Annotated in this window: 56 protein-coding genes (2 of these 56 only partly in view); 20 read left to right on the forward strand and 36 right to left on the reverse strand. The window is 52.0% G+C overall.

The window, feature by feature from the left end; all coding sequences use genetic code 11:
- From MMB48_RS02395 to merR, 3 genes are all read right to left on the reverse strand, one after another.
- Window positions 1–990, reverse strand: partial view of an ISL3 family transposase gene (locus tag MMB48_RS02395; RefSeq protein WP_032743809.1) — the 5' portion only. Its footprint begins 333 nt before the window's first position; only the first 990 of its 1,323 coding nucleotides appear in the window; the start codon lies at window positions 988–990; its stop codon lies beyond the left edge, outside the window.
- A gap of 159 nt (window positions 991–1,149) precedes the next feature.
- The gene (gene merA / locus MMB48_RS02400; RefSeq protein ID WP_080714717.1) at window positions 1,150–2,790 is read right to left on the reverse strand and encodes a mercury(II) reductase; all 1,641 of its coding nucleotides are present in this window, start codon (window positions 2,788–2,790) and stop codon (window positions 1,150–1,152) included.
- Between the two features lie 33 nt (window positions 2,791–2,823).
- Window positions 2,824–3,213, reverse strand: coding sequence for an Hg(II)-responsive transcriptional regulator (gene merR, locus MMB48_RS02405; protein ID WP_080714099.1), 390 nt, complete (start codon window positions 3,211–3,213; stop codon window positions 2,824–2,826).
- Between the two features lie 224 nt (window positions 3,214–3,437).
- Between merR and MMB48_RS02410 the strand changes: the two genes are divergently transcribed.
- From MMB48_RS02410 to MMB48_RS02425, 4 genes are all read left to right on the forward strand, one after another.
- Window positions 3,438–4,109: a sensor histidine kinase gene (locus tag MMB48_RS02410; RefSeq protein WP_217906304.1), complete on the forward strand. Its 672-nt coding sequence runs from the start codon at window positions 3,438–3,440 to the stop codon at window positions 4,107–4,109.
- 72 nt (window positions 4,110–4,181) lie between these two features.
- The gene (locus MMB48_RS02415; RefSeq protein WP_032743554.1) at window positions 4,182–4,865 is read left to right on the forward strand and encodes an ABC transporter ATP-binding protein; all 684 of its coding nucleotides are present in this window, start codon (window positions 4,182–4,184) and stop codon (window positions 4,863–4,865) included.
- Window positions 4,862–6,670 (forward strand): ABC transporter permease, encoded by a 1,809-nt coding sequence (locus MMB48_RS02420; RefSeq protein ID WP_032743553.1) that lies wholly within the window; start codon window positions 4,862–4,864, stop codon window positions 6,668–6,670. Before MMB48_RS02415 ends, MMB48_RS02420 begins: the two co-directional genes overlap by 4 nt.
- A gap of 451 nt (window positions 6,671–7,121) precedes the next feature.
- Window positions 7,122–7,583, forward strand: a complete 462-nt coding sequence (locus tag MMB48_RS02425) for a hypothetical protein (RefSeq protein WP_230581161.1) — start codon at window positions 7,122–7,124, stop codon at window positions 7,581–7,583.
- A gap of 1,187 nt (window positions 7,584–8,770) precedes the next feature.
- Here the strand turns inward: MMB48_RS02425 and MMB48_RS02430 are convergent.
- Both MMB48_RS02430 and MMB48_RS02435 read right to left on the reverse strand, forming a co-directional pair.
- Entirely contained in the window at window positions 8,771–9,460 is a 690-nt protein-coding gene (locus tag MMB48_RS02430; protein ID WP_032743551.1) for a DUF1648 domain-containing protein, read from the reverse strand.
- Complete coding sequence (locus tag MMB48_RS02435; protein WP_159426793.1) at window positions 9,461–9,745, reverse strand: metalloregulator ArsR/SmtB family transcription factor; 285 nt, start codon at window positions 9,743–9,745, stop codon at window positions 9,461–9,463.
- Between the two features lie 391 nt (window positions 9,746–10,136).
- On the opposite strand from MMB48_RS02435, the gene MMB48_RS02440 reads away from it, so the two are divergent.
- Entirely contained in the window at window positions 10,137–10,577 is a 441-nt protein-coding gene (locus MMB48_RS02440) for a hypothetical protein (RefSeq protein ID WP_151497906.1), read from the forward strand.
- A gap of 298 nt (window positions 10,578–10,875) precedes the next feature.
- Here the strand turns inward: MMB48_RS02440 and MMB48_RS02445 are convergent, their stop codons facing one another.
- Window positions 10,876–11,802, reverse strand: a complete 927-nt coding sequence (locus MMB48_RS02445; protein WP_080714665.1) for an ATP-binding protein — start codon at window positions 11,800–11,802, stop codon at window positions 10,876–10,878.
- Window positions 11,778–12,164, reverse strand: a complete 387-nt coding sequence (locus tag MMB48_RS02450) for a helix-turn-helix domain-containing protein (protein WP_234883713.1) — start codon at window positions 12,162–12,164, stop codon at window positions 11,778–11,780. Before MMB48_RS02450 ends, MMB48_RS02445 begins: the two co-directional genes overlap by 25 nt.
- Window positions 12,165–13,084: 920 nt before the next feature.
- On the opposite strand from MMB48_RS02450, the gene MMB48_RS02455 reads away from it, so the two are divergent.
- Complete coding sequence (locus MMB48_RS02455) at window positions 13,085–13,330, forward strand: hypothetical protein (protein WP_032743545.1); 246 nt, start codon at window positions 13,085–13,087, stop codon at window positions 13,328–13,330.
- Window positions 13,331–13,960: 630 nt separating this feature from the next.
- Window positions 13,961–15,247, forward strand: coding sequence for a tyrosine-type recombinase/integrase (locus MMB48_RS02460; protein WP_032743543.1), 1,287 nt, complete (start codon window positions 13,961–13,963; stop codon window positions 15,245–15,247).
- A gap of 289 nt (window positions 15,248–15,536) precedes the next feature.
- Here the strand turns inward: MMB48_RS02460 and MMB48_RS02465 are convergent, their stop codons facing one another.
- The 27 genes from MMB48_RS02465 to MMB48_RS02595 all read right to left on the reverse strand — a co-directional run bounded on the left by MMB48_RS02465 (window position 15,537) and on the right by MMB48_RS02595 (window position 43,358).
- Entirely contained in the window at window positions 15,537–16,139 is a 603-nt protein-coding gene (locus MMB48_RS02465) for a hypothetical protein (protein WP_230581160.1), read from the reverse strand.
- A gap of 378 nt (window positions 16,140–16,517) precedes the next feature.
- Window positions 16,518–18,329, reverse strand: coding sequence for a prolyl oligopeptidase family serine peptidase (locus MMB48_RS02470; RefSeq protein ID WP_080714663.1), 1,812 nt, complete (start codon window positions 18,327–18,329; stop codon window positions 16,518–16,520).
- A 73-nt stretch (window positions 18,330–18,402) separates the two neighbouring features.
- Window positions 18,403–18,525: a hypothetical protein gene (locus MMB48_RS02475; RefSeq protein ID WP_256756184.1), complete on the reverse strand. Its 123-nt coding sequence runs from the start codon at window positions 18,523–18,525 to the stop codon at window positions 18,403–18,405.
- The gene (gene lanKC, locus MMB48_RS02480) at window positions 18,522–21,179 is read right to left on the reverse strand and encodes a class III lanthionine synthetase LanKC (protein WP_080684900.1); all 2,658 of its coding nucleotides are present in this window, start codon (window positions 21,177–21,179) and stop codon (window positions 18,522–18,524) included. The genes MMB48_RS02475 and lanKC overlap by 4 nt, the downstream gene beginning before the upstream one ends.
- A gap of 62 nt (window positions 21,180–21,241) precedes the next feature.
- Complete coding sequence (locus tag MMB48_RS02485; protein WP_012576883.1) at window positions 21,242–21,985, reverse strand: response regulator transcription factor; 744 nt, start codon at window positions 21,983–21,985, stop codon at window positions 21,242–21,244.
- Window positions 21,960–23,321, reverse strand: a complete 1,362-nt coding sequence (locus MMB48_RS02490; protein WP_014484603.1) for a sensor histidine kinase — start codon at window positions 23,319–23,321, stop codon at window positions 21,960–21,962. Before MMB48_RS02490 ends, MMB48_RS02485 begins: the two co-directional genes overlap by 26 nt.
- 25 nt (window positions 23,322–23,346) lie before the next feature.
- Complete coding sequence (locus MMB48_RS02495; protein ID WP_032743540.1) at window positions 23,347–24,783, reverse strand: FtsX-like permease family protein; 1,437 nt, start codon at window positions 24,781–24,783, stop codon at window positions 23,347–23,349.
- A complete protein-coding gene (locus tag MMB48_RS02500; RefSeq protein WP_014484604.1) occupies window positions 24,783–25,499 on the reverse strand; it encodes an ABC transporter ATP-binding protein in 717 nt (238 codons plus the stop codon). The genes MMB48_RS02495 and MMB48_RS02500 overlap by 1 nt, the downstream gene beginning before the upstream one ends.
- 206 nt (window positions 25,500–25,705) lie before the next feature.
- On the reverse strand, window positions 25,706–26,518 hold the full coding sequence (locus MMB48_RS02505) for an ABC transporter ATP-binding protein (protein WP_230581159.1): 813 nt from the start codon (window positions 26,516–26,518) through the stop codon (window positions 25,706–25,708).
- 1 nt (window position 26,519) lies between these two features.
- Window positions 26,520–26,918, reverse strand: coding sequence for a superoxide dismutase (locus MMB48_RS02510; protein ID WP_032743538.1), 399 nt, complete (start codon window positions 26,916–26,918; stop codon window positions 26,520–26,522).
- Between the two features lie 53 nt (window positions 26,919–26,971).
- On the reverse strand, window positions 26,972–27,847 hold the full coding sequence (locus MMB48_RS02515) for an ABC transporter ATP-binding protein (protein WP_032743536.1): 876 nt from the start codon (window positions 27,845–27,847) through the stop codon (window positions 26,972–26,974).
- Window positions 27,848–27,898: 51 nt separating this feature from the next.
- Window positions 27,899–28,681: a hypothetical protein gene (locus MMB48_RS02520; protein WP_032743534.1), complete on the reverse strand. Its 783-nt coding sequence runs from the start codon at window positions 28,679–28,681 to the stop codon at window positions 27,899–27,901.
- The gene (locus MMB48_RS02525; RefSeq protein WP_003829423.1) at window positions 28,678–29,304 is read right to left on the reverse strand and encodes a hypothetical protein; all 627 of its coding nucleotides are present in this window, start codon (window positions 29,302–29,304) and stop codon (window positions 28,678–28,680) included. Before MMB48_RS02525 ends, MMB48_RS02520 begins: the two co-directional genes overlap by 4 nt.
- Before the next feature lie 132 nt (window positions 29,305–29,436).
- On the reverse strand, window positions 29,437–30,264 hold the full coding sequence (locus tag MMB48_RS02530) for a hypothetical protein (protein ID WP_032743533.1): 828 nt from the start codon (window positions 30,262–30,264) through the stop codon (window positions 29,437–29,439).
- Window positions 30,265–30,270: 6 nt separating this feature from the next.
- Window positions 30,271–30,849, reverse strand: a complete 579-nt coding sequence (locus MMB48_RS02535; RefSeq protein WP_032743531.1) for an RNA polymerase sigma factor — start codon at window positions 30,847–30,849, stop codon at window positions 30,271–30,273.
- 117 nt (window positions 30,850–30,966) lie between these two features.
- Complete coding sequence (locus MMB48_RS02540) at window positions 30,967–31,980, reverse strand: VanZ family protein (protein ID WP_032743530.1); 1,014 nt, start codon at window positions 31,978–31,980, stop codon at window positions 30,967–30,969.
- Window positions 31,981–32,030: 50 nt separating this feature from the next.
- Complete coding sequence (locus tag MMB48_RS02545; protein ID WP_176338716.1) at window positions 32,031–33,386, reverse strand: IS3 family transposase; 1,356 nt, start codon at window positions 33,384–33,386, stop codon at window positions 32,031–32,033.
- Between the two features lie 130 nt (window positions 33,387–33,516).
- Window positions 33,517–34,200 (reverse strand): response regulator transcription factor, encoded by a 684-nt coding sequence (locus tag MMB48_RS02550; protein WP_032743802.1) that lies wholly within the window; start codon window positions 34,198–34,200, stop codon window positions 33,517–33,519.
- Window positions 34,197–35,459: a sensor histidine kinase gene (locus MMB48_RS02555; protein WP_012576876.1), complete on the reverse strand. Its 1,263-nt coding sequence runs from the start codon at window positions 35,457–35,459 to the stop codon at window positions 34,197–34,199. The genes MMB48_RS02550 and MMB48_RS02555 overlap by 4 nt, the downstream gene beginning before the upstream one ends.
- Window positions 35,460–35,467: 8 nt before the next feature.
- Complete coding sequence (locus MMB48_RS02560; RefSeq protein ID WP_230581198.1) at window positions 35,468–35,734, reverse strand: hypothetical protein; 267 nt, start codon at window positions 35,732–35,734, stop codon at window positions 35,468–35,470.
- A gap of 117 nt (window positions 35,735–35,851) precedes the next feature.
- Window positions 35,852–36,250: a DUF6591 domain-containing protein gene (locus MMB48_RS02565; protein ID WP_012576878.1), complete on the reverse strand. Its 399-nt coding sequence runs from the start codon at window positions 36,248–36,250 to the stop codon at window positions 35,852–35,854.
- 30 nt (window positions 36,251–36,280) lie between these two features.
- Window positions 36,281–37,705 carry an FtsX-like permease family protein gene (locus MMB48_RS02570; RefSeq protein WP_032743800.1) on the reverse strand — a complete coding sequence of 475 codons (1,425 nt, stop codon included), beginning with the start codon at window positions 37,703–37,705 and terminating at the stop codon, window positions 36,281–36,283.
- Window positions 37,698–38,438 carry an ABC transporter ATP-binding protein gene (locus MMB48_RS02575; RefSeq protein ID WP_179960191.1) on the reverse strand — a complete coding sequence of 247 codons (741 nt, stop codon included), beginning with the start codon at window positions 38,436–38,438 and terminating at the stop codon, window positions 37,698–37,700. Before MMB48_RS02575 ends, MMB48_RS02570 begins: the two co-directional genes overlap by 8 nt.
- A gap of 159 nt (window positions 38,439–38,597) precedes the next feature.
- The gene (locus tag MMB48_RS02580) at window positions 38,598–40,193 is read right to left on the reverse strand and encodes a prolyl oligopeptidase family serine peptidase (protein ID WP_168928612.1); all 1,596 of its coding nucleotides are present in this window, start codon (window positions 40,191–40,193) and stop codon (window positions 38,598–38,600) included.
- 272 nt (window positions 40,194–40,465) lie between these two features.
- Window positions 40,466–41,149: an ATP-binding cassette domain-containing protein gene (locus tag MMB48_RS02585; RefSeq protein WP_014484607.1), complete on the reverse strand. Its 684-nt coding sequence runs from the start codon at window positions 41,147–41,149 to the stop codon at window positions 40,466–40,468.
- Between the two features lie 132 nt (window positions 41,150–41,281).
- Entirely contained in the window at window positions 41,282–41,989 is a 708-nt protein-coding gene (locus tag MMB48_RS02590; RefSeq protein ID WP_032743799.1) for a response regulator transcription factor, read from the reverse strand.
- A gap of 16 nt (window positions 41,990–42,005) precedes the next feature.
- Complete coding sequence (locus tag MMB48_RS02595; protein ID WP_235685102.1) at window positions 42,006–43,358, reverse strand: sensor histidine kinase; 1,353 nt, start codon at window positions 43,356–43,358, stop codon at window positions 42,006–42,008.
- Between the two features lie 241 nt (window positions 43,359–43,599).
- Here MMB48_RS02595 and MMB48_RS02600 point away from each other — a divergent pair, with 241 nt between their 5' ends.
- From MMB48_RS02600 to MMB48_RS02655, 12 genes are all read left to right on the forward strand, one after another.
- A complete protein-coding gene (locus MMB48_RS02600; protein WP_032743798.1) occupies window positions 43,600–43,875 on the forward strand; it encodes a type IV secretory system conjugative DNA transfer family protein in 276 nt (91 codons plus the stop codon).
- A gap of 338 nt (window positions 43,876–44,213) precedes the next feature.
- Window positions 44,214–44,510, forward strand: coding sequence for a hypothetical protein (locus tag MMB48_RS02605; protein ID WP_136527158.1), 297 nt, complete (start codon window positions 44,214–44,216; stop codon window positions 44,508–44,510).
- A 41-nt stretch (window positions 44,511–44,551) separates the two neighbouring features.
- Complete coding sequence (locus MMB48_RS02610) at window positions 44,552–45,070, forward strand: stage II sporulation protein M (protein WP_162859280.1); 519 nt, start codon at window positions 44,552–44,554, stop codon at window positions 45,068–45,070.
- 8 nt (window positions 45,071–45,078) lie between these two features.
- The gene (locus MMB48_RS02615; RefSeq protein WP_012576897.1) at window positions 45,079–45,624 is read left to right on the forward strand and encodes a hypothetical protein; all 546 of its coding nucleotides are present in this window, start codon (window positions 45,079–45,081) and stop codon (window positions 45,622–45,624) included.
- Complete coding sequence (locus MMB48_RS02620; protein ID WP_032743796.1) at window positions 45,608–46,549, forward strand: ABC transporter ATP-binding protein; 942 nt, start codon at window positions 45,608–45,610, stop codon at window positions 46,547–46,549. Before MMB48_RS02615 ends, MMB48_RS02620 begins: the two co-directional genes overlap by 17 nt.
- On the forward strand, window positions 46,546–47,334 hold the full coding sequence (locus MMB48_RS02625) for a hypothetical protein (protein ID WP_012576899.1): 789 nt from the start codon (window positions 46,546–46,548) through the stop codon (window positions 47,332–47,334). The genes MMB48_RS02620 and MMB48_RS02625 overlap by 4 nt, the downstream gene beginning before the upstream one ends.
- Before the next feature lie 781 nt (window positions 47,335–48,115).
- The gene (locus MMB48_RS02630; protein ID WP_032743795.1) at window positions 48,116–48,727 is read left to right on the forward strand and encodes a site-specific integrase; all 612 of its coding nucleotides are present in this window, start codon (window positions 48,116–48,118) and stop codon (window positions 48,725–48,727) included.
- Between the two features lie 16 nt (window positions 48,728–48,743).
- On the forward strand, window positions 48,744–49,031 hold the full coding sequence (locus MMB48_RS02635) for a flavodoxin domain-containing protein (RefSeq protein WP_136527159.1): 288 nt from the start codon (window positions 48,744–48,746) through the stop codon (window positions 49,029–49,031).
- Entirely contained in the window at window positions 49,009–50,238 is a 1,230-nt protein-coding gene (locus MMB48_RS02640) for an MFS transporter (RefSeq protein WP_230581196.1), read from the forward strand. The genes MMB48_RS02635 and MMB48_RS02640 overlap by 23 nt, the downstream gene beginning before the upstream one ends.
- A gap of 5 nt (window positions 50,239–50,243) precedes the next feature.
- Window positions 50,244–51,446, forward strand: a complete 1,203-nt coding sequence (locus tag MMB48_RS02645; RefSeq protein ID WP_012576908.1) for an ATP-grasp domain-containing protein — start codon at window positions 50,244–50,246, stop codon at window positions 51,444–51,446.
- A 14-nt stretch (window positions 51,447–51,460) separates the two neighbouring features.
- Complete coding sequence (locus MMB48_RS02650; RefSeq protein WP_230581195.1) at window positions 51,461–52,690, forward strand: ATP-grasp domain-containing protein; 1,230 nt, start codon at window positions 51,461–51,463, stop codon at window positions 52,688–52,690.
- A gap of 481 nt (window positions 52,691–53,171) precedes the next feature.
- Window positions 53,172–54,437: a tyrosine-type recombinase/integrase gene (locus tag MMB48_RS02655; protein ID WP_080714712.1), complete on the forward strand. Its 1,266-nt coding sequence runs from the start codon at window positions 53,172–53,174 to the stop codon at window positions 54,435–54,437.
- Between the two features lie 412 nt (window positions 54,438–54,849).
- Here MMB48_RS02655 and MMB48_RS02660 read toward each other — a convergent pair whose 3' ends face one another.
- Both MMB48_RS02660 and MMB48_RS02665 read right to left on the reverse strand, forming a co-directional pair.
- Window positions 54,850–55,548 (reverse strand): histidine kinase, encoded by a 699-nt coding sequence (locus tag MMB48_RS02660; RefSeq protein WP_234884549.1) that lies wholly within the window; start codon window positions 55,546–55,548, stop codon window positions 54,850–54,852.
- Between the two features lie 458 nt (window positions 55,549–56,006).
- Window positions 56,007–56,669 (reverse strand): response regulator transcription factor, encoded by a 663-nt coding sequence (locus MMB48_RS02665; protein ID WP_032743791.1) that lies wholly within the window; start codon window positions 56,667–56,669, stop codon window positions 56,007–56,009.
- 574 nt (window positions 56,670–57,243) lie between these two features.
- Between MMB48_RS02665 and MMB48_RS02670 the strand changes: the two genes are divergently transcribed.
- Window positions 57,244–57,671, forward strand: the 5' portion of a protein-coding gene (locus MMB48_RS02670; RefSeq protein ID WP_176338717.1) for a hypothetical protein. The gene runs 217 nt beyond the window's last position; the window shows 428 of its 645 coding nt (coding positions 1–428); the start codon lies at window positions 57,244–57,246; its stop codon lies beyond the right edge, outside the window.

Below are 57,671 nucleotides of genomic sequence, written 5' to 3' on the forward strand. Positions count from 1 at the left end.
TTTATATGCGTCTTTAGAGTTGCTGGACATACAACGGTGTCTCCATTGACTATAACGAAGATGACCTTCATCTGGATCAGGAGTATCCCATATCCAGTAAAACTCTTCTTTGAGTTCATAGGCTTCTTTTAAAGCAGGAAGATTACCTAACCAAGTATCTAAGAGGAATGATTCACGTTCATTTAGATCGTGTTTACGCTTTAGAAGGATAAACCTTTCACGCATAAGGGTACGTCTTTCTTTTTGGCTCATATGGGCTTTCAAAGACTTTCTGACGTTATCTAAGGCTTGATTAGCCATTCTAACTACATGAAACTTATCTACGACAACTTTAGCTTGTGGAAGGATAGTGTTCACTGCGTCTTTGTAGGGCTTCCACATATCCATTGTGACGTACTCAATGTAAGTCCTGTCACTGATTTCTGAAAGACGTTGGATGACTGTTTCCTTGTTACGGTTAGGCTTGATGTCATAAATAGTCCTGCGTTCAATATTAGTCAATACAAGCCGAGGTCTACGGATAATATGTATCTCGTCTATCCCAAGCCACTTAGGAGTTTCAAACTGGTATTCACGTTCTTTGAGTGCCACATAGTCCTTAAAAACGTTCCTAATGGTTTTCTCGTCAACACCAACGCTTTCTGCGACTTCTACAAAGGTCTTAGACATGGATTGCTCTTGAATGGACTTTAAAAGCCTTTTGGTCATACTACGCTTTTCATCTACAGATATTAGGCGTTCCCAGAAGGTAGATCCGCATTCACGACACTTGTATCGTCTACGGTTCAATTGTAAGCCCACTCGCTTTAAACGAATGGGCAAATCCATAATTAGTTGATTTCTTGAACTGTGTTTGTACAACTTGTCAAAACCACATTTAGGACAACGTTCAGGTGGTCCGACTGCTTCAACTTTAAACATCATATCGGTTTCATTTTCTTGTGGCGGTTCTATTGTTTTAATGTCTGGTAGGGATAATAAGTCTGACATATTATTCATCCTTTATTACTCTGCGGTGTTAAGGTATCAATTATAGATTTGATGTCGAAATCATCAGTGTTAAATTATTTTTGTGACCACAAATGCACTTAGAAAATCCCTTAAAGCATTAGCTGGTTCACTTGAATAGGGAGTTGTAAAAAAGTTCCCTTAGCCTGCACAACAAGATAATTTCGAAATATCTTTATCGAACGTAAGTGCAACTAATTTTAGCCCTTCAGCCATTGTTAAATATGGTGCTAGGGTTTCTGTTAAATCTTCTATCGTTAAGCCAAATTTAACAGCTAATGATGCTGCATAGATGACATCTCCTGCATTTTCAGATACAATATGAACCCCTAATACTTTTAGTGTTTCTGCATCTGCTACTAGTTTAAATACACCGGTTGTTTCACGGTTTACAATTGCTCTTGGAACAGCATCTAAAGGTAATACAGATGTCTTCACATCATACCCTTTCTCTTTTGCTTGTTCTTCTGTTAAACCAACCGTTGCAACCGTCGGATTCGTAAACGTAACAGCAGGAACTACCGATAAATCTATTTTTTTGTTTAATCCACCAATAGCATTATCAGTAATAATTCCACCTTCATAGGCTGCTACATATACAAATTGTGGTCCTAAAGTCACATCTCCTGCTGCATAAATCTTTTCATTACTTGTTTGACCAAAATCATTGATCAGGATTTCATTATCTTTTCCAGTTTCAACACCTGCTGCACTTAAATTTAAAGAATCCGTATTTGGTTTTCTTCCAGTGGCAACAAGTAACTGATCTGATTCAATGACTTCTCTACTGCCATTTACTGTTACGTAAACCCTTTTTATCTCTCCACTTTGTTCAACACGCTCAAAAGTCGCCCCTTTGACAAGGTTTATACCCTGTTCAATTAACGCTTTTTCAACTGACTCTGAAATCTCAGGATCATACTCCTTTAAAAGTCGCTCACTTCTTTGCATAAGCGTTATTTCTGAACCTAAATGATGAAATAGTTGTCCAAGCTCCATTCCAATGTATCCTGAACCAATTACAGTTAATCGTTTTGGTATTTTCTTTAACTCAAGAAGTGTTGTACTAGTTAAATAGTCCATTTTTTCAAGTCCTGAAATTTGGGGCAACGAAGGCGATGCACCTGTTGCAATTAAAAAGCGTTTTGCAGATAACTTTGTCCCATTGACCTCAACCGTACTAGCATCAACGAATTTTGCTTCACCTTTAATTAAATCAAAATTATATTCATCAATTAAATCCATATATTTTTGATTCCGAAGTTCGCTCACCAATTTATCCTTTTGCGTGATTAAACTAGCTAAATCCACTTCTCCAGCGGATGTTTGTAAACCTATAAACGGATTGTCTTTTGATAAATGATTGATTTCCCCTGCCCTAAGAAGAGTTTTTGACGGAACACAGCCAATATTCACACAGGTTCCCCCAACCGTTCCACGCTCAATCATTCCAACTTTTGCACCGTATTCTATAGCTTTAATTGCCGAAGAAAAGGCAGCAGCACCAGAACCAATAATAAGAAGGTCATAATTGTCTTCATTAATTAACGCCACGTTTTCTAGTGATGATACTTCTTCAATTTCTCCGGCTTGGTAATTTGCTTCATCAATCGCCTTTATTGCACTTTCAACCTCAATATCATCGGGCAGTTCAAATACTGCTTCACCACGACGATAACTAGACTCAATATTTTTAGCACCTATCTTTTCAAGTGCTGATTCTACGTGTTTTTCACAACCCGTACAAGTCATTCCTGAAATGTTTACCTTAAATTTATTCATAAAAAAGCTCCTTTCGTTAATTAATCTCTCATGTTATAATGTTTCTATTATTGGACACGAATGTAATTTCTTTTCATCTGGACATCGTTGTTTTAAGTCGTCTAACATAGTTTCAATTCGTTTTAAATCCTCTATTTGTTTTTGCACTTCCTTTTGTTTTTTAGAAACAAATTCGAACATATCTTGACAACGAACTTCATCTTTATCTACAACACCAAGTAATTTATAAATCTCGCTTAAAGAGAAACCAAGTTCCTGTATTCGTTTAATAACCCCAACACGCTTAACGTCATCATATGAATATATCCGATAACCAGCTTCCGTTCGGTGAGGTTCTTGTAATAAATTTTTTCGCTCGTAATATCTGATCGTTTCTTTATTAACTCCACATTTATCTGCAAACTCACTAATGCGATAAATCATCTTATTTCACCCCCTGAATATTATAAACCATGTACCATAGTACACGGTCAAGTAAATTGGACTATTTTATTTTTTTCCCAAAGTATCACTCGTATGTGATTGATACTTTTATATAATACTATTGATTTTCCTAACATCCCACCAGAAAATCCGATTTAAACACCAGTTGTTTTTAAACTATTAAGAAAGTAATTCCACTATATATTCCGAAGACCCAGATTTTCTTGAAAGACACCATATCGAACATATCCCACCAATTAAAGATGCCTCTTGCGGCTCTGAATATATACAATGGACTTCTGCAAGAAGAAACTGCTAGTTCTCCGGCGATTAAGGAATTTACTGATCTTTCTGAACAAGAACTTGACCGAATAGAAGTCCTTGTCCAAAATCTTCTCACGATTACGAAGTTGGATGCCGGGACGATTGTTCTGAGAAAAAGCGAACACTATGTTGATGATATGATGGCGCAAATCCAAAGGCGATTTGCATTTCAGGCGCAGCAGCGGGAAATAAATTTGAATTTTGCTGGACAAGATACTGTCATGCTGATCTGTGACGCGCATTGGTTTATGGAGGCAATCGGCAACATCATAAAAAATGCTCTGGATCATACGAAAGCAGGAAGTACCATTCAAGTTTCGTGGCGTGAGTTTACATCAATGGTGCAGGTTGTAGTAAAAGATGATGGAAGTGGTATCCACCCGGAAGATCTTCCCCATATCTTCAAGCGGTTTTACCGCAGCCGTTTTTCAAAAGACACACAGGGTGTTGGCTTGGGGCTTCCGCTTGCAGAAGCGATTATTGAAGCCCACAGCGGAACAATAGAAGTAGACAGCGAATTGGGCGTAGGAACGACGTTCACGATCAATTTTCTGATTCCTACAAAATTGTAGGGTGAGTGTCATCTTGCAGTAGGATTCGTATGGTACTTTTTCTATGCCAAAATAGAAAGAGGTATTAGAACAATGAACTTATTAGAGGTGCAAAACCTATCAAAAACCTACGGAAACGGCGAGGCCACTGTCCATGCTTTAAAAGGTGCAACCTTTTCTGTTCCGAAAGGTGAATTTGTTGCCATAGTTGGTGAATCTGGTTCCGGCAAGAGCACGTTGCTGAACATGATCGGTGCATTGGATACTCCGACTTCCGGCAAGGTGTTTATTGACGGCAAAGACATTTTCTCTATGAAAGACCGCAACTTGACGGTATTTCGTCGTAGAAATATTGGCTTCATTTTTCAGAGCTTCAACCTGATCCCGGAGCTGACGGTAGAACAGAATATCATTTTCCCGGTGCTGCTGGATTACCAAGAACCCAATAAGAAGTATCTGGAAGAATTGCTGGCGGTACTGAACCTGACCGCACGGAGGAACCATCTTCCCAGCCAACTTTCTGGCGGCCAGCAGCAGCGTGTCGCTATTGGACGCGCCTTGATTACACGTCCCTCTCTGATCTTGGCAGACGAGCCGACCGGCAATCTGGATACGCAGAACACAAGCGAAGTCATTGCGCTGCTGAAAGAAGCATCCAGAAAATATGAGCAGACCATTGTTATGATTACACATAGCAGAAGCATCGCCCAGACCGCAGACCGTGTTTTAAGGGTATCCGATGGTGTACTGACGGATTTCGGGGGGTGTCGTGAATGAAAAGCTATCTTAGTCTCATTCCCATCTCCGCTAAAGTTCACCGCCGTCAAAATCGTATGACGCTGCTTTGCATTGTGTTTGCTGTGTTTATGGTAACAGCAGTATTCAGTATGGCAGAAATGGGTTTCCGGATGGAACAGGCCCGATTGGTTGGTAAGCATGGAAGTTTCTCTATTGGCGACTTGCTCGGCAGTTCCATGGGGCAAACCCTTCTTTCTGTCGCGGTTGTTCTGTTCCTGCTGATTTTGATTGCCGGCGTTCTGATGATTTCCAGTAGTATGAACAGCAGCGTTGCACAGAGAATCCAATTTTTCGGAATGATGCGCTGCATTGGTATGAGTAAGCAGCAGATCATCCGCTTTGTCCGCTTGGAGGCATTGAACTGGTGCAAGACAGCTATCCCTATCGGTCTTGTTTCAGGGGTTGTTGCTACATGGGGACTCTGCGCGGTACTGCGTTTTGTAGTCAAAGAAGAATTTTCTGATATTCCCCTCTTTGGCATTAGTATCTTTGGTATTGCTGGCGGTATCTTTGTGGGACTGATTACTGTACTGATTGCCGCAAATGCTCCGGCAAAACATGCTGCGAAGGTATCTCCCATCACGGCGGTGTCTGGAAATGCAGGTCACGAAAAGACAATGCGTCATTCGCCGTATGCAGGCTTCGGAAAGATTGAATTCCTTCTTGGTGTCAGGCATGCAATCTCCGGGAAGAAAAATTTATTCCTGATGACAGGTTCTTTTGCACTTAGCATCATCCTGTTTCTGAGCTTCTCTGTTATGGTCAATTTTGTGGATTGCCTGATTCCTCAGTCGGCTGCCACATCAGATATAGATATTGCAAGTGCTGGCGGTAATACGATCCCTCGCGAACTGCTTACATCCATCCGCGGAATGGATGGAGTGAAGGAAGTTTACGGGCGGCGTAATGTGTCTGATGTTTCTGCCAAACTAAACGACGACGCCAACTTCTCTGGCACGGTCGATCTGATTTCTTATGACGATTTTGATTTACAATGTCTGAAAGAAGACAGTGCTTTGAAAAGGGGAAGTGATCTGTCCAAAGTTTCTGGGGACAGCAATTTTGTTTTGGCAACATCCGATCAGGACAGCACATGGAAAATCGGTGACACTGTTCAGATTGAGGATAAAACTCTTACCATAGCCGGACTGTTAAAGAACGACCCATTCAGTGAGAATGGATTGACAAATGGGAAGCTCACATTGATTACCTCTGATGAGACATTTGTCCGTTTGACAGGAGAGGAAGGTTATTCTCTTGTGCAGATACAGACAACGGGAGATGTTACGGACGAGAATGTTCAGGCAATCCAGAATTCCGTAGATCAAACATATAGCTTCCGAGATAAACGCGACGAACGCACTATGGGAACTTATATGGCTTTTGTTTTCTGTGTTTATGCATTTCTGGCAATAATTGCACTGGTAACAGTAATGAACATTGTCAATAGCATTTCCATGAGTGTGTCTGCCAGAATGAAGCAGTACGGGGCTATGCGGGCAGTGGGAATGGATGAACGGCAGATGGCAAAAATGATTGCTTGTGAAGCATTCACTTATGCTGTTCTGGGGTGTGTTGTTGGTTGTGCTATTGGCTTGCCGCTTAGCAAATCGCTGTATGATTTCCTTATTGCGGAGCATTTTCCATCTGCTGTATGGCAGTTCCCAACTACCTCTTTGGGCGTTATTCTTCTGTTTGTCTCGATTGCGGCAATCGCAGCTGTATATACTCCGGCAAAGCGAATTCGCAGTATGTCGATTACTGCAACCATCAATGAATTATAGTTTCATATTTTGATCTGCCGGACGATGGCAAAAGAAAAAGCCGTCGTACAGCAGCACTCTGAAACGCTTGTCCACCCTGCGGCGGCTTTTTAGAGCCGCCGCTTCTTTTTGTCTGAAGGTTCACGAAGACCCTACCCCTTGCAAATTGGCATGGCAGCAATGGGAGGATGCCGCCATGCCAGTTTGATTTTTTTTTGTAGTCCGCATAGCCTGCACCAGTTAAAAAAGCATAGCTCCGCCTCCGGGTTATTCCGGCTATGTATGCGGAATTTGTTGGAACCTTAACTATTATGTCATTTCATGCGTCCGAGTGGCCTTGTGCCGCCCGGGCGCTTCTGCGTTCTTATGGGGTAGCTTCGGGTCATGTTGGCCCGAAGTCATTCCCCCGGTGCCGCTCCCCGCCGCCTTCGTTTCGGTCGCTCGTCAACCACCAACCGAAACGGAGGTCAATATGGCTATTATCAATCTGCGGGACTATTATCCGTTTTATACGTCGGATTGCTTTATGGAAGTATCGGATGAAGTTGCTGAAATGTTCAAAGAATTTGACCGCAAGGAGGCTGACTACCGGCTGTGTACATACCGCCATAAAGCCTACTATTCACTTGATCGGGATGATGGGCTGGAGCATGAGGCTGTGCATAAACCAGCTCGTATTTCGTTAACTCTGATAAAATATGAGTGTATGGTATACATTGAGCCGTTCTACGGTGGTTACTATGTCTGGCGGTTGACAGCGAAGTCGAAGCAAGCGGTGTGCTACGTATTCATAGAACAAAAGGTGGGATGTGCTTCGCAGTTAGATGGCGAGACAATACCGTCGGCATATCGTCGGCTGGTGCCGAGTAATCGTGGAGATGTATATGTATATAGTTGGCATCTCAACTGTACAATGTGGGATGTCGTCAACTAACTATTGTAGGGGGCGAGTGGTTGTCCTCGTAGACATTGGGTGGCAGGCTGAAGAAGGTACATGTTGATATCGACGGGTGACGTGTTCTTTGGGAAGCGAGTGCTCGTATGCGATCGTAGATGGTCTTGTTTCATGTGCTCTTGGGGTGGACGAGTGGAGTACGCGGCGTGTTCGTCGATGTACGCGGCCATCAGGGCCGTGTCGGGTCGGGCCTCGCCGCGAAGGAAGCCGACGCCGTCGTCAGTATCTCGTTCGCCCGACGAATACGACGTCCTTGACTCCGACGGCAGCCTCACGGCCTTCGCCCTGAACTCGGTCGTGTATCTCGTGCCCCTTGCCATGGTTCCATCATCCCCCATCAAGTTAGAGGAAATACGGAACAAAATCAGTTCATATCACCGTAAAAGAAGCTCCAAAAAGTTCGCGATTCATTGAGTGATCTTTTCGTAATTGGTTACAACCAATGTTGCGTGTAGGTCAGAAGCCCGATGAATGCTCCGAGTCCGAGACCTAGCAAAAGCCATGCATTGCTATTCCATATAGAGCGATTCTCGTTTCTGGGTTGGCGCGGTACTAAGTTGTCATTTTTCTTCAACACTGATTCCTCCTTGCTGTCAGTATGTTGTTTCTTTGAAGGTTGACGGGTAGCAGGCTGCGGACGTTTTCTTGGAGGCTGGACGAAAGGATTATCGTATGTCCGGTCCCGAGGAACGAGAGCGTGCGGTGGACTTGTACTACATTTCAGACGTTTGATTGCATTATATAGCACGGTCGCCGGCTGATGCAAGTTCTTGTTTCCCTGACGTTGAATGCCTGCGTTTCATGCCCAACGAAGTATATCCTAGAATTGCGAACAACACATTTGGATCTTCTCCCTGTCTCTAAGAGTGGCAGAGGACACTTGACACCCGTTGCTGTAATACAGCTGACGGCAACTTCATCGAGAGACCTACGACTATGATTCGTGCCAAAACATCTATGCACAAACCACCGTCAATACGTCTGAGAGGTGCAGCCAAAGCGCCGCTCAGAAGCATGGGATATCGACACCCCCAAGGCATGCAGAAGTCCCATGCTTCTGATTCTCAAGTAAGAGCGTCAGCAGGAACGACAAATCGGTTATCCTAACCTCGCCGACATTCGTCGGTTCAGAATCATGTTCATGTGCAGATACGGTGAGGCGAAACTCAGTCATCGTGCATGGTTCGTAATGCAACAAGCCACAATATCATTATCAGGATGAATGACAATACATAGCAGAGAAAAGCTATGATTCCGCAGTATTGGAGAGGAACAATGAATGACAGAACAATGCAGATAATACCGAAAAAGAGTGCAGAAAACCCTGCTGATTGTGAAACGAACGATTCCGCTTTTGCTTGAGACCGCAGTTTGGGGAAGTGCAGGCCAAACCAGCTAGGTATTGATAGAAGGGGCGCGATATTGCCAAAGATGATTAATATGACTCCGGCTCCGGAGGAAATAATTCGATTCATGCTGACTGGATTTGCATGAACTGTTCCGAAAAAAATTATTAATAACACATCGACAATGATTTCCATAAGGATAAAAGACAAATATGCGGAGAATACTCCTTTGCTCCACCCTTTTTTACTGACATGTACAGTTTTTTTATTGTTACTAAGGAAGCTAAGTCGAAGTGCTGTCACAATAGATATAAATAGAACAGCTATTATGACAGCGACAATTATCAGCTCCCACTTAGACCCCCACCGGTCTATCTTCCCGTCAAAACCAATATGAACAGGAACAACTGCGGGTATCGACGACCAAGATATGGCGAGAGTCACTAGGGGTACGAGTGCTAGCAAGTATGATATTATGGATACAATTGATGTTAATACGTTTTTTTTCATCTATTCTTTCTTTTCACTAAAATCGTGAGACTGAGTCCCGTCATTTTTTGACAAATTCACGAAATAAACAATTAGTTCGTCAATTGCAGTGAGGTTAAGCCGATAAATCAATCGATTCCCCTGACGCATTCGGCAAATCAAACCAGAATCATATAAATAACTCAGATGGTATGATACTGCGGAAGGCTTCATTTGCAGCATCGAAGAAATCTCACCGGCTGACATACTTCGTTCCCTGAGCAACTCAAGGATTTCGCGTCGGGTCGGGTCGCTTAGAGCAGACAATATTTCGCTGATGATGGGAGGTTCTCCTCTCCGAATAACGGTCTTTCATATTTAAGGTATAATCCAAGGTGCTTGGTAATTAGTGTCTGAGGATCGCGTCTGGGTTGTTCCGACTTGGCAGATGAAGTCTTCGACTCCCTTTGACAGAAGATACGAATGTGGATCCTCAGAGAAGGCCCTACGCTCATTTTCTGAGGATTCCGCAGCAAGGAGGGCATTGCGGAGCTTGGTCATGTTCACGTCCCGGCTTGCATAGGCTTCTTCGTCGACGCTCATCATTCCATTTCTTCCCTCAATGGATCTTTAGGATCCATCGAATCGTCTGGTTATATTTCAATTAAATTTGAAATACGATTGTATCGTACCACAGGTGTGATGTCTTGGGGCATAGTTGACGGGTCTCCTGAGGCATGCTTTACATCTGTCGTGGGGCATCGTTGACATCGTTCGCCGGCTTGCGGTATCGATGTTCGCGGGTGGCGTCGAGCGTCTGGCCGGCGAGGATCTCGCCGGTCTCCGGGTCGGCGGCGATGGCCTTGTCGCGCGGGTGCTCGCCGCGTTGCGCTCAGGACGTGGTCTGATTGTCGCCGGCCGTGCCGGACCGCCGCCGTGCATCCATGACGCCGCAACGGCCGCCAACCCCATCGTTGTCAACCATGCCCCGAAACACCTGTCAGCCATGCCCAGGACATGCGTCAACCATCCACTCGAACTAGACACTCATTCAAGAAAAGAACATCATTCAATTCGGTATCCGGGGGGCAAGTACGTGCTGATAGTGTTCGATATCTCTACTCGGCTGAGCGCGCAACTGTATCTATGCAGGAATTGATTGACAATGATTTCGATATTCATTCCTATATAATCGTGGACAATATCCCAGGATGATTTGAGTTCTTCAAAACGTCGCAGCAAGCTCGCCATGCCTATGCTCACGGCAAGAGTGTTCAGCATCTTGGAGTAAGAGTCCATCGCTCCCATCGGTTCCCCTTTTCATGTTTTCTTTTGGCCTCGTTTCGAGTTAAGACAGGTGCTGCATACCATCAAAGTCGTTCGATGCTTGTATGCATGCCTCCGCTGTGACTTTGCGCGGTGCGGAGTAATGCGGAGTAATGCGGAGTAATGCGGAGCTACTTGGATGTGTAGTGCTGTTGCGGATCCCTCCGGCTGGTGCCATGCCACGTAAGCAGGCCTCGTTCGGCCAAGGCGGCGAGTGTCTTGGATGCGGTCCTCAGCCCAATGCCGGCCTCCTGAGCCAAAATCCGCGTGCTTACCTTGCCGTCACGCGCAGCGATGTCCAGCGCCGTGCGCTCCACCGGGGTAAGCTCCTGACCATTCACCACAAGGCCGTGATCATCCGTTTTGTTCCTGGCCATATTCGGAACCTCGTCGGCTGCGGCCACGTAGGGCACGCGCCGGGCGATGTCGTTGCGCAACACGAGCTTGACGACCATGCCGTTGGGCTCGCTGAACTCCGGCGCCGGCAGACCCAGTTCGTCCATTTCCTCGTACATGCGGTGCACGCCCTCGTTGAGCTCGCGCACCATTTCGAACGAGGTGAGCACATGGCAGATCTTCGGATTGCGTGCGAACCGGGTGGTGCGCATGTTCTCCAAAGTCACCCTATTGGGCAGCGTACCCGGACTGGTAATCTCCAATCGGTTGTCGAAGATCATCACACGCGTATAGTCACCCTGCAACGAGTAATCGCGGTGCGCCACCGCATTGACCAATCCCTCGAACCACGCGAAACGCGGATATTCGGGCACCGTTTTGAACCTCACGTTGTCATCAAGCACCTGGAAGTCGCGCAGCAGCGCTTCGATCAGCGCTCCGGCTTTCTCGACCACGCTGACCAATGGGCCGGAGAACTCCACGTCTTTGGTGATGTTCAGATTGCGCCCGGTGCGCAGCTCGGTGCCATCCACGCGCAGCACACGTACCCACGCCGAAGGCAGGAACCGCATCGGATCGGCGGCGAACAGAATCACACCGGCGTCCGTCAACCGGCCATCGCGCAGGAAATCACGGGCTACAAGTAAACGTTCGTCGTCCATGTGCTCCGCGCCGATGACCCGCTTATACCGCGCCAGAAACTCACGGTCCACATCGTCGATGCCCGCGCAGCCGCGAGCCAGCTCGTCCTCGAACCACAGCTGGCCCTTGTCGTACTCCAAGGCGCGCACAGTGTGATCGGCAGTTGCTCGAAGGATTCGATCGGCTTGGCATTCTCGCGTCTGAATCCCGTGATCGTGCCATCGTCCTCGATGCCGATGACCAGCTGGCCGCCCGAGGCGTTGGCGAACGCAATGACATGCCGAACCGCATCCTCCGGCTTGATCCGGGCGCTCTTACGGTCGAAATACTGCCCTTCCGGCATATGAGAGAATTGGGTGACCTCATCCAGTTGAACCATCATGCTGTCTCCTCTTGCTCTGTTGATTTCTGAGACCAGCCTACAGGCAAGCAAACCTGATGAAGCACGCTAAAGAAGTTACCAATTCTGATAGTAAGTGACGGCTGTGCGAATTAAGCGTATGCCAGCAGTTGCTCCTTAAATAAAGAAACGTTGGAATACCAATGATTTGTCCGATGACGTTCCTTAAACGAACCTGCAACCTAAATGGCCTTTCGCTGTTTGGTGTGGGTGAAGCGGGTTAGGCGGTGACGACGGTCGGGTAGTTTTGGTGGCCTGGATACCACGATGCTGGCCTATAGGAACTTTTGTGGTGCTTATGATCGAGGTCTGGCCTTGTACGAGTGGGCGTGTCGGCATGTCTTTTCCCCGCGTGGAAAATGATGCGCTCCCGGTGGGGGCTGGATGGTGTGAGAACGCCATCCAACAAAGCGAAGAAACGCCCGGTATGCGGGCGTGCGATGAAGAAGAACGGACGGACTGGCAAGGGCACGCAACGGTGGAGATGCCGGGCCCATCTCAGGCGCTCCGGCGGCGACGGCGCGACGAGCGCGCGGGATGAAGCAACACCGCCAGCAGGTGCGCGCGGGCGATCCGCACGCGCAGCGACGGGATTGGTTTCACGGCTCCCGCCGCACGCGGGACGGAAGCGATGGTAGGATTGGTCATTGCGATAACTCTCTTTCAATGGAGGGCGAATCCCGGGACTCTTGTCACTTGAATCGCCCGGAATCCCGCCCAAGGTTGTCGATCAGCCCCGCACCAAGCGCCAACACGGTGCGGAGCGCTTTCGTTTTCCATGTTTTTCCCGGCCCGGTTCGACCAGACCGAACCGGGGAGGCGGTCGTATTGCGCAACCAAGCGCGCCGCCCATAGCATGGTGCGCACAAGCCACCAAGGGCACGCGAGCGAAAGGAACGGACATGACCGGCAACACCACGGCAAGGACACAGGCCGTCGAACTGGGAGAGCACCTGCGTGAGGTCGCCGCATGGAACGTGCGCCTGCACCTGGCCAAGGAAGAACTCGAACAGCAGGCCCTGTGCGAGGCGGCCGGCGTGACCAAGGCCACCATTACCGAGGAGAAGGAGACCGTGACGGCGAGCAAGAGGGAGGCCGTCGATTTGACCAGTCGATTATTACGCATTGCGATTCTTCTTCTTGGATAGGGAAATTTTTATGGAATATATGATTTCCATGAGTATGAGAATTCCCAACAGGATGGAAACCAAAGGGATATATGAGATATAGAAATCTCTCATATCCATATCTGCTTTTGCTGAATAAGCGACATCGCAATATGTCAGCATTACAAAAACGGCAGAGACGATCGAGATAAGTATCGGCAGGACGAAGAAGCGTGCAGGAATCCACTGAAATCGGTGCCGATCAAGATAATGCAGATAATAGATATTGCATCCAATCATCGAACAATAAAGAAGAAGCGTCCACATCGGAGCCAACTCAATGGTGTTTGATATAGCCATTTCTCTCCTTTGAGTCCGTCTTCCTACACGATTAAGGCATATCGGGGTCAGGCAAATAATTTTCTCAATATGCAGTCAGTCTGTGAATAGCTTCAGGGTCAGCCCCAGAAGATGATTCTCAGACTTAAGGCCACGATATAAAGTATCGAATCCTATGCAGTCGAACTCAAGATACCCTGGACGGTTTGTCATCTCAAGATGACAAAAACAAGCAACGGCTCTTTCAGCATATTCACTTACACTGTTCCTTGGTTTCAATCTCCCCACAAGGCGCACGCGGGGTGCGCCTTTTCGTGATCGAGGGAGATCAATATGCCGAAAATCAGGCATTCCCATGGAAACCATCCGCAGAAGCCTCCGCGAAGCAAGTGGGGAACCGTGCTGGCCCGTTATGACAGAACCGGCATGCTAATCGCATGGCAGGTTCGATATCCGAATCCATTAGAACCCGGCAAACGCGTCCAACGCCAGTTCAAGCCGGATCAGGAGCTCGAAGCCCGTAGATGGCTGGAAGCCGAAAAGTATCTTGTCAGCCTCCATCGTAACGGCATCGCCGAATGGGTTCATCCAACGGAACGAAGCCGACGAAAAGCCGTCGAGGAAAAGAGCCGGACACAACGCAATATGTTGTTCCGTGACTATGTGATGCGATGGGCCGAGGAATACCGGCTGCCCGACGGCAATGGTATCGCCGGTGGCACGCGTCGCAATCTTTACCTGGACATTGGCCATTTTTTGCCAAGTCTTGGGGACCTGCCGCTTAACGAGATCACTCCGTCCATTATCAAGGCTTGGTATGATGCGCCTCACCCGGAAGGACGGTGGGCGTTCCGACGCTCATGCATGCGGCTGAAGGCGGTACTGGAATCAGCCACCCGAGGCGGATTGGACGGTTCGGAGCCATTGCTGTCCTTCAATCCCTTCATATTCCATATTCCGCCAGCGCCACAGCCCGCCCGCATCAATGTACCGCCGGTGACTCCTTCCGAATTAATCCTGCTGGCTGACGCCATGCCCGATTACACCAGACTGTCCGTGTTCCTCTCGACGTTAGTGGGTGGTCTGCGATGCGGTGAACTATGCGGTCTTCAGGTGCAAGACATCGATCTGAATAGGCAGATACTTCACGTCCGACGCTCCGTGAATCGCGGTGACGCTGACAGAGGGGATCTCCAATTCGGTAAGACGAAAACGGAATCCAGTATCAGGAACGTACACATCCCGGATACGCTGATTCCTCTTATTCGACAGCACCTTTCTGATTACTGCGATCTGACCCGACCGGATTCGTCTGTGTTCGTGCCCAAGCGTGCAAGAATCATGTCCCAGACAACGCTGGACGGCCAGTTCGCCAAGGCCCGATTGAAAGCAGGGCGCCCTGATCTGACGTTCCAGGCATTACGAGCCAGTCATGCAACATTACTCATGATTCAGGGTGGAACGTTGCGGGAAGTCATGAATCAATTGGGACACGTCAGCGAGAAGGTGGCTATCCGGTACTATCAGCTCACCGTCGCCTCGCATCAGAGCCAAGTGGTTGACAAGCTCGCTGAATCATTTATAAGCGATATGGCTAGTACTCGAAGTCGTGAATCCTAGACCGCATTGATGCACTGTCGCGATGCGTGATACATCTTCGTATAGGAAATGCCGTGAGGGATCTGAATTGGTCCTTCACGGCATATCGGTATCTGACAGATCGAAGTCTCACAATCGCAGCATCAGATGGATTGGAAGCGCAGGTAGTCCGTTAACTCCCGCACCGTATCTTGCAGCCGACGGAGTCCGGAGCCTTGGCTGACCGTGCTCCATTGCGCCGCATACGCCTCCATCCAGATTTCCAGCGCTTCGGCAAGACGCGCCGTATCGTCATGCTGAGATGCGGCACTCAACTGCAAGGAGTCGACGACTCCGGCATCGGAGCAAGTCGGAGACCGACCTGATTCAGAAGTCGCTGTCCCTCGATGGCTATGCGGAGTGCCGCGGCGTTCGCTGTGGCCTGTAGTCCTGTGGCGGCGACGATCGTGGCGATTTGTCGGGCGCAGACCCGAAGAAGATGGCCCGAGGTCTCGTCGAGCGTGATGTGGTGCTTTAGATAGCGGAGCAGCATCAGTCGGGATTCTGCAAGTGACGGTATCTGGCTTTCGTCCTGGAGGGTGCGGATCGCATCGTCCGGCCGTTCGTTTTCTGGTAGCAGTCCCGGAATGGTTTGCAGGATCTCGGTGCTGACTCCGCCTTGTCCGTCATCGAGCTCCAACCAGGTGATCAGCTGGTTCCATTGGAAGCAGGCCGAATGACTTGCGTGAGTGGGGATATCAAGCAGCTCTCCGCTGGCGTCGTGGTATTCGAGTCGGGAGATGCGGTGGAGCATCTCGGTTTCATCCGGGATGTGTTCGGGGTTCCATGTCTCCTGCGTGCCGATGATTATGCCGGGAATGGCCATGTGCAGGTCGTTGACGTGGTCAAGGTCGCCCCAGTCGGTGACCAGCATGCCTTGCGCATGGTATGCGCGCCGTAGCGGGTCATGTGGGTGATGTTGTTCCTGACGTCATCGATGCGCGGCAGGAGTGCGTTTCCAGCATCATACGGTCGGATAGATGATCTGCTTGGCCCGGCAACGGGCAGATTTTCCCGTCGTCAACCCGCGGGCCGAAATGCCAGTCGAGCAGAGTAACGGTTTCGGGAAGCCTGTCGAGAATATCCGGTTTTTTTTTGGGGGGGGGCGTCCCGCATCATCGGCTGTTTACCCGAGCTTTCGAGGTGGCGGCACAGGCAGGTGACGTAGCCGGCGTACATGGTGACGCCGATGCGGTCGATGAATCCGAACGGCTCGTTGGCGGTTATTTATTACAGGTATATGATATATATACTAAATACGTTTAATCCACCTAATTTCATCGTTTTCGTGATTTGAAGCCTTGAAAACGGAATGGGATGCCCCTATTCTTAGCAATAAATCGACGCTTGCTCCAGTTTTTCTCAATTTGTCAATATATTCTCGAATTTGATAGTTGTTAACATTAACATCAAACTCATTTAAGGCAACAAGGGCGGGGGGATAATGTTTACCCTTAATATTTTCTAAGGGAGATAAATGTCGTAAAATCTGCACATCACGTTTGTTATCCGGATTCCCAAATTCCAACATATCCATTCTCCAACGTGGGTTTTTTACATCTTTGATAGCCGTCAGTGGCGAGATGAACGGAGCAGATATATAAATACCAGCAAAGCTCAATGGATTCTCATTTAGAGCGGAGGCGACAACAAATCCGCCCGCGCTTGCTCCCATCCCAATAACTTTGCATTTTGTTCTATGTACTAATCGGTTAATTCCATTTGCAACGTCTAAATAATCATGAATCGAATTAATTGTATTGATTCCCATACCAGCTTGATGCCATTTCTCTCCCTTCTCCCCTCCGCCTCTGACATGAGCATAAGCAAAGTATATTCCATTATCAATTAAGGATTGAATCAGAGGGCTATAGTTGTAATTAAACTTGATTCCATATGATCCATAAACAGCTAGAACTATCTTGTTTTGTGGATTTCTAATTGGTGAAATGATTGTTACAGGTATCTCTGTCTCTCCATCTCTACTTAGGATGTTATATTGTTGAGTTACATGATTTAAGTTGCCTGATGATGAGTAGTCTATAGATGATTCTTCTTTTGAGAAATTGAGATAATGTATTGAGGGTCTGCAAGCCGGACATTCTATGCTGTAAGGAACGGATTGTTTGTTGACTTCAATCGGTCGGACAAACTTTAATAAACTCATATGCTTTTTCATTTGTATGGTGATATTTTTCCATTCCTGATTATGGTTAAAAACTAATGCTTTAATATCCAGAAATCGTATTTGTATTTTTTGATCAAATTTAACCTGAAGTACAATTTTGTTTTCAAGCAAAAAAAGATCCTCGATTTCATCGACCTTAATTTGCTTTCGTAGCCAAGTATCAGTCTTTTTAATACTATCTTCCCCGTTTATAATTATCAAAAACCAATTATTGAATTTGTCAACAAAGTATCCAAAGAAAAACTCACGAGATTCAATTGTTTTATGCATGATTTTATGGACTGATCCTATTCCATTGCATGCATCAATAACTTTTTCAGCTGCGTTGTTTGATGCGAGTCTTATGATTGTAACCTGAGAACCATGATATACAAGTAAATATTTTCTGTCGTCCGTCGCGTGAACAGTAGGCCAAGCCGTGCTGTCAAATGAGGCAACACAACGGTTTTCTTTAATCGAAGTAAGTGACTGTTTGCGTATTTCCGAAATCGCCCCAGATGATTCATCTGTTTTTGCATAGTATATGCATGAATTATCAGATGAAATTATACTTCCCTTTCCTATGTAATTGAGTTTAATGAAATCAATACCTGTCCGCATATTTATGACCCTCAGATTTGAGTAGGGATATTTTCGATCTTGCACTATTATTGCCGCATATTTTGATTTGTTATCTATTTCAATTGACTGCAGAGACTTATAATCATTCTTATTGATTTTAAAGCATTTAGTCCATTTAAACGCTATGTTGGAATCACGGGAAGGAAAAATATCGCTTTCGGACGCTTTCTTTCCTGAACGACAACACCAGACATCATTTCCGTCATTTAACCAAAAGTATAAATATCCCTTGATTCGTCCTATTGCTTTAAACATTTCAAGCGCTCCTATTGGTGTAAATGAGGGGGTGACCCTAACGAGTCACCCCCTCATTTTTAACCTTTATGAATCAGCAGAAGAAACCGCTGGTGCTGCTCGGGCGACCGAAGCAGAACGAGTAGCTGTAGCCACTGTCATGCACCGCGTCGTCATTCACTTCCTCGATCGACTGCATGTCGATGATTTTATTCATTGTTGTTCCTTTCTACTATTTTGTTCCGCGGACCTTCCGCAGAACAAATCTTTTGCATTTGGGAGCGGGAATAAATCCCAAAGATTATGGGTAAGGACATTTAATGCTGTTAGTATCCCTGCTGATCCGGTTGAATAATCGCTTGAGAGGCGCAAGTATGAATCTCCCGGGAATTGTAGCGTATTTTCCCAAGACAAACTATAGTCGTTTAATTCATCTAAAAGTCTATTATTTGTTTGTGTTGTTTGCGGTGACCATGTTGAGGCAAAATGGTTTGCAACTAATATCCCAGCAATCCCATTGTTTAGTCCGGAAAAAGCATATTGAGATGATGAACATGCCGCAATGAGTGAGTCCCATTCTTTATGGAAAAGAGAATCATCATGTAGTGCAATTCGTGCAATGGAAATTGCCACTATTAGGCCGGCAGAACCATCTGCAAGGTAAGGAAGAGACCTATTGTGCTTATCCTTAATTCCTCGCATTCCATTTGGCTCAATAACGGTATTGTCTAAATCTCTGCATATGCAATTAAGCGCACGCCGAATATAAGCTGGGTTATGTTCGATGTCAATACGACTTAGAGCTAACCAAAACAGTGCGATACCACTCCATCCATGCAGGAGGCCACCTTGTTTTATGCTTGCGATTTGATTGGATTCCATCCATTGCGCTATACGATGTCCAAGTGCAATAGCCTCATGGAAATACCTCTTATCGTCTGTAGCCATTCCGTATGATATCAGGGCTAATCCTTGACCGGCTAGTCCGCCATTAAGGTCAAGATTTCGTGTCTCTTTCCAATGTTCATATGTGCTAAATAATAGTTCGTGAGCAGTTTCTAATTCTCCCAACTCAAAAGCGACTAATCCTATGCCGGATAGCCCTGTATATAATCCAAAGTCCGATTGATTGCTTTGCGCGAAACCGTGGATCATGTCTTTCATCCATTGGACGTCATCCGAATTGATAATTGAGTTGGCCCTATGCAGGCTCATTAGGATTCCCGCCGCGCCGGAGCTTACGTTACTTGCACCCCAAATGGAGCCCCGTGTTACATCACCAGGATATAGTTTTCCTGGCAATTTATGACGGGTATGAAAAATGCCATTAATAATTTCAGTTTTAACTAATGACAAGGAATCAGGGTGTGATAACAGATTAAAGGAAAAACGTGGTGTAAACTGTGTAAGATGTGCATCTGGAGTTAATGGAACATCTGAAACTCCAGATGCACATGGGCAACGTGATTCAACATCCTTTAACAGATTTATATATTCCATGCCAAATTTTTTCGAAATATTATTCTTAACTCTGATCCAATGATCTGGGCTAAGCATGCAAATCGAGGTATTTGCATAGCATAGACATGCGAGTACCCTTGAAACAGCAAACCAATCTGCTTCTTGAGCGGAGCAACCCAATGGGGGATGGAATCCCATAGCATTATGTGCTGATATTTCCTTGGAGTCCAAGGTGCGTCCATCCTCAAAATCTATAAAGTGTATAGACATTGTTTTAGGATTAATCATTATGTTTCCTAAATGAATATCCCCGTGAACATAGCCTGTGCGATGAATAATTTTTACAGCATTGATAATCGATGTTGCGATTGTATTGATATCACTTCTATATTGCATCAACTGATTAGTATGATCATTTTCACATTGATAGGGATAGTTTTCCGACAACCAATGGTTCAGTGTGATTTCATTAAGCCATTCCATTTCAATGTAGCCATGTTCCCAAGCGTTAAACCTTCGATATGGTTTTGGTGCAATGCCGGTATTTTTAAGAAGATTGAGCATCTTCCATTCTATGGATAGTCTCTCAATGGCATCGCGTTGGCGTGCGTCTAGACCGGCATATGGTCTCGCTTCCTTTAAAAGGGCAATCTCATTCTTTTTATTGGTTGCACGATATACCCCACCGGAATTCGAGAAATGTACAGCTTTAATCTCATAGTTATCTAAATCGGTGGGAATATTTTTCATATATTCATTCAGAGATATTTCTACACACTTTGGCTTGTCGATTCCCTCTGCTGGATGTATAAAATGTGGAAGCCTCTTATCGGCGACCAGTATTCCAGATTGGTCTGGGATCATAGAAATATAATCGTTATTTTCATCCTCGCGACGCAGGTCAATGAATCCTCCGTATCGAAAGAAGATTGGACTTTGCTTGTATCTAATGTCACTAAGAATATAAGGGCCTTTTTCATCTTTGATGAGGGGATATAAATCACCGACTATTTTTTCAAGTTCATCATTTGTTGATGGATATATGGTGATGAATTTCCCACTACCTGAACGATTTGCTGCCTTCCCGTTGCAGTTGAGAAAATCTCTATGTGAACTTTGAAATTTGAATGTTGTATTATATTTACAGCAAATTTGTATTACTTCTGCAAGAATCTTTTCTGCGTTCTCTTTTGTTGCGCTTAAATGAATCTTCCATCCGTTGACTCGCATTTTTCCATTCGGAGAGCTTACATACGTCCACGGTTCTCTTCTTGTTACATACCAAGTATCGGGAATAAGAGATTCCGCAATCCAATGGTCACGCTTCATGGATGGAAGCATAGAAGCGTGATCTACAAAAAATGGAGATTGTTTCGTAATTGATTCGAGGTAATCTTCTTCACCAATCATATTTTTCCTTTTTTCTTGTATGCTTTAATAATTTTTCATTGTTGTATCCTTACTTATTGATTTCAATGTGTTTGGAGCGGATTGTCAGCTGAAGATGACACATATCTTCGTGTTCTTACCATTGACATTGCTTGCTGTGATGCGTGGGACTTGAGCCAGCTGACGGCGATTTGCGTGCGGTCATGCAGTTGCAAGGTGAAGAGGATTCGACTGATGGTTCGTCGTATCGTCGCGGGCTCCAGTACCAGTTTGCGGGCGATTTCCTCGTTGGTCATGCCTTCCGCGATCAGTGTGCATATCTCGCGTTGGCGCGGCGGCAGGGCTGCGAACGAATCCCGCAGCTTCTGTTGTTCGCGGCCTGCTGTGGGTCTGGGCATGCCGTGTTCGAGAATCTGCCGGGTGATGCGTGGCGTGACCACGGCGTCTCCGTTCGCCACCGCATGAATCGCATCCTTGACGGCTGCAGCACTGGCGTCTTTGAGCAGGAATCCGCTGGCTCCCGCATCCAGTCCACCGTATGCGTAGTCGTCCTCGTCGTACGTGGTGAGGATCAGCACGTGAATGGCGGGCCATCGGCGGGTGATTTCACGGGTGGCGGTGATGCCGTCCATCACGGGCATGCGCACGTCCATGAGCACCACGTCCGGCAGCGGGCCTCCTGCCGATTCCAGTCGCTCGATTTCAGCGATAGCCTGTCGGCCATCGCCCGCCTGAGCGACGATCGCGATGTCACTCGCCTTGCCAAGCATGAGTTTGTAGCCGAGCCTCGCGTATTGCAGGTCATCGACCAGCATGATGTTCGTCATCCCACGTCACGCCTTTCTCTTGTCGGACGGACGTCAGCATCGCGGTCACCCGCCAGACACCGGTTTCCGCCCTGTCCGGCCCGTAGCAGAGGAACCCTTCGGTTCGGGCGATGGCGTCCGCGATTCGCGCCAGACCGGTGCCGATGGCACCATCGGAAGGCTTGGGGAGGTTCGTTGATCCGTCGTTGGTGATGGTCGCGATCAGGCTCCCATCCGCCGCGTGATCCCATGTGACGTTCAGATGCGCGAGGCCGGGCGCATGGCGCACCGCGTTGGTGACGGCCTCACGGGTCACCCGGAAGCACAGATCCGCCTGGTCGGGGTCCTCGCTGCGTCGGCCGGTCTCGGTGAATGTGGCGATCACGCCGGAAGCCCGTACGTGTGCGAGCACCGGTCGGATGTCATCCCACATGTATCGCTGCGCCGACTCTTCGATCGCGGTGTCATTCATCTCGTGCGACTGCGTACCGCCTGTGGTCGGCGGAATACCGGGCAGGTTCGCATCGGTGGCGGTCAAGGCCCGCAGGGCGTGCCGGGTGTCCTGCAGGCCGCTTTTGGCGATGTCGCGGATCGCGTCGATGGCCTGTGCGACCTCTGGATCCACATCTTGTCCTTCCACCTGTTCGGCCAGTCCTTGGGCCAATGCGATGATGCTGGTCAGATCGTGGCCGACGCTGTCGTGCATCTCGCCGACGATGCTGCCGCGCCGAACGGCCGCATCCCGCTGTTGGGCGAGCAAGTCCGCGCGCAGACGCTCGTCGCGTTCGCGTTGGAGCGCCAGGGAGGATAGGCGCCGGTTGCGGACCGCATAACCCAGCACGCCGATGACCACTATCGGAAGCATGGCGGGCAGTATGTCAAGCCAGATCGACCATCCGGCCTGCCGCCAGCCGTCTCCGGCGAACGCCTGACTGCCCAGCACCATGCAGGAGGCAAGTCCGAAGCACAGGATCCGCAAATCACTGGAGACGGTCATGATCAACGCCCAATAGGCAATCATCGGCATGATCGGAGCCCATTCACCCACGCCGGCGAGATCCAGCAGCAACGCCAGAGCAAGCTCTCCGCCCATCACCCATTCGGGTCTCACGTACCGCCATGCCAGCGCGACGCCGCCGGCAAAAACGGCGGCCAGCATCAGCATAAACACGCTTGGCGTGTGCGTGGCCCAATACGAGTGATACGACGGGACGGCATCGCGCCTGGTGACCCATAGCATGCGCAGCATGAACAGCGTGGCCACGACCGGCAATCCATAGACCGGCAGGCCGCCCGGTTTCCTCAATCCCAGCGGAGCATCGCCCGTATCCCATATCCTCGACTCACAATCAGACATACTCGCATGCATATCCGCTTGGTGCTTATTCTCCTGCCGCACGAGCGATGACGACCGTCGGCGATGTGCGAATGCCACGTTGCGCGGTGAGCCACGAACCAAGCATCGCCATGGCGGCAAGCAAGAGCACGACCACGAGCCACAGGAGCCACGGCATGCCGAATACCAGCACGTCAAACGACAACCAGATGCCGATGGAGAACGAGACGGATACGAGCAGACTGGGAACGAACGCGATCAGGGACGAGGTGACGACAATCATAAGCCCATCCAAGGCGGCGATGGCGTTGAGCTGGCCTTGGGTTCCACCGCTGACGGCTACTAGCGCGAGGTCAAGCTCCCGTCCACGCTGGGCGATCAGATAGCCCGAGCACACCGCCGCCAGCACCAGGACCAGCGATGTGCCGATCAATGCCAGGATACGGGCGAAACCGGGCACCTCCACCGTCGGCGTCCCCGCGGGAAGCAGCCGCGTCCACGCGGTGATGGTCGAGGTGAGCGACTCATATGACATGAGCAGCGTCAATCCGGCGGCCATGGGAATGATGGTGGACGAGGACGCGCACACCCTGGCCCGAGCCTGCTGGCATGCGATGCGCCACGCCGGCCAGGGAAGACGCACCACCGCCGTCCACATGCGCACCGTCGCCGACAGCACGGCCGGACCGGCAAGGCAGACGGACACGGTGAACAGCAGCATCGCGATCATGTTGCCGTACGCCAGCGGCGACATGGACGAAAACGTGACCTGCACCGACATCCGCGCCATCGATGTCTTCCGCACGTTCAGCAGACCGACCGCCAGCGAGACCAACGCCCCGGCGAACATGATCCAGGCAAGAACAAGACGGGGAACACCGACCGTTTTCGGAGGGTTCGCCGCCTCGCGCAACGCCTCGACCGGCGATATGCCGCCGACCACGCGCACCGTCAACAGCGAGCCGACCAAGGCCATCGCGAATCCGAAGACGATACCGCAACTCCACGCCCGCAGCATGCCCGTCACATCCTGCGGCAGAAACGGCAACCCGTTCGCCTCCAACTGCCGGGTCGCGAACGGATAGAGCCCCCGTGCCAGCGCCGGCGAGACGATAAGCGAGACGAGCGTGGCGGCGACATCCAACAGCAGCACCTGCGCGCAGACGCGCGACGTCAACTGTCCGGGCGTGGCACCCTGCAATGCGATCAAGGCGAGGGCGCGGCGGCGCTGACGGATGGCCGAGGAGACCACCAAAAGCACCATGAGCATGCCCACGACGATCATCGGCACCAGAGGAGGGCCGCTCAGCTCCATCGAGAACATCACCGCCCTGCCATGCAACCCCGGAACCGCCATGGCCATCCTCGCGTTCGACAACATGACCATCACCATGCCCGACACGCACTGCACCACTGCCAGCAGCAGCAATACCGCGCCCCACACGACAGGCGCATCCCTGAAATCACGCAACAGGCCACGCATCAAATCGCCTCCCGCCCATCAAGACCGGACGAATCGGAACCGACCTCGGCCAACACACCGTCACGCATCCGCGCGACGCGATCGCAGCGGACCGCGACCTCGGGACTGTGCGTGACCATGACCACCGCATGACCAGGACGATCCGCGAACGCGCGCAGCTCATCGACCACACGCCCGCCGGACTCGGTGTCCAACGCGCCGGTCGGCTCGTCGGCGAACACGATCTCGGGATCGGCGACGAGCACACGGGCCAACGCCACACGCTGCTGCTCCCCGCCCGACAGCAACGTCACGTTTTGCCTGCGCAACCCGAGAATCCCCAGACGGTCAAGCAGCCCGGCCGCGCGATCCCACGGATATTTCGCACCGCGCAGCGTGAACGGAAGCCTGAGGTTGTCCTCCACGCTCATCGAAGGCACCAGATTATACGACTGGAACACAAACCCCAGATGATCACGCCGGAACCGCGCCGACTGGGCACGGCTCATACGGGTCACCTCCTGTCCCAGCACCCGTACAGAGCCATCGGAGACGGACTCCAACCCCGCCAGACAATACATGAGCGTGGACTTGCCTGAACCAGACGGTCCCACGATCCCCGTCATCTGACCCCAACCGGCTGTGAAATCCACATGCCTCAGCACCGGCACCGTCTCACCCCTACGCAGCTCGAAACTCTTCGACAGCCCCGCGGCCGCGACCGGAGCCGACGCCATTGCATCGCTCCCCGTTCCCCTCAAATGTCGAACCATTATCCACCTTCCTCACCTGCGTATTGGACTTCGATACCCCCACTATCCATCGAAGAGACAATGAGCAGCAAGAAGACGTGCGAAAATGTCATCTAGAGATGACACCCTCAATAGGGGAAAATAATGCCAAAGATGATGGCACCTATAGAGAATGTCTCTTTTTATTGTTTTTAAGGACGGCGCAAGCTGCTGTTTTTGGCAAGCATGTAGTACAAGGGAACGGTTTTGAGAAGGTGGTCGTGTTTCCCTTCTCCAATGACATGGCCATTACTCAGGACATATATCATTTCGGCATTGCGCACGGTAGTGAGTTGGTGGGTGACGATAATGAAAGTGCGGTCTTCGGCTTGTTCCAGTAGTTGGGTAACAAGCTGTTCGTTATCAGCGTCCAGGTTTGCGGTGGCTTCGTCGAGTAGGATGATTTTTGCCGTGGAAAGAAGAGCACGAGCTATGGCGAGTCTTTGGCGTTCTCCGCCTGATAGCATGATTCCGTTTTCTCCTACCTGCATATCAAGACCTTTGTCAGATCGGTCTAGTAGATGGGAGAGGTTCACGGACTCTAGTACTTGTCGGCATTCATCGTCGCTGCGATAGGTTGATCCGAGAAGTAGATTCTCGCGTAGGCTACCGGACAGTGCTGGTGAATCCTGTTCTACGTATGCAATATGGCTGCGTAAATCGTCTCGATCACAAGTTGTTATGTCGTTACCGAGTACATTGATGTTTCCGCTGGAGGGAACATAGAAACGTTCGATAAGTTGTAGGATGGTGCTTTTCCCTGCGCCCGAGGGCCCGACTAGTGCTGTAACGCTTCCCTGGGATATGGAGAGGTTCAGGTCGCGCAAAATTGGTTTGGAGCCATATGAGAAGTAGACGTGTTGGAATTCCACTGCCGGAGGACATGGGCTGCTGTGTACCAGCGGCATATGTTCATTGATTGTTGTGACGACGGTGTCAGGGTCCTTTTCTTCGGGAATATCCAAATTATTTCACGTCGCATACGGTGAAGGCGAAGCTGGTGAGGGTGCCGGTGGATTTGCCGTTGGCGAGGAGCTGATTGATGTCGGGCAGGTCCTTGTTGTCGCTGGTCTGGTTGAGGGCGTATCGGGTGCCGTCGGGCGCGGTGAAGCGCATGACGGGATCGCCTTTGCCGTTGTGCGTGCAGCTGACGGTGCCGTGGTCGACGGTGAGGGGCCATGTGTGGCCGAGCTGGTCGGCGCTGATGTCCTGGGGGTTGCTGGTCGCGGTGATTGTCTTGCTGCCGTCGGTAGGGTAGTTTTCGGGGTGTTCGATGCCGTCCATGCAGGCGGTCAGCCCCAGGGTCATGATGGCGGCGAGGCTTGTGGCGGTGATGGTTCGGATGGCGTGTGTCGTGTTGGTCATGCTGGTTTCCTTTGTCGTGTTCGGTGGTGGTCGGGGTGCTTGTTCGTCTGCCGTCAATGCTGGTCGGGGTGTTCCTCGATGAGGGCCATGTAGCCGTCCTCCAATGTGGGGTCCATGGGGTGCGCGTCGGCGGGCGGGTTGTCGGTGATGACGCGGTAGCGTACGCCGCGTGCGGTGGTGACGGCGTTGGCGACGATCATGCCGTCCGGTGGCGGGGTGTTGGATGGCTGGGTGAGCCAGACATGGCCCGCGGCGTGTCCGGTGAGGTGTTCGGTCGGCCCGTCATAGCGGATGCGGCCTTGGCGCAGGACGAACACGTATGGGCAGGTCTGGGCGATGTCGTCGAGGATGTGGGTGGACAGGATCACGGTGCGGTCGCCGCCGAGGCTGGCGAGCAGCGTGCGGAAGCGCATGCGTTCCTCGGGGTCGAGTCCGGCGGTGGGTTCGTCCACGATGATGAGCCGGGGGTCGCCCATGAGGGCCTGGGCGATGCCGACGCGGCGGCGCATGCCTCCGGAGAAGCCGCCGATGCGCCGGTCGGCCACGTCCGTGAGCCCGACCCGGTCGATGAGCTCGTGCGCCTGGCGCATGCGTTCCCGGGTGTCGTCGATGCCTTTGAGGACGCCCACGTAGTCGAGGAATTCGAGCGGGGTGAGCTGCGGGTAGGGTTCGATGTCCTGCGGCAGGTAGCCGAGCGTGCGTTTGAGCGCGCGGCGGGTCCTCGCGTCCTTCAGATCGTGGCCGTCCATGAGCACCTGGCCCGATGTGGGGCGGATGATGCCGGCGAGGATGCGCATGAGCGTGGTTTTGCCTGCGCCGTTCGGCCCGATCAGGCCGACCATGCCGTGCGGCAGGTCGCAGGTCACGTCGTCCAGTGCGCGGGGCTTCCTCGGGAAGTCCTTGGTCAGGTGGTTGATGGAGATGAACATGACGTCTTCTTTCCGTGTGGTGTTTTTTCGGTGGGGTTCCGCCGGTGCCGTTCAGCGCGTTGTGCGCGGGCGTGCCGAGCACCATCCGCCCAACGCCATGAGCAGGACGGCGATGACGAGCTGCGCGATCAGGGATATGGCCGCGTTGGCGGGCGTGCCGGTGACCGCGAGGATGCCTCCCGTGGCCGGGTAGACGGGGCCGAGCCCGAACCATCCGGCGCCGACGGCGTCGCCGATCACGTTGAGGATGGTGCCGTTGATGGTCGGCGCGGGCAGCATCGGCGAGGAGAACACGAGCGCGAACCATGCGAGCACGCCGGCGATGCGCGCGACGATCATGGGCAGGATCGCGCCGAGCAGCGAGGACAGGCTCATCGCGGTCAGCACGGCCGGCCCGGTGATCGCGAGTCCGGCGGCCAATGCCTGCGGTATGGCCCGCCACGAGCCGTGCAGGGTCTGGATGACGCCGGCGCAGGCCAGCAGCAGGAGCGACGGGGTGATGAGGATCAGGAACGCGCCGAGCGTGCGTGCCGCTGTCAGCAGGGGCACGGGTGTGGGTGTGGAGTCCTCCAGTTGGCCGATGCCGAGTCGGTCGTGGCGTGTGTGGAAGTCGGTGAACGCGGCCATGTAGGCGATCGGCATGAACATGGCCATCGTCTTGGCCATGAATGCCAGATCGCCCGCGCCGTGGTCGTGCGGGCCGGCAGGGGAGATCATGCCCAGCAGAAGCGCGAACAGGGCCAATGGGACGGCCGCGGCCCATAGGGAGCGTTGCCGCCACACGATGATCATGTGGACGCGGATCAATCGCGGGAAGCCGATGTGCATGTTCATATGCTCCTCCTCGCAAGCGTCACGTTGCGTTCCTCGTCGCCCAGCAGATGCCACGCGATCCCGACGGCGATCACGGCGACGGTGAGCGGGATGCCGCGTTGCGCGACCGGGTCGAGCACGTACGGATCCCACAGGAGGGCGAGGAACATCCATACCGCGACCACCGCCATGACCGTGGCCCGCGTGGACGCGGACCACGCGGCGGCCGCGAACCCGGCCGCCCCCACGACCAGCACCGCGCCGGTCGGCGCGATCAGGCTTATCCACCCCGTGTCCTGCGGCCACAGGCCCAGTACGTGCAACGGCGCGAACATGAGCACGGCGCCGGCAAGACCGGACACGGCCGCGAGTGCGAACCGCGTGGCCTGCACGCGCCTCCAACCCACGGGCGTGGACTCGCTCGCCTCGACCAGCGGGTCGCCGGTCAACGCGACCGCCACGCACACGCCCGCGCCGATCACCATCAGCTGGGCGAGCCAGTTCACCACCGTCAGCGTCTGCGTGCGCGACCACACGCCGGATACCATGATGCCGGCGGCCGCCACCGCGATCCCGCAGGCCACGGGCATTGTCAGCAATCCCATGCCGATGCGTCTGGCCTGCGCGCGAATCATTCCCGCCATGCCGTCCCTCCTTGAAGTGCGAAGCTCGACGGCCGTTCCTTATCGTCCGTCACCTGATAGGTAGCGGACGGCAGCCGCATGGTTCACGCGACACGCCGAACGGCCGCCGGAGGCCCGTCGGCTTCAATCCGGTCAGACGGCCGCGGCCGCCATGCGCGCCTCGGACAATCGTCCGGAGAACGCCACCGCCGCCGCGCACGCCATCAGACCCGTGACGGCCAGCAGCGGCTGCCCGAATGGCCGGGTCATATCGATCCAGCCCGCGGCCGGCAGGCCCGTCAGCCCGAGCAGGTCCGTACGGATCACGGCGACCAGCAGCAGGCCGACGCCGAAACCGACGCCCGTGGAGAAACGGATCGCGAGCATCGCGCCCACGCCGGCGACCAGCAGCAGGGGCGACAGCCATCCGACCAGCAGCACGCCGAACGTCCCATACCCCTGCGCGCCCATCACGGCGGTCACCATCAGGCCGAACACGACGTCGCAGGCGAGTATGAACACCAGCCGGACCAGCGTGACCGCCCCCGTACCCAACGGGGTGGCCGACGAGATCATGTCCGCGCGGGAATCCCCGAACGCCATCGTCACGCTCAACAACACGCCGGCCAGCACCATCGAGCAGAACGCGCGGGACACGACCGTCGCACCCCAGCCGACCGCGAAGAACCGCGCCCCCAATCCGGCGAACGCCATCAACGCCAGCGTGGCCGGCACCACCTGCCACGGCACCACCCGCGACTGCCGGCCCAGCAGCAGCATGAACAACCGCAGGCTGCGCGCCCACGACCATGCCGGTCCGTCCAACGGGGAACGCGACGCGCGGATGCGCGCCATCACCGCCGCAGCGGGAGGCGCGTCTTCCGAACGGGATCGTTCCACGGCGTCCAATGCCGCAAGCAGACGCCCGTCGGGCGTCCCGCCCGTCAAGCGGTCGGTCGTTTCGTCGATATGATCGGTCATCGGGATTCACCGTTCCTTTCCATCCGCATCGTTTTGGCGGTCGAGTTGCGCGCGCAGCAGACGGCGCGCACGCGAGATACGGGATTTGACCGTGCCCTCCGGCACGTCCGACAAATCGGCGATCTGCCGGTACGACAGGCCGTGCAGCCACGCCAACGTGGCCGTCTCCACCAGTTCGACGGGCAGCCGGCGCAGCAACGCCGTCAGATCATCCACGCCCGCTTCGGACAGCACGGCCGTCTCCGGACTCGGGCCATCGTCACGCGGTTCGGGCGCATCGTCCAACGCGGTCACATTCGGGCGTACGCGCCGCACGCGCATGTAGATCTGCCGTTTCGCGATGCCCAGCAACCAGGACAGCACCTTCGCGTCACCGCGGAACGCCCTCGCCGACCGCCAGCAACCCAACCACACGTCGGCGCACACCTCCTCGGCCGTGCCGGCATCCGGCACGCGCACGCGCACGAACGCCCGCACCGCCGCAGCGTACCGCCCATACAGGGTCTCGAAGGCACGCTCGTCCCCGGAGGCGACCCGCGCGAGCAGATCCCCGTCACGCGTCGCCGCCCCACCGGGCGAGGTCATGTCATCCTGCGTATGCGGCTCCTTCCACAGCACATCGTAGACGGATGTTCATCGGTATATGTAGCGGGGAACGCGCCGGCGGTTCATGGCACGTGCATCGACATGCCCGGAGGGGCGTCAGATCAGGTCGTAGGGCATGCGCCTGAACGCCATCCAGAACGTCAGGAGCGCAAGGGCGATCACGGGCTGCCAAGGTATGCCGGCAAGCGCCAAACAGGCGAACACCACGAACCGTGCCATATAGAACAGGATCCGACGTACGCCCGAGCGCGGAACCGTCTCACAGGTCATATGCGTGTAGCCGCCTCCCAACGTGCGCCCATCCCGCAGCCAGGGCACCAACACCTCGAAGACGAACAGCATGAGCAGGAACATCAGCCCCGAGAACCCTAACCCGCCCAACACGCGGTCGGCAGCCGCACCGGGCCGGACGCCTGAGACCAATGCGTGGATGACATTCGCCGCGACGGCCAACGGCAGTGCCGCCGACATCACGAGGCCCATGTCCACGAGGAACGCGACCAGACGCCGGACCAGGCCGGGATGGGTCACCGTCGCCGCATCCGACTCACGCATGGGCAGGAGCCGGTCGAATGCCAGCGCGCACCCGTACCCGGCCAGCGCGCCCGACGTGTTCCACACCAGATCATCCACGTCGAACAGGCGATACGCGCACGGGAACACGCCCAACGTTCCCGTCAACTGCATCGTCTCCACCAGCAGCGAGACCAGGAACCCGGCGACGGTGGCCGTGGGAAGCCCGCGATGGAACACACGCCTGACGATGAACCCGAGCGGCAGAAAGAACACGACGTTCATCACGATCTGCAACACAGCATCCAACCCGTCGGTACGTATGTCGGCGACGAACCGGAACAGGTCCAACTGCGGCTTCAGATGGTGGACGGCGCAGAACGCGACGGGATCGGCCGGCAACGGGTACAAAGTGAAGCACAACAAGCCGATTGCATACAGCACCGTGCCATACGCGGACAGGATCGCCGGCAATCCAAGCCGGTTATCGCGGTGATACAGCATCGCCAGCACCGGAACGGTCAACGCCACGGACACCACCGGCCACAACGCCAACGCAAACAGGAACGGAACCGTAAACGCCGATAAATAAAGCATATCATTCCTGCCTTGATGGTAGGGGGCTGCGGACATTTTCTTGGAGATGGTCACGCAGCCATTCCCTGGCTTTGACGGTATTGTACAGGACTCATCCAACCAAGCGACCGTTTGATGCGCTCGTGGTTGTACCAGCGGATGTAATCGTCGATCAGGATGAGCACCTCGTCGCGTGTGCGTTTCTCCCAATGCTCGGGATAGACGGATTCCGTCTTCATTCGACCGAAGAACCCCTCCGCGGCGGCGTTGTCCGGGGAACAGCCCTTCGCGCTCATTGACCGCGTCAGGCCGTACCGTTCCATGAGGTCCAGCCATCCGGGCCACCGGTAATGGCAGCCGCGATCGGAATGCACCAGGGGCTTCACCCCCTCCGGCAGCGTTTCCGCGGCCTTGACGAGCATCCTGTTGGCGAGCTCCGCGTTGGGACTGAAACCGGCCGTGTACGCGACGATCTTGCCATCGTGACAGTCGATCATCGGCGAGAGGTACACCTTCCCGTCCCTGGCCTTGATCTCGCTGATGTCCGTCAGCCACTTCTCATTCGGCCGTTCGGCCGTAAATTCGCGGTTGACGAGGTTGTCGGGAGCCGGCGTCGTCTCGCCCTCGTAGGAACTATACCTGCGCCGTTTGGGCGCGTGCGCCACGAGCCCGTCCTCGGCCATGATCCGGCGGATCACCTTCTCCGAGACGCCGGTCCTGAGCATGGCCTTGATGCGGCGGTACCCGTACCTGCCCTTGGAAGCGGCGAACGCCTCGGCCACCCTGACGCGCACACCGGCGTATTTGTCAATGGCGAGCCGGGCGTGGTGGTAGTGGTAGCTGCTGGGCGCGATGGCGAGCAAGCATGTCATCGAGCTGAGCGAATACGCCGGCCTCAACCGGTCGATCAGCAGCGTCTTCTCCCTGTTCGACAGGCGCCGCAGGTCGGCGCCTGGGTCTTTTTTTACGACCTCAACCACCTCCCGCATCAACGCGTTCTCCAGTTCCAGTTCCTCGACCCTGCGGCGCAACGCCTCCACGTCATCGTTGCCGTCCCCGGCATTCCGGCTTCGTCGCGGCGCGGGCTTGTTGGTCTGGCTGGCGTTCCTGTTCCTGGGCTGCAGCGCGGCCATGCCGCCCTCACGATACGCCTTGACCCAGTTGTGGACAGCTCCGACGCTCACGCCGAGCCGTTCGGCGGCCTGCTTCTGCTGCATGCCGCCCAGCACCAGCTCGATCGCCTTGGTCCTCGTTTCCAGCGGGATGATCGGTTTCGCCATATGGCCAGCATACCGGGGATCCTTTGCCAGCCAGCGTTCCAGGCACTGCCTGGTCGGATAGCCCAGATGCCTCACCACCTGGGCCGTTGTCATCGGCGTGGTGAAGTACAGCTCCACCACGCGCTGTCGTTCCTCGGGACTGAACATATGATAATCCTTTCGTTCAGTCTCCAAGAAAATGTCCGCAGCCCCTTATCAATTAGATGAATACTTCGCGTTAAGCATATTTCATAAATGTGTGGAATATTGACATGGGCCTATGTTTGAATTGATGTCACTATTTCAGTTGTGTAAAGACACTCAATTTAATCCAATTGATTGCAATTTGGGTGCGGTTTGAAAGATGGAGCTTCGATAGAATTCGACTAACATAGCGTTTGACTGATTTGGTTTCCAGAAATAGTTTTTTTGCTATGTCGTCATTACTGAGTCCTTGTGCAATTAAGGCACATATGTCACGCTCTCTAGTAGTAAGACTCTTGAATGATTCAATAAATATATTTTGCTGGTCTTGAAAAATGAATTTGCTTTGTTGATATTCTACTAGTTTCTTTGTTATTCGTGGAGTAAGAATTTTACCATTTTCAAAAACAGCTTTTATCGATTCCATTAATTGTGATTTACTTATGTCTTTCAGTAGGAAGCCGCTGGCTCCGGCGTCGAGTCCGCCGAAGGCGTAGTCGTCTTCGTCGTAGGTGGTGAGGATGAGGATTCTGATGGCGGGCCAGTGTCTGGCGATGTGTCGGGTTGCTTCGATGCCGTCCATGCCGGGCATGCGCACGTCCATGAGGATCACGTCGGGCAACGGCCGGTGATCGGCGTCCAACTGGTTGAGTGTGTCGATGGCGGTTTGCCCGTTCTCCGCCGAGGCGATGACGGTGATGTCGGTCACGTCGTCGAGCATGAGCTGGAAGCCGAGTCGTGCCAGTCTCTGGTCGTCCACGAGCATCACACGGATCATGGTCGGACCTTCCTTTCAGTCGGTTGTTTCCCGGTCGGGGGAATGACCGCTTTGACCTGCCATTCGGTGCCATTGACCGGCCCATAGGCGAACGTGCCGCCAACGTCCCGTACGCGCCGTGACAGTCTGTCCAGTCCGGTGCCGTCATCGGGTGCGATAGCTTGCGCCGCACCGGTGGCTCCGTCGTTGCGGACGATGACGGTGACTCCGTTGGGCTGGTGGTTCCATGAGACGTTGAGATGCGTGACGTGTCTGCAGTGGCGGATGGCGTTGGTTATGGCCTCGCGGGTCACGTCGAAGCAGAGGTCCGCCTGGGGTTCGTCGTCGTTGCGGACGCCGGTTTCGGTGAATATGGTGATGATGTCGAGCGTGCGGGCGTGTGCGAGGATCGGACGGATGTCATCCCATGAACGCATGCTCCGGGAGCCTGGTTCGGCGGGATCCTCGTCTTCGTCGGTCGTGTCGGTTTCGGTCAGTGCGCGCACGGCCTTGCGCGTGTCCTCCAGGCTTTCCCGTGCGATCTCGTTGATGCCCTTCAGAGCCTCCTCCACGCGCGAGTCGCCGGTCTTACCGGTCAATCCTTCGGATAGGGCGATGATCGCGGTCAACCCGTGCCCCACGCTGTCGTGCAATTGTCCGGCGATGCGCGAACGACGCACGGCGGCGTCACGCTGCTTGGCGGCGGTCTGCGCGCGCCGGTGTTCCAGGCCGGCGGCGGCCGTGGCGTTCCTGGCTTGGACCATGCCGCGGCGTGCCAGGGCGATCGCGCCGGCGAGGGCGAGCAGGAGGATGCGGCCGGGCCATTCGCCGAGGAACCGGCTGGCGGGCCATGACATGAACGTCGCCAAAGTCACGGTCAACGTCGTCACGAGGGACCCGATGTACATGCGGCGTTCCCCGGCCGTACGCATGAACGCGTAGAACGCCGCGACCAGTTGGACCAGCAGGATCGAGTCCGCATGCCAGAAGGACAGGACCAGGGTCAGGATGAGCTGCGATGCCAACGTGGCGGACGGGGCCCGGTAACGGAACACCAATGCCAGGCATGACAGGAGCTGGAACAGCAGCAGCATTATGAATCCGCCGGTCTGCTTGGCGAGCGTGTACATCGGATCCAATGGGGCGCCGATCATGCGCTCCCACGTGAGCATCGCCATCTCGACCGCGAGCACGCATAATGGCATGGCTATGGCAGTGACCCTGCCGACGTTCACCGTTTGCCGCTCCATACGATCCACTGTGCCACCTCGCAGGGTCATCGGCGTGTTCACTGGGCGAGGCAGTCCGCGCCGGGCATCAGGCAGCCGAGCATCGTGACCGAACCGGTGAACAGCACAGTGAACACGATGATGATGGCCAGCCATACGAACGGCGAGAGCAGCGCCCCGATCCATGCGGCGACACGGCCGCCATGCTCCCATCCGTGCCCGTCGCGGCCGGTGATCCACGCGATCAGCACGCCGGGCAGGGACAGGAACAGGCCAAGCAACAGGAACCCGACGATCGAATCGTTCGGCGCGGTCGCGGCTGGCAATGGTCGGGGCGGATTCGGCCGGCCGGGCTCCGGGACGGGCGATGGCGCCGGCAGGGGCTTGCCGGGTGACGGTTCGTGATGTGCGGGAATGTCCATGAGTGCCGATCCTTTTGAATGTCATTGGAGCTTGTTGATGTTGATGGCGCCGTTGTCGCCGGGCAATGCGCTGATGGAGACCTTGACGGTGCCGTCGTCGGCCGTGTAGTCGTATACGCCGGCCTGTTCCTCCTCGGTGGCGTTGCGGGTGAAGCCCGCGTCCTTGATCTTTCGCGCGTAGTCCTTCGCTTCGGCGATGGTCCATGACACGTCGATCAGGTAGCCGTTGTCGGTCTCGTCCCTGATGCGGGTCGTCACCCGGTCGGGTTCGGGCACCCGGCCGGCATACTGGCCGTCAGGCCAGGAGCCTTGGACGGAGCCACACGCCGCCAGCCCGAACAAGGCCGTCAAAATCAGCAAGAACGCGAGCAGCATGGATGCCGGGGCGCGCCTCGGCATTGCCGTGTATCGGACAGGCATGATCATCCTCCTTTTCCGAATCTGATGCCGTCAACGGCTTCTGATCGCGTCGGCCACGCTGCGGCGCAACGCGGGCCGGATCTGCATGTACTGGATGAGGAACAACGCCAGCCAGCAGGCCGCTCCCGCGCCGATCACACCAGCCCACGGGATCCCGGCCACTGGAACGCCGACGAGCGTGATAGAGCGTGTTGCGAGCACGAGCGAGCTGACGGCGACCGGGATGAGCGCGAGGACGACCGCGCCGGCGGCCAGGTGCAGGCTCTGCCACAGGATCATGCGCGTCACCCGGCGCGGCGACATGCCGATGCTGCGCAGCAGCGCCTGATCGGCGACCATGCCACGGTTCGACAACGCGATGACGGCCAGACTCGTGGCCAGGGACACGATGCACAGCATCGCGATCATCAGCAGCGAGTCCGCGTAGTTCAGGCTCGTCGGATGGCCGCCCAGGGCCAGTATCCGCCCGTAGGACCGCGCGCAGGTCAGCAGGGTCGTGGACAATCCCAAGGCCAGTGCGAGCGGGGCGATGGTGTTCATACTGGACACGGCCTTCGCCTTGGCGGCACGGGCCGCGAGCACGCCGGTCGCCGACCCGCACAGGCGGCACACGGCGCGTCCCGCATCCAGCAGGATTGGGACCAGCACGCCAGTGAGGACGTACATGCCGAACGACGCGATGATCCCGGCCCATAATGCGCCGTTGAACGTCTGGCCGGCCTCCTGCCCGAACGCGTGGGCGCGCGGCATGCCCATGCCGGAGAACGCCAATGCCAATGCCGCCGCCATGACGACCAGTCCCAGCGCGCAACGCGCCCAATACCGCCATCCATGCCGCCCGATCGGCGCGTCCCTGCCACGGATCGCCTCGATGGGACGAACCTTCGCCGCACGCATCGAGGGCACGAACGCGCCCAGCATGCACGTGGCCACGCCCAGCAGCAGCGAGCCGAGCCATGCCGTCGCGGACGGCGCGAATGCGGGAGGGACGAACGAGCCGAGCCCGCCGGCGAAGCTCTCCGCGGCCATCGCGTTGAACTCGGGAACCGCGAGCAGACTGGCCGGCATCGCGAGCAGTGAGCCGAGCAGCGAGCCGGTGAGGCTAGCCACGCCCACGAGCATCCACGTGCCCGCGCGCACCTGGCTCGGACTGGCGCCCATGAGACGCCATTGCGCGAACGTGCCGCGGATGCGGTCAACCGTGGCCGAACCGACCACCGTCAGCGAGAAGAACGCAAGCAACGCCACCACGACATAGATCGTGGCCGACACCATGCCGAACTCGGCCGGGTCCAGACCCGCCAGCCGGGCGGCCGATGCGAACGACGGCGACGAGGTCCACACGAACTGGTTCATGCACACGCCCACCAGCGTGGTCACCACCGCGACCACCATGATCGTGGGCACCCAACCCGCGAGATTATCGCGGAACACGCGAAGCACATACCTACCCACGACGGGCCTCCTGACCGTGCTGCGGCATGGCCGGCTCGAACGTGCGGCGCATGCCCTCGACGATCTGCCCAGCGGTCAGTCTGCCCGCGATGTGGGTGATTCCGCCGTCACGCAGGAAGACCACGCGGTCGGCCAGGGCGGCGGCGTCCGTGTCATGCGTGACCATGACCACGTTGGAACCCGAATCCGCCAGCTCGCGCAGCACCTGCAGCACGAGCTCGCTGTTCGCGGTGTCGAGCGCGCCGGTGGGCTCGTCGGCGAACACCACCGCCGGGCGCAAGAGCAGGGCCCGGCACAGGGCCACGCGCTGCTGCTCGCCGCCGGACAGGGCGCTCACCACGGTCCTCGCCCTCCGGCGCAGGCCGAACCGGGACAACAGCTGCGTGACCCGAATGTAGTCGGCCTTGCGATGGGCGAGCGAGAGCGGCAGCATCACGTTCTCCTCGACCGTCAGATACGGCACGAGGTTGTACTGCTGGAACACGAAACCGATATGCCCGCGGATGAACCGCGAACGACGCTCCTCGTCCAACGCGTAGATGTCGGTGCCGCCGATGACGACCCGACCCGAGTCGGGCCTGTCCAAACCGGACAACACGTACAACAAAGAGGTCTTACCCGCACCCGAAGGCCCGACGATCGCTGTCAACCCGGCACCGGGAATATCCAACGAGACATCATTGAGAATCACACTCGGACTGGAACCATCAGCGGAAACCACACGCTTGACCAACCCACGCGCCTGAACCGATAAATATGTATTTACCCCAATGAAGTCATTTGGTTATTTTTTCATGGACGAGAATCCTTCCTACGAGAGTGCTACTGCCGACAGTATCCATAAAGACAAGTCAATCGTCTATGCCGGAGAGACGATTGACATCAAAAGATGTCAATCTGTGTCGAAGAGAGAGTCGAGTAACCATATAGTTGATAAACAGCCACCAGTCAAAGAATCATCAGAATTGTGATGTCCTTCATCTAACAGTTGCAAAAACACCGAATTATGTGCGGACGGAACAATAGCCGAATATGAATTCAACCATTGTTCCGTATATAAGAGAGGCGCCTTTATATCATTCTTGCCGGCAGTAATCCAAATGTCAGGAGCCTGATTAGAAAAATCAGCTGGAAGACGCCGCAATTGCGCCAAAGGTGAAAACGAGTCATAGCAAGAAGATGATGAGGGATATCCGAATTCATCCCAATCGCTAATTGTAAGTGGATTGTCGGGGTTTGTGAGAATCAATTCCGGTGTTAAAAAAGGGTGCGATAATTGAACAATTTTGAAATAATCCGGGCGGCGCAATGCGGCAGAAAGAACAACCAAAGCGCCGGCGCTTGAACCCGCTGCTCCAATGCGTTTGGCGTCACATAAGTTATTTGCAATCAATCCTTTAGTGCAATCGAGAAAATCATTGATAGATATGAACTTATTGTTTTTTATCGCTTGCCTATGCCATTCCTCTCCATACTCGCCCCCACCTCGAATATGGCAGAAGGCAACAGTTATGCCGGACTGTATGACATATGAAATCAAACGGTCATAGGCTCCCTCAAGTGCGATTCCATAACATCCGTATGCCATCAATAGAATAGGAGACTGCTCGAGAATACTGTCAAGTCTATAAAAAAGTGTAATGGGAATATTTGTTTGATCTCTACTCCGGATAATAATTTTGCGACAGTGAATATTAGGTGTGGACGATACAGCCTCTAAGAATCCTTCCCTATTTCCTGTTACAATTTGCGTTTGATGGATTGGAGATGATATGCAGAAAACAGGGAATCTATCCCGAAATCCAAGAAAACTAATAACTCCACAAGGAGGAGCTTTCCATATCCCATTTTGTCCGAGAGAAGGAATCCAGATGGCGGAGTCGCCCGATAGGCGTCCTATCACATAAACAATCCCATTACGCTTTTGCAATGATTTAGGAATAAATCCATGGGGGGACTGAATCATTTGCCTATCATGTATATCGGTAAAAAAGTTAATAATTAGAAGTTGGCTATTGACGATAGCATATAGAAGAGTATTTGTAATCTCCATCGAATCAATGGCAAGTGATGAAGTAATTTCCTTAAAGCGTGTGTCTCTTTCGCCGAAATCATCGAAAAACAGCAGACGAGAATTGTCTCCGTGCGTCATTTTTATAACAATAACCGCATCATTACTGCAAACGAAAGATAATATATCATATCCACTATTTGTGCCGCATACTTCAATGATGCCACACTTGTTTGCCATCATTAGTTTATACGGGCGATTTGATTTGCTTTTATTAATCCAATAGATAGAATGATATGTCGTTCTTATCTGAGGTACAACATTGTTGCGCCTCAGAAGAATATTGGCGGATTGCTTTTTCAATTCATATAATGAAATAGTATAAAAAACGGCATCACGTTTCCCTATCCTGATACAGCTAGGGATCATCAATATATGCAGGGTTTCGGTCAGTTCGATCCCCAAATGAATGGACACTTGGCTCCGCCGATATCGACATATTTGCCGAACCATACGCCATTGGTTGCTTCCTTGAATGATGCGATGACCTCAACGGCCGGGGGTACATAATCCTTCATCTTCGTTCTCCTCATGCTCTGTATATGGGACCGGATTGCATGCCGGTGCATGCCATTCCAGTTAACCTGATTTGGATGGTACATCCAAGAATGTGTTTGGTGTTTGTCATCTTCGGATGACAAACACCAAACACATGGACCTTAGGGAAGCGGGTGATCCGCTGGCGTTTTTCAGTCTTCCTTCCAAAGCTGGCCGCGGGAGCCCTCTTTTACCACGGTGCCTTTATCCAGTACCACAACGTCATCGGTAATCGGCCTCAGCCTGCTGTCCGGTTCGGATGCGATGAGCACCGCAACGCCACGATTCGCCTGCTTCCGTATCTGCTCGCAGATCCAATTCGTGCCCGATCGATCGAGTGTCTGGAGCGGTTCGTCCATGATCAGGGCTTTGGGGTTGGGAAGCAGAGCTATGGCGAATCGCATTTTGAGGACATCGATCGGAGCGAGATCGTGGAGCCTGACGGTGAGAAGATTCTGCAGTTCGGTCATGTGAATGATCCCGTCAAGAAGCGGATCAGGCGTCCCGGCCCAGAGCGCCTTCCAACGAAGATAGGTTCCGGCCGAGTAATACGGGGACAGTGAAATGGCTTCGGGCATTGCACTCACAACGTTTTTTGGTATACGGGATGTGCCATAGGGTTTGCCACAGGTGGATATGCATCCGGAATCCGGGATATCCAGTCCCAACAGCATCCGGAGAACAGTTGTTTTGCCAGCGTCATGCGCTCCCATCAGAACGGTGACTCGACCTGCATAGGCGGCAAATGAGATCCCATGCAATTCGCGGCCGGCATGGCTGAATGAGACATTCTCAAACGCGATGATGGGTGAAGCCGAATCGGGCAGCTGGCACATCGTTTTCCTTTCTTCGATTGACCCGGCCGCAATACAGTTAACCAGTTCGCTCTATTCTCCAGTAAAACGATTGTGCTGTTTGTCATCTGAAGATGACAAACAGCACAATCGTTGAGATGAATATCGTGATCTTTATGCTGGTTTGCCGCCTGTTATTTGGTCCAGCCCCGATTGATACCAGGCTATGGCGATTTGGACTCGGTCCCGCATGTGCATTCTGGCCAATATGCGGCTTACCGTGCGCCGTACCGATGTCGTTTCGATGAATAGGCGCTCCGCGATTTCCTGATTGGACAAACCTGCCGCCACGAGTTCCGCGACTTCACGTTCCCGCTTGGAAAGTCCGTCGAATAGGCTTCGTAGCAGTTTGATGCGGGTGTTGTCCGATATGGGCCGAACCCCGCGATTGAGTACTTCACCGGTGATTCTCGGTGTCAATACTGCATCTCCGTTATGCACGGCGTGTACGGCGTCACGTAGCTGTTTGGGGGTCGCATCCTTGAGCAGGAATCCGGATGCCCCTCGCGCCAATCCGTCGAAGGCGTAATCGTCCTCATCGTATGTGGTCAGGATCAGTATCTGGATTTGGGGGAATTGCTCCTTGATGATGCCCGTCGCCTCTATGCCGTCCATGACGGGCATGCGCACGTCCATCAGAATCACGTCAGGCAGTTGCTGCGGTGATTGCCGTAGGAATTCGATTGCTTGGGCGCCGTCCGCGGCCTGTGAGCTGACGATGATGTTCGGATCGTTGTTCAGCATCATCATGAAGCCGGTGCGCGCCCCTCGCATGTCATCGACCAGCATGACCTTGATGATGTCGTCTCTTGCATCCTTCATGGTTCTTCCGTTTCTTTCAGGGGATTAGTGCCTTGACCGCCCAGCCATTGCCGTATGGCCCATAGGACAGGGTGCCGCCCATTTTCGCAAGGCGTTGGGAGAGTCGTTGCAGTCCGGTTCCACCTGTCGGCTTCCCGCTTTGACCGGATGCCTCGCCGGTGGTGCCGTGTCCGGAGACGTGTCCATCGTTGCGGATCGTGATTGCTGTTCCGCCATCACGGTAATGATTCCAGGAGACGGCAATGCGGGTCAGTCCCGCGCCGTGCCGAAGGGCATTGGTCAGTGCCTCGCGAGTGACGGCGAAGCATAAATCCGAACGGCGGGGATCCTCGACGCGTCTTCCCGTTTCGGTGAACACGACGATGATTCCGGTTGAGCGTATGTGTTCCAGTACGGGTCTGATATCGTCCCAATCCCGTAAACGAAGGATGTCATCCTGATTCACTGGTTCAAGACCGACCTGTTCCAAAGATGGCTGCGATTCCTCTTCATTGAAGACCTTTAAGATGCGGCGCGTATCACCCAGACTGTCCTTCGCAATCGATGTGATCTCCGCTAAGGCATCGGCCAGTTGCGAGTCGGAATAGCCGCCGTTCCTTATGCAGTCCTCGCCTCCTTGCGATAACGCTATGATCGAGGTCAATCCATGACCGACGCTGTCATGCAGTTCGTTGGCCATGCGAAGGCGCCGTTCCGTACGATTCTTCTCCTCCGCCAGTATTGCGGTCTTTCGCCGTGCTTCGGACAGTAGCCTATTCGCCGTTCGACGGTCCCGCGCTATGGACAACAGTGAGGATGCGATGCCGGCCAAAGCGACGGAATACAGTAACGCCAAATACTGAGGCTGCAGAGAGGCGGGATGCATGTATTGCACTGCGATCATGCAGATCATGGCCAGATCGCACATGGCCTGAGCATACAGGGGAAGCCGGATGCACAGATAAAGCACCAGGATAACCGCGACCTGCGTGTATGAGTGCAGGCCAACGCCGAACAGGACGCTCAGGGAGAGCTCAATGAATTCCAAGGCCAGCAACGCCACGGGGCTTCTGAACCTTAACGTCACGTTTATGGCTCCTAAAACCAGCAGTATGAGGAAGTACCATATTCCCGCTCCCTCGTTGAGGAACCGGATAAACGAATATCCTGTGCCGATTGCCATCCGCTCTTCCACATAATCGCGGATCAGCACGCCCATCGTGCCGACGATGCAGATCAGAGTCGTCGTGAAACGAAGCAGGCGTTCCCCTTTGAGCTGCCGAAACCATAGGATCAATCGATCGCGCGGGGTGACGGCCAGCGTTTGTCCCTCATCTGATGATTTACCCCGACGTGAGCCCATAATGAGGCGGTTCCTCGCAACCTGCACCTTACGCCTTCTTCGTTGTCCGAGAATACAGCTCTCCCATTATCTACGATTCACGGCTCACCCGTCCATGACTTGGCTCCTGTTTGACATCTACGGATGACAGTGACCTATCGCAGACTTCCGCTCTGATTTCGGAGAGAATGATTCAGGCGAGGCTGCTCGACATACTTTCCTTCATCGGCGCGGGAACACGGCCCCTGGCCATGCGCCGTGCGAATGACCGTATTGCCTGGCCGCTCGCATGCTCGCGGCGGTGCGCCGGGCGGACCGCAAGACCCGACGCAACGAACTGCCCGACCGCACCTGCATCAGCGACCGGCTCGGAGACCAAACCATCGACGTCATCGAAACCAACGAAACCAAAGGCCTCAACGGCAGCTGGACACGCAGCACCCGCAAAAATGCTCGCAAACTCCTCACCCCGGACGAACTCGGACGCATCCCCTCGGCCGATGCATCTACCTACTCAGAGGCATACCGCCATTTTCAGCCAGAGGCGGTAATTGATGATACATAGTTCCAAAAAATCCTGAGGTATTGTCATCCCGGAATGACAGTTGACAATTTGGAGCTTGTAAGTCCACCTTCAATTTGAGAAGCTGACAATGCAAATGGAACGAGAGAATTGCGAATGAGACTCTTGTCGATGTCTTATAGCAATAAAATGGCAACATTATAATACTGAGATTTTATAAGGAGCCCTATGATAAAAGAGTTTACGAATGCAGCACGATCACCTCCATTAAGTGCGACCAATAGCAGGCTACAAAATAATGCTGATGTATTACTCAAGGAAACTAATGCAATTAACTAATGAAGTTACATAGTGTTTGTTAACATTATTCAAAGGAGACAATGATGTCTAAGCATGAAAATGGTATCCGCCTCACGTCTTGCGATAAGGGAAAGCGTCAAATGGCAAGTGCGGCAGTTGCTCTTGCGGCAGTGTTCGTCACTCCTTTTGTTGTTCCACTTGTCGCTTCTCTAATGGTAGTGCTAGGAATTGGAAGCGCAGCAGCCACCGCAATTGTCGCTGTAGCTTGGCTTGGATCTGCTGCGGTGGGAATGATCTTCCCCGCGGCGGCGCCACTCACTTCTGCCATTCAATCCATGATTGGCATCTTGGGAACATCAGGTGCCGCAGCATGGTGATTTATTAATTAGATATTATGGCCTTGCAGGAAAGGAATAATGTGGGATTCCTGAAGTTGCTCTTTATTAAGACGTGTTGTATCCTAATGATTTCCTTAATGGCGTTTCTGGGTGGTGGACTTTTGGCCAGACTACGTCCGTACCCTTTGAGCAAGGCCATAATTCCAAACGTGTATCTTAATGAACTGCTGTGGAATAATACTAAAGTATGGCTAACACTATTATTAGGGGGATTTCTTTTTTCTATTCCTACAACTATCGTATTGGTTATTAACTATGGCATCTTTGGTTGGAGTGCGGCTCAGTATTTGTTCCAAGGCTTTGGTAATAAATTATTAACAGCGGTTATTCCGCATCTTTTCTTTGAATGCTTTTCCTTGATTACTGCTGCAGGCATTGCACTAACTATTACACATTATGAATTATGTTTCTTACAAAACAGTCAGAAACGAAATGTTGATACAGGTAATGTCGTTTTATTGACCCTGTCAATGGCTTTTATTTCATGGATTTCGCTTGTCCTTGCTGCAATTATAGAAACATACGTATCTCATATTTAAGGAGCATCATGATTCGCCTTTCGGTCTGGTTTGAGTCCTTGAAGTGGCGTATTTCCAACGGGCGTCGCCATACTTTGAACTGGTGGTATCTGGTATTGGCCGGCGTGCTGATCGTGTGGCTTGGTGTGGCAGAGGCCGTGGCGTTGCCTGCGTATGGCAGGTACGCGCATGAGGTGTTCTCGAATTTGCTGGCCGGGGTGCCGTCCACGCCGCCCGCGGTCGTGCAGGTGACGGTGTTCCAATGGTCGTGTTCGGCGGTCTGGCTGGTGTTGGCGTATCGGCAGTGGGCTCGCCGCCAGTTCAAATGGATGATTGTGTTGATGGTGTGCAGCCTGCTGTATATGCCATTTGTGGTTTATCTGATGCATGAGGTGGTGGATCAGCGCAGAGGAGTCGTTCGGTTGGAGGAAAAGCCTCCGGAACCGAGTATTGTCGCTGACGATGAAATGATCGGAGATGAGCTAGGACAGATAGATTCCAGTATCGCGGCATCAGTAAACGCCGGCGATCCGGTATCTCATCGCGGCAAGACTCGCCATGGACGCCACTGTTGAGGTTCGCGGCCTGGTCAAGCGGTATGCGTCCGGGCCGACGATAGGCCCGATCGATTTCGAGGCGCAGCCGGGTCAGGTGGTGGCGGTGGCCGGGTCGAATGGTGCGGGAAAGTCCACCACGCTGCGCATGACGCTTGGCCTGTCCGCTCCCAGCCGGGGACATGCGCTGGTCATGGGCCGCCCGTACGGGCAGTTGGAGCGACCGGGTCTGCAGGTGGGCGTGTTTCTGGGCGGCCGGTTGGGCGATGAGTCGATGACGGGCCGTGAGTATCTGACGTTCATGGCCGGCATGATGGAATTGCCCAACGTGCGCCGCCGCGTGCGCCGCGTGCTGCGCGACTGCGGTTTGGAGCGTTGGCCGAAGACACGGATCAAGGGGTATTCCACGGGTATGCGGCAACGGCTGGGCGTGGCCGGCGCGATCATCGCCGACGCGCCGGTTCTCGTGTTGGACGAGCCGTTCAACGGATTGGACATCGCCGGCAGACTCTGGCTGCACGACTCGATGCGCCAATGGTCCGCCGCCGGCAAGACCGTCATCCTCGCGGCCCATGAGATCGACGAACTGCAACGCATCGCCACCCACGTACTGATCATCATGCACGGCAGACAGATGGCCTATGGGCCGCTCGAACAGGTCATCGCCGACAACGGCGGCAAGTCCGGGACCGTGTTCCGGTTCACGCCCGATGTGGATGAGACTCGAAAGGCCATGGTCATCGGCGAATTGGCCATAACCGGAGCCGATCTTCACCTCTCGGATGACGGCTCCTATCTGGCACGACAGACGGACGAGGCCGCCGTGTTCGCCATTGCGGCGAGGCATGACGCCACACTGGTCCGTCTGGACCATGCCGAGCCGACATTACGTGACGTGATGACCGGCATGATCCGGCAAACCCCGGAAAAGGAACGCGCATCATGAACAGGACGGGACGATGCCTACGACGTTTGATGCTGCTCATGCGCTACGCGGTCTGCCGGCCGGCACCGCTGACTGCTTGGCTTGGTCTGCCGGTGGCGTTCATCGCGTTCTCCGCACTGACCAGCGCCTCCGTGCGGCTCATGTTCTCCGCCGATTCCAAGCTCGACGGCCTGGCCACGCTTGCGGGCATGGGGCCGAGCATCGCCGGAGCCGTCATGCCCATGACCGAGCCCGTGGCGATCGTCGCCGCGCTGCTCACCATCCGCATCCTGACCAACACGGCCACCGCCGTGCCGTTGTTTCTGGTCGAGCCGAAACGGACGCGACTGTTCCTGGCCCTGTGCGCCGACATCGCCATCATCGGCACCACCGTGACGGCAGCCGGCGCGCTTGCCGCGACCGGGGTCTCCCGTCTCATCCTCAATCCCGTCGTGCCCGAACAGGCATGGCCCGCGCCGCTGTCCACGGCATTGCTGCTGTGCCTGCCCGTGGCGTTGATACTCGCCGGACGAATGTTGGTCGCCGCCGCGTTATGCGTGACCCTCGACTCGGCGGGCAAAGGCGCGGCCGCCTACATAGCCCTGTATTATCTCCTGCCCATCGTCGTGACCAATCTGCAGGCACCCCAAACGTTGCACGAATGGCTGCCCTCCATAGCCGGCACCGCCATACTGGAACCCAAACCAGGCATCAGCCCGATGCTCAGCGGCGCGATTGCCCTCGCGTATGCCATGACCGCAATCGGCATCGCCTGCATCGCCCAAAAGCAGAGAGATATCAGATGATCAATCTTTGTGGAATTTGTCGAGAAGCTATTGTAAGCAGCCGCGGTGGCTGCTTCCCGTCAGTGGGAATAACGTAGCATCGTCGATGCACAGTGACGTGCTCGGTAAACATATTGATGTCATTGATACAGGAACTTCAATAATGTCATGATTGGAATCATTACATCCAGAGCTTCCTGTGGCTCGTAATCGATAGCGCAGGAGCCGGCCCCCATGATGCACAGGGAATCCGGCTCCTACTTCCATTTCCTCCTCAGAGGCTGGCTTATCTCATAATATATCGTTCACCAGCAACCAGTGATATCTGATTCGTTTCGGGAAGAGTCAACTTGTGCGAAGATCCACGGTCCGAAAATCCAAGGAGGCGACCATCAGGCTGAAATCCAGCGGACCGTTCCCTGCGTTCTGACGCTTTCATCGCTCCATGCGACCGGATCACTCATTGGCTTTCACCTCCGTTATGTCTCTTCTTCTGCGGGACGAGTTCAGCGATTCCCGGTCGAACGGCGGTAGCACGGTGTAAGTGTTCACCTTGGAGAACCCTGTCTCCGTTCCTGACGAACCGGGCAAGCACACTGTTGCGCTCTTCGTTGCCGCGTGGAAGCTGCACGAAGGATTTGTCAATCGGCACGAATGACCGTTTCGAGCGGGCAAGAAGTGCCTCTACGGTCTCACGCCAGTCAATCTGATTATCATCCATATGCCTTTCGCATGAACATCATTGCCATTGCCCGCAATGCTACCATGCAAGCCGAAGAGAGCGAATGTTTCATTATCGCAGATGACATACACTACAGCGGGTTTGCGATGCGGGGAATTGTGCGGACTGCAGGTTGGGGATATCGATCTTAAGTCGAGAACGCTGCGTGTCAGGCATTCCGTCAATCGAGGGCGAACAGATCGTGGTCACGTGCGAATCGCCGATACCAAGACGCGTTCCAGCATACGCAGTGTGCTCATTCCGGACGGGCTCATCCCCGTGATTGGTGATCATCTGCGTCAGCACTGTGACTGGACTGATCCCGATGCCATGGTGTTCCCGCCAAGACGGGTGAAGATTATGAGTCAAACAACGCTGGAAGGTCAGTTCCGCAAAGCCAGAGAAAAAGCGGGAAGACCTGATCTAACCTTTAAATCGTTGCGTGCCAGCCATGCGACACTGCTGATGCTCAGGGGCGGCACGTTGCGTGAAGTTATGGACGAGCTGGGGCACTCCAGCGAGAAGGTCGCCATCAAGCACTACCAGCGCATCGTCGATCAGCACCGGAGTCAAGTTGTCAACCAACTCGTAGATGAATTCATACATAGCCAGTATGAGTCAACTATAGATGACAAAAAACTAGTAAACAGAATGAGAAGAAAACCAAAGTGCAATAATACAGACACTCGATAGAGGTGAGGTGAGAAGAATGAGTTCTGATTGGGTCGATGCGAATGACTTCTATGAATGGTTGGAACATGAAAAACTTTCTTCATTGACTTTTGGTGTATGTGGTTCAGGAGATACATTTTATGAGGATTTCTGTACCGCAGTCGATAATTTCGACTCAAGGCTAGAGAATACCGGAGCCATACGAGGAGCCGACCCCGTAAAAGTTGAGTTGTACCCAGAAGCTGAAGACGAGCAGAGATTGGGTAATTTTGTTTTGTCGATTTTAAACACAAAAAAAGGACATGATGAAAATCAAAATGTTTAAAGGCAATAAATCTGTCATATTATTTATATTTGGAACATTTATTTCAAATATAGGTAATGGAATGTTCTCGCTAATCGTGGGGCAGATGCTATATGCTGCTACAGGATCTGTCGGAGCTTTTGGCCTGATACTGATTATTCAGAATTTATCATCGCTTTTGTTGAATATAATAGCGGGATATGTCGCTGATTTGATTGATGCAAAGAAAGTCTCTGTTTACATTAATCTAATTCAAGGTGTGATTCTTTTAGGAGGTGTATTTTCATGTTTAATGTTCGCAAAAAATATTGTAATAATACTTATGGTAATAAATACTATATTAAGTATTTGCAGCCCCTTTTTCAGAGCTGCTAACTTTAAGTTGATCCCTGAAGTTGAACGCCATAATATAACTCTGCTTTCATTTAATGGAATTCGGAGTTCGGCAAACCAAAGTGGACAGCTAATTGGTGTTGCGCTTGCGGCACCTTTGCTTTTGACAAACAATCCAGTTTATGCTTTAGGAATTAATTCTGGCTGTTTTCTCATAACTAGTTTTATGATGAACAGAATTATTTTAGTGAGAAGTTCTGATTCTATCAATACAACAAACGATAAAAATGTGTTGAGATCGATGTATCTTGCGTGGTTTTCCATGATAAAAAATATTTTGGAAAACAAAAAACTTACATTACTGATCGTTTTCTCTATTTTTGATTATATATCGGTTAGCTTTGTAAATCTTATCGAACCAAAGTTTGCAACTGAAGTATTGGCGAATAGTGCTTACATATCGATATTGGATGGAGGCTTTGCCCTGGGGGCGATCTCTTCATTTCTATTAGTGGAGAGAGTATTAAACCGATGGTCCTTCAGCGGGGTCGCTCCGCTGTTGATGCTCCTTCAAGCAATATGTTATTGCATCCTAGGTTCTTTCCCATCTCCATTTTTTTCGTCTTTAGTAATGTTTCTAATCGGTTTGATTAATGGATCAAGTATTGCTGTTTTTCAGACGGAATTGCAAAAGACTGCAGAAAACACGGTGCATGGAAAACTATCAAGTTTGCGAGATATTTTTGTTGCATTTTCAACTTTAGTATTTATACCTATATTTACACATATAGTTGATAACAGCATATTCGTTGGCATTGATGTATTTGTTGGTGTATTGGCCATTATGTCATTGCTTTTATATTTTTCTCGTTTTGCCGGTGCTAATAAGGATTGAAGATCATGATGAATTTTTTAATGATTGGAGAAAGCGCTGTTATAGCAAAATGCATTTCTGAATCAGATCCTGATTCTGTTATATATATTCTGCATCAAAAAGACAGTGTGGATAATACCGTAATTGATATTTCAAATGATATACATTTCTTCCAATATGGGAATAGAGAAGAATTGGATTCTATCATTTGTTTATTGGTGCAAACTGTAAAATTTGATGCAGTTATTCCGTGTTTTGAAAATTCAGTTGAGGATGCAAACTATTGTGCGAAGAAACTATGCGTGCCGCGTATTGGCGATATCGGCGCACATATTTTTAGAAATAAACTTGAGCTAAGGAATTTTTGTAAGAAATATGATATTCCTCAGCCTGATTACATATTTGCGTCAAGTAGAGTAGATGTAAAAAAGTTTTATGCAAATCGTCAGCAATCATCAGTAGTGATCAAGCCTAGAACACTTTCTGCTAGCGAAGGTGTTGTACGTATTAATCAGGCATCAGAGATCGATGAGAAGTGGGAATTCTGCGAGTCTATAGCAAGTCTACATAATGAGAAGGATGGTCTACTCGTTGAAGAATTTATCCCTGGTGCCGAGTATTCCTGTGAATATATTGTAGATGATAAACAAATAGTTTTTCGAAATATAACAAAGAAATTCAAATACGAAAATGGTTTTTTTGTTGAATCTGGACATCAAGTTCCAGGAATAATTAGTGAAAAAGCAAAGGTGAATATATATCATTTTATGGATCTGCTTGTAAAAAAGGCAAAGATAGAAACTGCTGCATTACATGCTGAATGGATTATCTCTTCTGATGACAATCCTTTTTTGGTTGAATGTGCGGGTCGACGTCCTGGTGACAGGATTGTAGATCTCATATCCATAAGCTATGAAATGAATTTTTTATGGATGTATTGCATGCTATTATGCGGTTTGCATCCTGTTTTTCCTTCAATAAGTTCACGCTTTTCTCAACAGAATTACTTCGATTTTCAGCCGGGCATTGTTACTGGTTTCAGTCATCCTGAAGCATTAAAAGGATTCCAACATGAATTAACCTGTTCAATAGGCGACTATTTAAGTGAAATATCTGATAGCAGCAAACGACGAGGTTATATCATAATTGATGATATAGATTATTTTTCGCTTGAACGTCAGATGAATTGTGTACTTAGTTTATTTCATATAAACACATCTAAGGAGTGAACATGCATGTATGCATGATTAATCGTGTGCCCTGGGTTCGCGCCTCTGTAACTTCGTGGCTTGAGCACTCAGAAATGGAAGACACAGATGTAGTTTTAATTTCTCGATACGATATACCAGACTCTGAAAAAAGAGGATTGAGCAAATTTGTTTACTTCGAATCTTATGATGATGATTTAGCGCTTGAACAACTTGTGATAGAGCTGCATGGCGAAAGACTTTTTGACAGAATCATTGCCTTGTCAGAGCTGGACATTCTGAGGGCCGCTAAGCTAAGAAGCTTGCTCGATATTCCTGGTCAATCTTATTTCAGCGCATTTCTCTATCGAGATAAAATTGCTATGAAAGAATGGGCGAGTCTTGCGGGAATCTCGGTGCCTTCGTTCACGGTTGCTTTTGATCAAGAAGATATTTATTCTTTCGTGGCGAGACATGGATTCCCTATCATAATAAAGCCGAAGAATGAATATGGATCTAAGAATGTTTCACTCATTTCAGATAAGGGTGAGCTTCAATCCTTTTGCCGAGTTTTAGATTTTAATGATGGACTAGATGTCGAGTCTTTCATTCAGGGAAATCTTTACCATGTAGATGGAATAATATCCAATGGACGGCTTGTGTTCACATCAGTATCGATGTATTTGAACTCCTCTGGAAAAAGTACAACTTTGTTTAACGAGGATATTAAACCTCAATTTCCATTGAGCACAGTTGCAGATCTACAGATATCTCCATTTTCTACTCCTTTTAAGGTTCTGACAAATGAAACGCGCAAATTGCTTGCGGACCCAAAGTTTGATAATGGATCTATTCATGCAGAATGGATCCTTGATGAATCAATGAAACCTTATTTCATAGAAATAGCAAGTCGTACTGGTGGTTTGCTCATAAGCGATGCCATACAGCGAAAATATGGTTTTATAATGAACGAAGAGTCTTTTCGCGTACAGCTTGGTTTACCGTTCTGTGCATCATGTGTTACGGATAAATTGTATGGTTACTTGTCGATTCTGCCAAAAAGAGGCAGAATCGACAAGTATGATATTAATACAATTGCTAATAATTCTAACGTAATATCATTTTCTACTTCATATAAAAGTGGAGATTATATCGATGCTCAATCTGAATCTACTGATAATATTGGACTTCTTTTATTTGAAATAGATCAACGAAAGACATTATTGGAACAAGTAGAATATTGGACTCTTTTTTTGAATTCTAAAATTCATGTTTTAAGTGACTAAGTCTTCTGCTCCTGCTCGCTCATCCTGAAAGTTGTTTAGAATTGTGAACGAGATGAGTGCTTGAACCGCCATTGAGTATGGTCGATTGCGGATATGTATATAGTTTCCTCTTGTTTCACGGATTATATCATGTAGAAATATCATATTCCTTACAATCTTACCTTAGCGCACCAAGGATTTTTTTAGTTCAGAAAGGTGCGCTAAGGTTTTTTGTTGCTGCTTCGGGAACAGTCAAGATCGTCCGTGTTTATAATGGGTTGATTTCAGTATTCATCTTAGAGCAGCAAGTCATTGATTTGATGTCTAATTTATCTTCTCCCTGATATATGTGCATGATTTTCTAGTGAGATTCTATACCCGTCGTGCAGTCATCATTAAGATGACAACAATTCAGCAAAAATGCTGGTTATCAGGAATTCTTGGTTTCAATCTCTCACAAGAGGCATATATTCAGTGCACCTCTTTGATTTACGGAGATGTTATGCACCAGAACAGGTATTCCCAGAAAAAGCAATCGCGTAAAGCTCGCAGTAAGTGGGGAACGGTTATAGCTCGATACAGCAAAGATGGTGAAATCGTGGCTTGGCAGGTTCGCTATCCTCATCCTACGGAATCAGGGAAACGTGTTCAAAGACAGTTCAAACCTTGGCAAGAGTTGGAAGCTCGAAAATGGCTTGAGGAAGAAAAATACTTGGTTGATCTTCAACATAAGGGAATTCTCACTTGGACTCATCCGACACTGAGAAAAAGAGAAGCAATGCAAGAAGATGACAAGACGAAGCGAGATAAAGTCAAATTCTGCGATTATGTGAATTGGTGGGAAAAGAATTATCGACTACCGAACGGCGAAGATGTAGCAGGAGGAACTAGGCGCAACCTTCATGTGGATATAGGACATTTTATGCCTTTTTTCGAGAACTTGCTTCTCACTGAGATTACGCCAATGATAATCAAAGAATGGTATGATGCTCCTCACTGCGAGGGACCCTGGGCATTTCGTCGTTCTTGCATGAGGTTGAAAGCGGTACTGGAATCTGCGACAAAGGCCGGATTAGACGGATCTGCGTCATTGCTGCAATTCAATCCTTTTATATTCCATATTCCTCCAGCCCCTCGATCATCTCGAATTGATATTCCTCCAGTTACGCCGCATGAGCTTCGGATTTTAGCCGAGTCAATGCCGACGTACACGCGGTTATCGGTATTTCTTTCCACTTTAGTGGGAGGTTTGCGATGCGGTGAGCTATGCGGTCTTCAAATTAGAGATATTGACCTGGACAAACAAACGCTGCACGTGCGGCATTCAGTGAACCGAGGTAAAACAGATAGAGGTACGGTCCAATACGGCAAGACTAAAACAGAATCTAGTGTGAGGAACGTGCATATACCGGATGCGATTATGCCGATGCTGCGACAGCATTTATGCGACTATTGCGATATATCTACTCCTGACTCTCCGGTATTTGTTCCTAAACGATCGAAGATAATGTCGCAGACCACGTTAGAACGCCAGTTTGCTAAAGCGCGAATAAAGGCGAATCGACCCGATCTGACTTTTCAGGGATTGCGTGCGAGTCATGCGACTCTATTGATGTTACAAGGGGGAACTCTGCGTGAAGTTATGAATGAACTGGGGCATGTCAGCGAAAAAGTTGCTGTTAGATATTATCAGTTGACGGTTGCTGAGCATCAAAGTCATATTGTAGATACTTTGGCACGAGATTTTATATTTGAAAGCAGCAGGTAAAATAGACTTTATAAAGAAATTGTATTAGACGATCCGTCTACGTTTCAGAGAGAGTTTATCTAATGCACGACGCCTGACGGTAATCAAGCCGTATGCGGAGACATTGGTGTCAAGTAATTGTTTCCGCAAGATGCGGCTACCGAGAAGTGTAAGCATGTTGTCTTTCGATGTCATACGAAAGTTGACATCGAAAGATTGATTTGAGATGCAACTACCGTATTTATGGCATACTTCACCGGAGTAAGAAAGTGGTGGATATGAATATTATTGCTGCACTAATGATTTTCTCTCTGACGGCTTCGGGGAGTCCAATGGAATCTGTCAATTATGCAGTTCCATATGCATCTAATGCGTCAGAGCCTTCTTTGATGTTGAATCAACATTGCCCGCCATTTCTGCTATGGCTTTGCCGTCACTGATTTGTGCGTACTGGTATTGACGCATGGAACTGCCATGTTCCATCTTCGGATGAGGTTTTCACGGCTCCTCCCTCGGACTGAATTCGTTCGGTGTGCAGTCTCAGCCCGTTGTTCGAAGCCGGCTTGTCTGGAAGCAGTGTGCTATCTGAGATTTCGTTGACCTGATCGATAATCATCGCTCCGTCTTTATAGGTGATGCGAATGAAATACTCGCTGTTCGGCGATGTATGAACGGCAATGTTTGTATACAATTCAGGCAGCAGTGAGGATATTTCAATCAGGCAACGGGAATCCGCGTGGTTCAGGGACCGAACTGACAGTTCGGTTTTGCCGGAGAATCCGAGTCTCATTAACGATTCGTCGCCACTGTTGATGATTGATTGTATTTTCGCGGCGGCTGTCGTGCTGTCTCCGGTCTGATGGGGAATTTCCTCGCCTTGCATCAGATTGATGGCTGTTCTAACGTCTTTAAGAGTGTCCATTATTTTCCCGTGCAGTTCGCTGATTTCACGTTCCGTAAATTCATATTCGTTCTGGATCATCTTGTCGTCCAGCAGCATTGCGGCATAGGTCAGGTTCGCGGCGACCGAATCATGGATATGGATGGCGGCCTCGTTTTCCTTGCGTAGCGTGTCCAAACGTTGCCGTAGCTGATTGCGTTCCAGTCTGTTTGTTTCGGCCTGATGCTTCATGTTCCTCCATCCGAGGGCTCGTCCAATGTAATAAGCGAAGAACATGATGAATAGCAATGTGAAAGATTCCCGAAATGGTGTCCCTGCTTCGTTGAAGCTCCACATGCGTGCGACCGAGACGATCAGCGGGTACATAAACCCAATCGGTGACTTAATCGATAATCCTATATACGCCAACGAAAGCCAAGTGCCCCAGAGCAGGGTGGGTCCTCCGTCATCGGGTATGAAGCAGCATATGATAAACGATGCTAGTGCCAGGTTGCTCCCTAATAGTGGTCGGCTCGGAAGCATCATTACCGCGATCATATGGATGATACAGAATACCAGCGTCCATATTGTATTGGGGGGCAATATCATAGTTTCCGCCATAGTGAGTGCGACGCTAACTATGGAAAGTAGGTATCCGATGTACGTGGGATGGTTGAGCACAAAGGAAACAAGAGGAGATTTCCGAATCCTCATGATTCCCTCTCTTTGAGCCAACATATCACCGCTTGAGTTCGATTTTTAACGTCCATTTTTTCGGTCACGCGTTTGATGTAGGTCTTGACAGTTGATTCGCCTATGCCCAAGTAATCGCCTATCTCCTGGGAGGTGTATCCACGTGCGCACAGACTCATGACCTCCGTTTCCCTTCTGGTGAGGTTTTTGTGATACTGACCAGCGTCTTCGGGCGAAAGCTTGGAGTACGCTTCCTGAGCAGTCTCGGAAGATTCATATTGAGTGCCGGGCTGTTGCCCGTTCGCAAGCCGATATGATGCCCGGCATATATCTCTCATCTGGACTTTGGGAATCAGGCAATTGGCCCCATTGGACAGTGCATCAGCATAGTAACGCTCAGGAGAGAAGGCAGTCACCCCTATGAGTGCGATTTTGGGGGTCCGGGAACGGATCCTTCGACACACTTCGAATCCACTCATGCCTTCTAGTGACATATCCACTATTAGTACGTCGGGCTGTGTCTTGTCGAAGAGACTTTTGCTGACGGCCTCCTCACCTGTGAATGCGGTCCAGCATATGTCCGCTGACGGGAGGAGATGCCCAATCAGTAGTCTCATCATACCGATGGCAAGTTTGTCATTGTCTACAATTGCGATTCTGATTCTTTTTCCTGAGTACATTGCCTTGCCGTGTGGACCCGATAACGAATTTATTTGAATAATTTGGTGCCATACAGTGGCATGCAAATTACTTGTGCAGAGACAATATTTGCAGTATCGCCCCGTGTCTAGATTAAAATTACTCACCTCAGTTCTAGGTTCTAAAGAATGTCATATGATAACACAAAGTATCTGTGTCTCATGCATGAGACACAGATAGAGTTGCTATCACTCCTTACTCTCGAGCATCTGATTATAGCAAAGCTGCAACATTGGAATGTCCATATTGTTTCATGCGACGGTTTTGTCATCTAAAGAGGACAGTGCGTCATTCATGTCGATTCAGAAGAGAATGCTTCCGGGCAAAGCCCGTTCGACATACTCTCCTTCATCGGCGTGGGAACGCAGCCTTAGGCCATGCGCTGCGCGCATGACGGTGTTGTCTGGCCGCTCGCATGCTCGCGGCGGGTGGGCCGCGTGGAATCTGACGAGGGGTTTGCGGCCACCACCAGCATGCCATGCGCTCCGTCTTCGCTTCCTGCGCCGTGTCCCGTGCCGCTCCGCCTGCGCGCATGGCAGGCGGGTGGTGTCCGAAATGGAAACCACACGGAAAGGACCGATGGACATGAACGACATGGTGGACACCCGCACTACGGGAACAGGATTGGCGGAGCGCGTATGCGGCGGGTTCCGTAAGGACCGGCGGGAGCTTGGCCCCGAGAAGGCGGCCGACAAGTGGTTCGCGCCCCTGATGGACAGGTGGAACGGCCTGCTGTCGCGCGACGGGGGCGGTTTCTCCCATGAGGAGCGCGTCACGCTGGCGGTGCTGGCGACCGAGTACCTGAGCATGCGGGACGCGCTGATACTCGCCGCGTTGCGCGAAATGGGCGGCGGCGAACTGCACATGCTGTACGCCCGGCCGCATTCGATGGAGTCGGCGGCCGTGGTCACGTGCGAACTGTCACGGGCGTTCAAGGACGCCGACTGTCAGCCGGACATGCGGCGCTGGGGGCGGGCGACGGC

The organism is Bifidobacterium sp. FKU, from assembly GCF_026016385.1.
In the GTDB taxonomy this organism is placed as follows: domain Bacteria; phylum Actinomycetota; class Actinomycetes; order Actinomycetales; family Bifidobacteriaceae; genus Bifidobacterium; species Bifidobacterium infantis.

Coding starts and splice junctions, on each gene's coding strand:
- MMB48_RS02665 (WP_032743791.1), bottom strand. CDS start 56,669: ATGTACTCAGGAAAAAGAATCAGAATCGCAATTGTAGACAATGACAAA.
- MMB48_RS02430 (WP_032743551.1), bottom strand. CDS start 9,460: ATGAAAAAAAACGTATTAACATCAATTGTATCCATAATATCATACTTG.
- MMB48_RS02415 (WP_032743554.1), top strand. CDS start 4,182: ATGAACTTATTAGAGGTGCAAAACCTATCAAAAACCTACGGAAACGGC.
- MMB48_RS02630 (WP_032743795.1), top strand. CDS start 48,116: ATGACATACACTACAGCGGGTTTGCGATGCGGGGAATTGTGCGGACTG.
- MMB48_RS02485 (WP_012576883.1), bottom strand. CDS start 21,985: ATGACGAACATCATGCTGGTCGATGACCTGCAATACGCGAGGCTCGGC.
- MMB48_RS02555 (WP_012576876.1), bottom strand. CDS start 35,459: ATGACCCTGCGAGGTGGCACAGTGGATCGTATGGAGCGGCAAACGGTG.
- MMB48_RS02565 (WP_012576878.1), bottom strand. CDS start 36,250: ATGCCTGTCCGATACACGGCAATGCCGAGGCGCGCCCCGGCATCCATG.
- MMB48_RS02445 (WP_080714665.1), bottom strand. CDS start 11,802: ATGGACGACGAACGTTTACTTGTAGCCCGTGATTTCCTGCGCGATGGC.
- MMB48_RS02525 (WP_003829423.1), bottom strand. CDS start 29,304: ATGGCGGGAATGATTCGCGCGCAGGCCAGACGCATCGGCATGGGATTG.
- MMB48_RS02530 (WP_032743533.1), bottom strand. CDS start 30,264: ATGACCGATCATATCGACGAAACGACCGACCGCTTGACGGGCGGGACG.
- MMB48_RS02425 (WP_230581161.1), top strand. CDS start 7,122: ATGGCTATTATCAATCTGCGGGACTATTATCCGTTTTATACGTCGGAT.
- MMB48_RS02540 (WP_032743530.1), bottom strand. CDS start 31,980: ATGCTTTATTTATCGGCGTTTACGGTTCCGTTCCTGTTTGCGTTGGCG.
- MMB48_RS02600 (WP_032743798.1), top strand. CDS start 43,600: ATGCTCGCGGCGGTGCGCCGGGCGGACCGCAAGACCCGACGCAACGAA.
- merR (WP_080714099.1), bottom strand. CDS start 3,213: ATGATTTATCGCATTAGTGAGTTTGCAGATAAATGTGGAGTTAATAAA.
- MMB48_RS02545 (WP_176338716.1), bottom strand. CDS start 33,386: ATGTTCAGTCCCGAGGAACGACAGCGCGTGGTGGAGCTGTACTTCACC.
- MMB48_RS02465 (WP_230581160.1), bottom strand. CDS start 16,139: ATGCTGGTCACCGACTGGGGCGACCTTGACCACGTCAACGACCTGCAC.
- MMB48_RS02450 (WP_234883713.1), bottom strand. CDS start 12,164: ATGATGGTTCAACTGGATGAGGTCACCCAATTCTCTCATATGCCGGAA.
- MMB48_RS02660 (WP_234884549.1), bottom strand. CDS start 55,548: ATGAAGCATCAGGCCGAAACAAACAGACTGGAACGCAATCAGCTACGG.
- MMB48_RS02510 (WP_032743538.1), bottom strand. CDS start 26,918: ATGACCAACACGACACACGCCATCCGAACCATCACCGCCACAAGCCTC.
- MMB48_RS02550 (WP_032743802.1), bottom strand. CDS start 34,200: ATGATCCGTGTGATGCTCGTGGACGACCAGAGACTGGCACGACTCGGC.
- MMB48_RS02655 (WP_080714712.1), top strand. CDS start 53,172: ATGCACCAGAACAGGTATTCCCAGAAAAAGCAATCGCGTAAAGCTCGC.
- MMB48_RS02490 (WP_014484603.1), bottom strand. CDS start 23,321: ATGTCTGATTGTGAGTCGAGGATATGGGATACGGGCGATGCTCCGCTG.
- MMB48_RS02535 (WP_032743531.1), bottom strand. CDS start 30,849: ATGACCTCGCCCGGTGGGGCGGCGACGCGTGACGGGGATCTGCTCGCG.
- MMB48_RS02515 (WP_032743536.1), bottom strand. CDS start 27,847: ATGTTCATCTCCATCAACCACCTGACCAAGGACTTCCCGAGGAAGCCC.
- MMB48_RS02475 (WP_256756184.1), bottom strand. CDS start 18,525: ATGAATAAAATCATCGACATGCAGTCGATCGAGGAAGTGAATGACGAC.
- merA (WP_080714717.1), bottom strand. CDS start 2,790: ATGAATAAATTTAAGGTAAACATTTCAGGAATGACTTGTACGGGTTGT.
- MMB48_RS02640 (WP_230581196.1), top strand. CDS start 49,009: ATGATGAAAATCAAAATGTTTAAAGGCAATAAATCTGTCATATTATTT.
- MMB48_RS02420 (WP_032743553.1), top strand. CDS start 4,862: ATGAAAAGCTATCTTAGTCTCATTCCCATCTCCGCTAAAGTTCACCGC.
- MMB48_RS02625 (WP_012576899.1), top strand. CDS start 46,546: ATGAACAGGACGGGACGATGCCTACGACGTTTGATGCTGCTCATGCGC.
- lanKC (WP_080684900.1), bottom strand. CDS start 21,179: ATGATTGGTGAAGAAGATTACCTCGAATCAATTACGAAACAATCTCCA.
- MMB48_RS02460 (WP_032743543.1), top strand. CDS start 13,961: ATGCCGAAAATCAGGCATTCCCATGGAAACCATCCGCAGAAGCCTCCG.
- MMB48_RS02500 (WP_014484604.1), bottom strand. CDS start 25,499: ATGGCGTCGGCTCCGGTCGCGGCCGCGGGGCTGTCGAAGAGTTTCGAG.
- MMB48_RS02635 (WP_136527159.1), top strand. CDS start 48,744: ATGAGTTCTGATTGGGTCGATGCGAATGACTTCTATGAATGGTTGGAA.
- MMB48_RS02645 (WP_012576908.1), top strand. CDS start 50,244: ATGATGAATTTTTTAATGATTGGAGAAAGCGCTGTTATAGCAAAATGC.
- MMB48_RS02470 (WP_080714663.1), bottom strand. CDS start 18,329: ATGTTTAAAGCAATAGGACGAATCAAGGGATATTTATACTTTTGGTTA.
- MMB48_RS02585 (WP_014484607.1), bottom strand. CDS start 41,149: ATGTGCCAGCTGCCCGATTCGGCTTCACCCATCATCGCGTTTGAGAAT.
- MMB48_RS02605 (WP_136527158.1), top strand. CDS start 44,214: ATGATGTCTAAGCATGAAAATGGTATCCGCCTCACGTCTTGCGATAAG.
- MMB48_RS02455 (WP_032743545.1), top strand. CDS start 13,085: ATGACCGGCAACACCACGGCAAGGACACAGGCCGTCGAACTGGGAGAG.
- MMB48_RS02590 (WP_032743799.1), bottom strand. CDS start 41,989: ATGAAGGATGCAAGAGACGACATCATCAAGGTCATGCTGGTCGATGAC.
- MMB48_RS02620 (WP_032743796.1), top strand. CDS start 45,608: ATGGACGCCACTGTTGAGGTTCGCGGCCTGGTCAAGCGGTATGCGTCC.
- MMB48_RS02615 (WP_012576897.1), top strand. CDS start 45,079: ATGATTCGCCTTTCGGTCTGGTTTGAGTCCTTGAAGTGGCGTATTTCC.
- MMB48_RS02650 (WP_230581195.1), top strand. CDS start 51,461: ATGATTAATCGTGTGCCCTGGGTTCGCGCCTCTGTAACTTCGTGGCTT.
- MMB48_RS02495 (WP_032743540.1), bottom strand. CDS start 24,783: ATGCGTGGCCTGTTGCGTGATTTCAGGGATGCGCCTGTCGTGTGGGGC.
- MMB48_RS02520 (WP_032743534.1), bottom strand. CDS start 28,681: ATGAACATGCACATCGGCTTCCCGCGATTGATCCGCGTCCACATGATC.